The sequence below is a fragment of the Pseudomonas sp. B611 genome, assembly GCF_055407965.1.
Window position 1 is genome coordinate 1 of sequence record NZ_JBUZST010000012.1, and the last position, 55,308, is coordinate 55,308.

Here is a 55,308-nt window from a genome sequence, read left to right on the forward strand (position 1 = left end):
TGAACTCACTCGAATAAGATTTACGCATATCCAAACACCTCAGATTTGGGCGCTATCATAGCGCCCGATTGAAGTGTCCAAAATCATTAGGCCAGTTCAGCTTGCTCGCGAATGCGGTGTATCAGTCACCTATTCAGTAGCTGACCCACCGCATTCGCGAGCAAGCCCGCTCCCACATTATTAATCGCATTCCAAATTGCACTGTTTCAGTGAGCCCGGGATACAGGCAAGATAAAGGCCTGCACGTCAGAACACAGGATGCTTACCGTGACCGAAGCTTTTGTTGTCGTTCAATCCGCCGAAGAAGCCGTGGACCGGCTGGCGGCTCTGCATGAGCGTGCTACCGGCGCGCTCAACCAAGCCCTCAAGCAATACCTCAAAGACCGCGTCGAACCCGACGCCGAACAACGCGCGCTGTTTCGCTATCCGGAACTGCGCCTGACCTACCACTGCCACGGCGAAGTCCCACAGACGACCCGGGCGTACGCCAAGGTCCAGTTGCCGGGGACCTACAGCGTCACCGTCACCCATCCCGCCGCGTTCCGTAAGTATTTGCTGGAGCAACTGGTGCCGCTGATGCACGACTTCACCGTGACGGTGGAGGTGGGCGTCAGCCAGCAGAACATCCCGTACCCGTACGTGGTGGAGCAGGGCGACGAACTGGCCGGCTCCGGCGTGACTGCCGCGACCCTGGCCCGCGTGTTCCCGAGTACCGACCTGTCGGCCGCCACCGATGGCATCGCCGACGGCCTCTACGACTGGGAAAACACCGACCCGCTGCCCCTGGCGCTGTTCGATGCGGCCCGCGTGGACTTTTCCCTGCGCCGCCTGGTGCACTACACCGGCAGTGACTGGCGCCATGTGCAGCCGTGGATCCTGCTGACCAACTACCACCGCTATGTGGACCAGTTCATCCTGCATGGCCTGGAACAACTGCGCAGCGACCCGCGTTTTATTCGCATGGTGCTGCCGGGCAACGTGGTGATCGACAAAGCCATGGACCATGGCGAAGCGTCTGCTATTGCGGCGGGCGTGGTCTGGCACCGCTATCAGATGCCGGCCTATCACTTGCAGGCCACTGATGGCCACGGCGTGACCCTGGTAAACATCGGTGTCGGCCCGTCCAACGCCAAGAACATCACCGATCACCTGGCTGTGCTGCGTCCGCATTGCTGGTTGATGATCGGCCACTGTGGCGGCCTGCGCCAATCCCAGACCATCGGTGACTACGTACTGGCCCACGCTTATATGCGCCGCGATGGGATTCTCGACCGGGTGGTGCCGCCGAACATCCCCATCCCGGCCCTGGCCGAAGTGCAGATGGCCTTGCAGCAAGCGGCGGCCAATGTCACCGGCGAAAAAGGCGAAGAGCTGAAAAAACGCCTGCGCACCGGCACCGTGCTGACCTACGACGACCGTAACTGGGAACTGCGCTGGGCCCAGGAGCGGCCGTTGATCAACCTGTCCCGCGCCGTGGCGGTGGACATGGAAAGCGGCACCATCGCCGCCCAGGGTTATCGCTTGCGGGTGCCGTACGGCACGTTGCTGTGTGTGTCGGACAAGCCACTGCACAGCGAGATCAAGCTGCCGGGTTCGGCCAACGCGTTCTATGAACGTGCGGTGAGCCAGCACTTGAAGATCGGCATCGAGGCGGTGGATCTGCTGCGCACCGAACTCAACTCGCTGCACTCGCGCAAACTGCGCAGCTTCGACGAGCCGCCGTTCCGCTAAGCGGTTGGGATGGTCATTTAACGGTCAGGCCACTAGCATTGTCGGTCCTGACCGTTAGATGTTCTTTTGCCATGTCCCGTCCCACCCGTCCCGATTCGCGTCGCCCTGGCGTGAAACCCCCGTATTCCGCTGCGCGTCGCGTTGCCAAGGCACCGCCGGCCGAGCCGAAGCTGATCCTGTTCAACAAGCCATTCGACGTGCTGACCCAGTTCAGCGACGAAGGTGGGCGCGCGACCCTCAGGGATTTCATCGACATCCCCGGCATCTACCCGGCGGGCCGCCTGGACCGTGACAGCGAGGGTTTGCTGCTGCTGACCAACGATGGCCAGTTGCAGGCGCGGATTGCCGACCCCAAGCACAAGCTGGCGAAAACCTATTGGGTGCAGGTGGAAGGCGAACCGAGCGAAGAACAACTGCAACGCCTGCGTGCCGGTGTGGAACTCAACGACGGCATGACCTTGCCCGCCGAAGCCCGGCAGTTGGTCGAGCCCGATTTGTGGCCGCGCAACCCGCCGGTACGCTTTCGCAAAAGCGTGCCCACGTCGTGGCTGGAATTGGTGATTCGAGAAGGGCGCAACCGCCAGGTTCGGCGTATGACGGCGGCAGTGGGCTTGCCCACTTTGCGCCTGGTGCGGGTGCGAATTGGCGATTGGACGATCGACGGCCTGGACCAGGGCCAGTGGAAGGAAGTGCCGGCGCGCCTATAGGGCGCCGGACTCGATCAGGCCGATCACCACGCTCTTGATGATGAACGCGGCCACACCCAGGCCCAGCACGAAGAACAGGATGAACGAGCCAAAGCGCCCGGCCTTGGACTTCTTCGCCAGGTCCCAGACGATAAAGCCCATGAAAATGATGAGGATGGTGACCAGGCCGGTCATCATCCATTCTTCGAAGAGGGCGGGGTCGATGTTGTTCATGGGAGGCTTCCGACAGGGCAGGCGGGCAAGTATACGGCAGCGTTACAGACGCAACATTGACCTGGATCGAAGTGCGATCCAAATGTGGGAGCGGGCTTGCTCGCGAAAGCGGTGGTTCAGTCAGCGCATGTGGCGACTGACACTCCGTATTCGCGAGCAAGCCCGCTCCCACACAAGCCCGCTCCCACAGGGGATCTTCATTGTGCTTGAGATCAGGTACGCAGGTGAGTCAGCGGCAGTTCGGTGCTGTTGAGTACTTGGTTGAGCACAAAGCTCGACCGCACACTGGTCACGCCATCAATGCGCGTGAGATGCCCCAGCAGCAGTTTCTGGTAGTGATCCATATCCGGCACCACCACCTTCAACTGATAGTCCGCATCCATCCCGGTAACCAAACTGCATTCCAACACCTGGGGCAGGGTGCGGATCGCTGCCTCGAAGTTCTCGAAACGCTCCGGTGTATGTCGGTCCATGCCGATCAGCACGTAGGCGGTGAGGCTCAGGCCCAGCATCTTGCGGTCGAGCAGGGCGACCTGTCGGGCGATGTAGCCGTCGTCTTCCAACTGCTTGACCCGGCGCGAGCACGGCGACGGCGACAAGCCGATGCGTTCGGCCAACTCCTGGTTGGAGATCCGCGCGTCACGCTGCAATTCCGCCAAAATACTCAGGTCGTATCGGTCAAGCTTGCTCATTGGGTTGGCCTTTGTCGTAACTATTGCGGCGAATTATCTATGAAGGGTTAAAAATTGCGCAAGCACTGTTTATTGACGCAATCTTCGCAATCATCTGCCGGGCGCTGGCGGGTATCTTTATCAACAGAATCACCGCCTGGACAACAGTCCACAGCAGCTCGCCCAATCAGGCCCGCTGCGGCCGCCACCCCAGCAGGGTTGAGCCGGCCTCCAGGCTGCACACTGTCCACAAGACGGCGTGAGGTGAGCCAACGTCAAAAGCGTTGAGCCAGGACGAAGTTCTCAAGGGGTGGCCGACGGGTCACCCCTTTCTTTTTGCCTGCGAAAATGTTTCTCGTGACTGATAACCTGTCCGAGAACCGGGCCGTGCTTTTCCAGTCTCATGGATAGGCCCTAATCCGCAGTGAGGAATAGCATGAAGCGCATCTGGCGTTTGACAGGTGTAGGTTTGCTGATGGTCACCGTTGGCGCGCAAGCAGTGGCCGACGAGCGTGATAACACACCACGGCCTGAAGGCGGGGGGCAGCATGAGCGCGGCCAGGGCGGCGGCCGACAGCAGGGCAATGAACAGCCACGCCAGCAGAACAACGCGCCAAGGCCTGAAAACAACCAGCCACGGCCGGAGAACAATCAGCCTCGCCCGCAGAATCAGCATTTCGAACAGCGCGGTGGCCAGAACGACCGTTGGCAGGGGCGTCAGCCGGGCAATGAGCCGAGTCGGCCCGTGCAACCGCAGCCATCGAACAACCTGCCGATCCAGAGTCGCCCCGACACCGTGCGCCAGACCCAGGAACCGCGCCAGGGCTACTACCGCGACATCCCCCGCCGCAACGACGGCAACTCGCACTGGGAAGCTGGCGGCCCTGGCTCGCGCCCAGGCAACAACGGCGGCGGCTACAACAATAACCGCCCTGGCGACAACCGCTGGCCAGGCCGCCCCGACGGGCACGGCAATGGCTGGGGCCCCGGCCCGCAGCATCGCCCTGGGTACGTGATCGACCGCTTCCCCGACCGCAACTACCGCGTGCCTTACCGTGGCCAGGATTACTTCTTCTCCGGTGGCTACTGGTATCGCCCGCAGGGCCCGCGTTATGTCGTGGTGACGCCACCGTATGGCATCCGCGTGCAATACCTGCCGGACTACGCGCGGGAAGTGTGGGTGGGCAGCGCGCTGTTCTTCCTCGCGGCCGGTGCCTATTACACCTACGAAAGCAGTTCCCAGCAGTACGTGGTGGTGCAACCGCCAACGCAGGTGCCCGCGCCACAACCGGCGCCGCAGGGTAATGGCTACGACGTGGTGGCCTATCCCGCCAACGGCCAGTCACCGGCCCAGGTGCAGCAGGACGGTTATGACTGTTATCGCTGGGCCGTGCAGCAAAGCGGCTTCGACCCGCAACAAGTCACCTACGCCCCCGACCCGGCGGTGGTGCAAACCTACCGCCAGGCCCAGGGCAACTGCCTGAGCAGCCGTGGGTACCAGGTGCAGTACTAGGCTTTATTGCCTGTGACCACTTCCCGCGGGTCGGCGTGCACCAGCACTTCGGCACGCGGGTAGGCGTTGTGAATGGCATCAGCGGCTTGGTCGCTGATGGCGTGGGCCACCGACAGCGTCAATTCCCCCGGCAACTCCAGGTGCAATTGCACAAACCAATGGTTGCCCGAGATGCGCGTGCGCAAGTCATGGGCGCCGAGCACGCCCGGTACGCTGCGGGCCAGCTCCAGCATGTGCTGGCTGACGTCCGCCGGTAGCTCTTCGTCCATCAACACTGCAAAGCTTTCCCGGGCGATCTGGATCGCACTCCACAAAATGTAGGCGGCGATGCCCAGGCCGAACCACGCGTCTACCTGATGAAAGCCCAGGCCTGCAATCACCAGCGCCACCAGGATGCTGCCGTTGAGCAGCAAGTCCGAGCGATAGTGCAGCGAGTCGGCCCGCACCGCGTTGGAGCCGGTTTCGCGGACCACCCGGTGTTGCAGCATCAGCAACGCCACCGTCAGCACCAGTGAAAAAATGATCACGCCAATGCTCAGCCACGGCGCGCCGACCGGTTCCGGGTGCTGCAAGCGCTCATAAGCTTGCAGCGCGATTAACACCGCACTGCCGCCGATAAACAGGGCCTGGGCCATGCCCGCCAGTGACTCCGCCTTGCCGTGGCCGTAACGGTGATCGTCATCGGCCGGGCGCAGGGCGTAGTGCACCGCGATCAAGTTCAACAGCGAGGTGACGCCGTCCAGCAGCGAGTCGGTCAACCCGGCGAGCATGCTCACCGAGCCGCTGAGCCACCAGGCGATGGCCTTGGTGATAATCAGCGCGCAGGCCACGCCGACCGAAGCGCGGGTGGCCAGGCGCAGGAGCCTGGCGTGTTCGGGGCTGCTGGTCATAGACGGGTCGAATCCTTAGGCGGCGGGTTGCAGGCCGAGAGAGGCGAGTTGTTGCACGCTGCCCTTGAACTGGATCATGCGCGGGTCGTCCAGTGGCAGGGTGTGGCCGGTTTCTTTCTGGATGATGGTTTGCAGCTTGGCGTTATCGACCTTGCCGTCAGCGCCGATGGCTTCGTGGAGTTTCTCTGGTGCAACTTGCGCGGTCTTGCCCGGTTCGAAGTAGATCGCACCGGTGGCGAAGTCCACGCCAAAGGCGATCAGGCCAGGGATCACGTAGAACAGCAGGCCCACGGCGTCGAGCACGGCAATGGTCGGGTCGATCTTGCCGTCGATCTGGCCACGGCGATCCGGGTAGAAGATCGAACCGCAGGCCGTCAACTGGCTCAGCAGGGTGACGGCAAGGACACCGCCGAGGACACGGGAAGCGATACGCATGGGGAAATCTCCTGAACATGTATTGAGAGTGACTATATGCCAGATCTGCTGAACGACGCCGATCCAATGTGGGAGCTGGCTTGCCTGCGATAGCGGTGGGTCAGCCTACCAATGTGGTACTGATACACCGCTATCGCAGGCAAGCCAGCTCCCACCTTTGATTGCATTCACAATCGAAGTGGGCGGCGTTTCTGAGACCACCACCGGCACTCGGCAGTTCGCCGTTATACTCGCCGCTCTGCTTTGGAGCCAGTATGAATTCGTTGCCGATCGATGATGTTTTACCCGCCCTGCGTGACGCCTTGGCGAATCGCCATGAAGCCGTGCTGGAAGCGCCGCCCGGTGCCGGTAAAACCACCCGCGTGCCGTTGGCGTTGTTGAATGAGCCGTGGCTGGCCGGGCAAACCATCCTGATGCTCGAACCCCGCCGCCTCGCCGCCCGCGCCGCCGCCGAACGGCTGGCCAGCGAGCTGGGGGAAAAGGTGGGCGAAACCGTCGGCTATCGCATCCGTCTCGACAGCAAAGTCGGGCCCAATACGCGCATCGAAGTGGTCACCGAAGGCATCCTCACCCGCCGCTTGCAGGACGACCCGGCGCTGGACGGCGTGGGGCTGCTGATCTTTGACGAGTTCCACGAGCGCAGCCTCGACGCCGACCTCGCGCTGGCCCTGAGCCTCAACGGCCGCGACCTGTTTCGCGATGAGCAGCCGCTGAAAATCCTGCTGATGTCCGCCACCCTCGAAGGCGAGCGCCTGTCCGGCTTGCTCGACAACGCGCCGATCCTGCGCAGCGAAGGGCGCATGTTCCCGGTGCAGATGCGTTGGGGGCGGCCGTATCAGGCCGGCGAATTTATCGAGCCGCGCCTGGTGCAGACCATCCTTGAAGCCTTGCACGATGAGGCAGGCAGTGTGTTGGTTTTCCTACCGGGCCAAGCGGAGATTCGTCGGGTCAACCAGCAGCTGGCTGACGCCCTCGGTGAGCGCACCGATGTGCTGCTCTGCCCGCTGCACGGCGAGCTCGACCTCAACGCCCAACGCGCGGCCATCGACCCGGCGCCTGCCGGCAAACGCAAAGTGGTGCTGGCCACCAACATCGCCGAGACCAGCCTGACCATCAACGGCGTGCGCGTGGTGATCGACGCCGGGCTGGCGCGGGTGCCGCGCTTCGACCCGGGTAGCGGCATGACCCGCCTCGACACCCAGCGCATCTCCCGCGCCAGTGCGACCCAGCGTGCCGGTCGGGCCGGGCGCTTGGAGCCGGGAGTGTGTTACCGGTTGTGGTCCGAAGACCAACATGAAGGCCTCGCTGCGTATGGCAGCGCGGAAATCCTCGCCGCCGACCTCGCCGGCCTGGCCTTGCAACTGGCGCGCTGGGGCGTCATGCCCACGCAACTGGTGTGGCTGGATGTGCCGCCCACCGCCGCGTATGCCCAGGCCCAGGATTTGCTGGTGCGGCTTGGCGCCTTGAATGACGACAAACTCACCGCCCACGGTCAGAAAATGGCCGAACTACCGGCCCATCCGCGCATCGCCCATTTGTTGTTGCGCGGGCAGGACCTGGGGCTGGCGACCACGGCATGCGACGTCGCGGCATTGTTGGGGGAACGCGATATCCTGCGCGGTGGCGGGGCTGATTTGCACAGTCGTCTGGCGCTGCTTTCCGGTGAAGAGCGGGCCCGTGGTACCCAGGGTGGCGTGCAACGGGCCAAGCAATTGGCGCGGCAATACCGTGGCTATTTAAGAGGCAAGGCCACGCAACCGGTGGCCGACCCTGATCACCCGCGCTGGCTCGGCGCCTTGCTGGCGCTGGCCTACCCGGACCGCGTCGCCCAGCAACGTCGCCCCGGTGGCGCCGAATATCGCCTGGCCAATGGCCGCGCGGCGCTGTTCGCCGAAGCTGACAGCCTGATGAAACAAGCGTGGCTGGTGATTGCTGACCTCGGCAGCCGCCAGGGCCAGCGCGAAGAGCGCATCTACCTCGCGGCGGACTTTGATCCGGCGCTGTTCGACACGGTGCTCGCCGAGCAGGTGCGCAATGTCGACCAACTCGACTGGGACGAACGCGAAGGTGTGCTGCGTGCCGAACGCCAGCGCAAAGTCGGCGAGCTGGTACTGAGCCGAGAGCCCCTCACCGGCCTCGACGAAGCCGCGCGCAGCCAGGCGCTGGTCAACCTGGTGCGGCGCAAAGGCCTGGAATTACTGCCGTGGACACCCGAGCTGCGCCAATGGCAAGCCCGCGTCATGCTGCTGCGCCATCTCGATGCCGGCAAAACCAGCGAATGGCCTGACATCAGTGACAGCGCCTTGCTCGCAGGCCTCGAACACTGGCTGATGCCTTACCTGGGCAAAGTCTCGCGCCTTAGCCATTTTGCCAACCTGGATATCTCCAGCTTCCTGCACAACCTGTTGCCCTGGCCGCTGCCCCAGCGCCTCGACGAACTGGCGCCGCAGCATGTGAAAGTGCCGTCGGGCTCATCGGTGCGTTTGGACTACAGCGAACAGCCGCCAATTCTGGCGGTGCGCCTGCAGGAATTGTTCGGCCTGGCGGACACGCCGCGTATTGCCGGCGGGCGCCAGGTGGTCAAGTTGCATCTGCTGTCCCCGGCGCGCAGGCCGGTGCAGGTGACGCAGGATCTGGCGAACTTCTGGCGCAGTACCTACATCGAGGTGAAGAAAGATCTGAAGGGCCGGTATCCGAAGCATTACTGGCCGGATGACCCGCTGGTGGCAGAGCCCACTGCGCGAGTAAAACCACGTAAATAAGGGCAACGCTGTTGTGGCGAGGGAGCTTGCTCCCGCTGGGTCGCGAAGCGGCCCCAAAGACGGGGACTGCTGCGCAGTCCAGCGGGAGCAAGCTCCCTCGCCACAGGTTAAGTGTGTGAATCAGTTCAGGTGGGCCTTCAACTCACCCGCCGCCTGGCGCATGGCCGCTTTGACTTCGGGAATATTGCTCAGTGGGTTGAGCAAGCCATAGTCATGGATCATCCCGTTGTAGCGCACCGCCGTCACGTCCACGCCGGCCGCGTCCAGTTTGCGGGCGTAGGCCTCGCCTTCGTCGCGCAGTACGTCCAGCCCAGCGGTTTGTACCAGCGCCGGTGGCAGGCCAGTCAGTTGCGCATGGGTGGCGCGCAGCGGTGAAGCGTAGATCTCGGCGCGTTGCTTGGCGTCGGTGGTGTAGCTGTCCCAGAACCAGGTCATCATGTTTTTGGTGAGGAAGTGGCCTTCGGCGTATTGCTTATACGAAGGGGTATCGAAATTGGCATCGGTCACTGGCCACAGCAGCAGTTGGAAACGCAGTTTCGGCGTGTTTTGTTCCTTGGCTTTCAGTGCCACCACCGCCGCCATGTTGCCGCCGACGCTATTGCCGGCCACCGCCAGGCGGCTGCCATCGACGTTGATCTCCTTGCCATGCTCAGCCACCCAGCGGGTTGCGGCGTAGGCCTGGTTGAAGGCGGTCGGGTAATGCGCTTCTGGCGATGGCGTGTAGTCCACATACACCGCGACGGCGCCAGAGCCTACGACCAGGTCACGAATCAAACGGGCGTGGGTTGGGTAGTCGCCGAGCACCCAGCCGCCGCCGTGGAAGTACATGAACACCGGCAACTCACCCTTGACGTTGGCGGGGCGCACGATGGTCAGCTTGATGGTCTGGCCATCAGCCTTGATCGTCTTGTCGCTGACTTCAATGCCCGACATGTCCACCTTCACCGAGTTCTGCGCTCCGGTCAGCACCGCACGGGCATCCTTGGGGCTCAGTTGCTCCAGAGGGCGACCGCCGCCGGCTGCGAGGGCGTTGAGAAACGCCTGGGTCTGATGCTCGGGCACGGCGGTGTCAGCCGCGTAAGCGCTGCCGATGGACAGGGCAAGGAGGGTGGCGGTCAGGGCTTTTTTGAAAGTGTTCATGTCGTTTGCGCTCACTTGAAGTATTGGAATTGGGGAGCCGCTTCAGCGCCTCGGGCTGTCTGCGTGCTGGCTTGGAAGTAAATTTACGGCCCTATTGAGTGAGAGACAATTGGGCTGATTCGAGATTAATTGTCCCCTTTGAGGGGACAATTTCAGAGGTGTTACAAGGTGGGCAGTAGGAAGCGTGCAATCACGGGGAGATGGTTGGAGATGCGCAACGTATCATCCTGCCGGACCCTGGCTTCCACTCGCTTGATGCGCGGGCTGTAGAACAGATAGTCGAGTGTACGATCCGGGCCATCAATGCTCGGGTCATTGGGGAAGTTCGTCAGCCATTTCTCACGGTCAATGCCGCTGGACTGGCTGTTGCTCGGGATCATCGGGTATTTGTCCCACAGCAGATGCAGCTCGCTGTCTGGCGAATACTGCCCGCGTTTAGCCGCGTCCAGGCGTAGGAATTGCCCCAGCGGCAGCAGGTTGAAATCCCCGCCGATCAACCAGGGTGTGCCCCGGCCTTCGAATTTATCCAGCAGCTTGAGTGTGGCCTGCACTTGCCCTTGCACGGCACTGCGCCCGGGCGCGTTGCCGTCCAGGCGGGTGTTGAGCACTGCCAGTTGGCCACCGTCGCTCAGCGGCAGGTAAGTCAGCAGCAGGGCCGGCTTGGGTTGGAACTGACGGCTGAGGATATTGGCCTCGGGCGCAGGCAATTGCAGGCGCTCGGCGTGTTCGATCTGGTAGCGGCTGAGGGTCGCCAGCTTGCGGCCGACGCTGCCGAAGATGTGCCGGTCGGGGACGAAGTCGGCTTTCCAGTCGAAGGCCTGGGCGCTGCAGGGGTAGAGGTCGACCAGGCGTTCCTGCAACAAGGCAAGCTGGTCCTGATAGTGGGAGGGTTTGGCGTTTTCGTCGAGTTCCTGCAACAACAGGATGTCGGGTTGTTCGTCGCGGATCACCCGAGCCACTTCGTCGAGGCTGAAGGCCATGTCTTCGACGGTGGGGCGTTCGTCAGGGCCGCTGCCGTCGGCGGTGTCGTACCAGAAGACGTAGTTCTTGCCGGCCAGGTACTGCACGTTCCAAGTCATGACCTTGAGCGCCTGCCCCGGCAACAGGGTCGGCGCACGCGGTGCCACGCAGCTGACGGGCAGGGTTTCCTTGAGTTCGGGGCGCCAGGTCAGGCTGTAGATCAGGGCGGTGAGCAGGCCTGCGCTGATCAGCAGGCCCAGCAGGGTGATGCGCAATAAACGGGTCATCGGCTCGGCTTATGGCGTTTCAGAGGTGGCACGGAGCATATCACCGCGCGTCGGCATCGCCACCGATCAGCATGAATAAACGGAACAACACCACGCTGGTGAACAGTTGCAGGAAGCTGTGGGCGCTGTCCATCACCAACCCGAGCAGCGGCGCCGGCGTTGGGTAGGCCGCGACACTGGCACCCTTGAGCAGCCACAGCGGCGTCATCACGCACAGCAGGCACACCAGGATGCGCCAGAAATGCCCGCGGGTCAGGCGCAAGCTTTCCTTCATCGCTTCCAGTGCCGACATGCCGCGCAGTACCAGCAGGTATTCGGCAAACGCCAGCACCACCATCAACCACAACCCTGGCAGGAAATACAGCGACAGCCCCAGCAGGATCAACAGCGTGCTCATGGCCGTCAGCAGCGCAAAGCGCGGCCACAGGGTCAGGGCCATGGCCCATACATCCTTGGTGCGCGGCGACTCGCCACGGGTGCGGGCGTCGAGAAACAGGATCAAGGCGCCGGTGTACAGCGGGTACACCAGCAACCCCACCACCACGCTGTAGCCGGGGAACGCGTCCGCGCCCAGCGTGTGGTCGAGTACTTGTTGCAGCAGGGCTTCGAGGATCACCAGCGGCAGGCACAACTGGACGATGGCGCCCAGGTTGCCGAGGGTGAAACGGAAGGAGTCGCGCAGCACGTCTAACGGATTCATCAAGTTCTTCGCAGGCCTGAAAGCAAGGGCGACACTTTAACCGATCGTGACCTTTGGGACGCAAACGTAAACCTTGCGTAAAGACCATTGAAACAACTCGTAACACCCCCATAACTAGATCGCACTCAGCCTGACGTCAGGCGAGGCCACGATTTTTACCGGCAATCTAACGAGGTCGCCATGAACAGCGAAGAGCAAACCCTGATCGATGGACTGTTTTCACGGTTGCAACAAGCCGAAACGGACTCAGCCCCCCGCGACGCCCTGGCCGAAGCGCGGATCAAGGAGCACATGACGCGCCAACCGGCGGCCGGGTACTACATGACCCAGTCGATCCTGGTGCAGGAACATGCGCTCAAGAGCCTCGACGCGCAGAACAAGCAGCAGGCGCAGCAGATCCAGCAGTTGCAGGAAGAGTTACAGCGCGCCAAAGCCCAAGCGGCACCCGCCGCAGCGCCGAGCAGCGGTGGCTTCTTGTCGAGCATCTTTGGTGGCGGCGGTTCCCGTGAACAGCCACCGGCCCAAAGCGCGGCGCCATCGTCGGGTGGCTGGCGTGAGCCGACGCGTCCGTCATTCAGCCAGCCGCCTGCGCCGCAACAAAGTTATCAACAGCCACCCGCCGCCGCGCCGGTGGGCAGTGGCTTCCTCGGCGGCGCGATGAAAACCGCTGCTGGCGTGGCCGGTGGTGTGTTGCTGGCCGAAGGCATCAGCAGCCTGTTCCATCACAACCAGCAGCCGCAGGTGGTGGAAGAAATCATCGAACAACCGGCACCGGCCAGCGATCAAGGTGGCTGGGGCAACGATGACCAGAAGTTTGCCGGCAACGACAACTGGGGCAGCAACAACTCGGACAGCTTTGCCGACAGCGATTATTCCGACGATTCATTCACCGATGGCGACGACGATTCCTTCGTCTGACCCTCCCAAGCCCGGCGCGCTTCGTCGCGCCGGGCTGATTTTTCTCGGAAACGCCCCCATGGCTGGCATACTGGCGCCTTTGCGGGCGTGCGCGCCCGGCATCCAAGTGGCTGTCATGGGGAAGTGCGGTGAAGAAAATTGCAGTGTTCGCCGATGTACAAAACCTCTACTACACCGTGCGCCAAGCGTATGGCTGCCACTTCAACTACGCCGCCCTGTGGGCTGACATCAGCTCGCGCGGGCAGATCGTCGAGGCGTACGCGTATGCCATCGACCGGGGCGACAGCAAGCAGCAGCAATTCCAGCAGATCCTGCGCAACCTGGGCTTCACGGTAAAACTCAAGCCCTACATCCAGCGCAGCGACGGCTCGGCCAAGGGCGATTGGGACGTGGGCATCACCCTCGACATCATGGACGCCGCCGACCATGTCGATGAAATCGTCCTGGCTTCCGGTGACGGTGATTTCGACATGCTGCTCGAACGCATCATCAACAAGCATGGCGTCGAAGCCGTGGCCTACGGCGTGCCCGGGCTGACGGCCAATTCGCTGATACGCGCCGCCAGCCGCTACGTGCCGATCGAAGGCGCGTTGCTGCTCAAATAAATAGTTAGACGGAGTTGGAACAGGTTTGGAACGTATAGCGGTCATCGACTTTGAAACCACCGGCATCAGCCCCAGCAGCCAGTGCCGCGCCACGGAAATCGCCGTGGTCATCCTTGAGCATGGCCAGATCGTGGACCGCTACCAGAGCCTGATGAAAACCGGCGTGCACGTGCCCGCGTTCATCGAACAACTGACCGGCATCAGCAACGCCATGCTGCGCAGCGCGCCACCGGCGGAGCGGGTGATGAACGAGGTCAATGAGTTCGTCGGCACAACGCCGCTGCTGGCGCACAACGCCGCGTTCGACCAGAAGTTCTGGGACTTTGAACTGGGTTTGATCCGCCGCACCCGTTTGCAGAAATTTGCCTGTTCGTTGCTGCTGGCGCGGCGGCTGATGCCTTCGGCGCCGAATCACAAGCTCGGCACGTTGAACACCTTTGCCCAACTGCCCCACACCGGTAAAGCTCACCGGGCGATGGCGGATGCGGAGATGGCGGCGAACCTTACGGCGCATCTGGCGCAGGAGCTGCGTGGGACGCATGGCTTGCGTGAACTGTCCCATGACTTGCTGTGCAGCTTGCAGAAAGTCCCTGCGGCAAAAATCACCGAACACCTCAAGAAACATCGCGGGTTCTAATCCCACCACAATCCCAAGAACACAGAAGATCCAAGTGTGGGAGCGGGCTTGCTCGCGAAAGCGGTGTGTCAGTCGCCAGATATAGTGACTGACACACCGCTTTCGCGAGCAAGCCCGCTCCCACAGGGGTCATGTGTCGTTCATCGAGACTGTGTGCAGTCCAGCGCCTGATCCACGACCACTTTCGCCATCTCCACCAAGTCTGGTATCTGTTTCGATATTGGAAGAGGGCAAGGAGATTGGCGAAATGAGGGCTCAGATCAGCGAAAACGTCATTCAGTTGTTCGTCGATATCATTGGCTTCATCGACCATAGCCAAGTATCAGAGCAAACGGACTTCATCCATGATTTCAAGATCATCGATGACGACCTGACCTGTTTCATCATGCAGATCAAGTGGCAATTCAACCTGCGCGCGACCCAGGAGGATTGGGATCACATCACCACGATCAAGCAGATTGTCGATTTGATTGAACAGCGCTCAAGTCCGCTGTTGGGTAACTGACGTCATCGCAGGCAAGCCAGCTCCCACAGTTGGAATGCATTTCAACTGTGGGAGCCGGGCTTGCCCGCGATGGCGGTGGCTCAGCCACCACTTTTCCCATTGCCCTCCAACTGCGCCAACGGCACCCGCCGCTCTATCGCACTCGACAAGATGATCGACGTCTTGCTGAACCCGAACTTCGCCACCCGGTTGATCAGGTTTTCCAACTCCGGCATCGAGCCCACTGCCGCTTGCATGATCACGCACGGGTCTCCCGTCACCCGATGGCATTCCGTCAGCTCGGGGATTTCCGCCAGGGCGTCATACACCTTCTGGCTGCCGTGATTGGTCAACCTCAGTTCAATCACACACTGAATCGGCAAGCCGACCTTGGATAGATCCACCTTGGCTTGATATCCCGTGATGACTCCACTGGCTTCCAACTTGGCCACCCGTTCCGCCACGGCCGGTGCCGAGAGGTTCACGGTGCGCGCCAGTTGGGCGTAGGACGCACGACCGTCGGCAAGCAGGGCGCTGAGGAGCATGCGGTCGTATTTGTCCATGATAAGGCTCCAGTCACGCGTGGCTTTCGAAAGTACGGGTTATAGCCTTCATAACCATGCTTTGAAAAGTGTATGGGCGGTTTAAACAGGTTTTGTAACTTATGTTTAAGGGCCTGCCTTTTTAGAATAAGCATCCCATCTCCTGCCATAGAGCCGCCCAATGCCTGGCCCCAGTCGCTTTCCCTTACCGTTGATCGCCGCTTTTTTTGCGTTGTATGTGATCTGGGGTTCCACTTACCTGGTGATCCGCATCGGCGTGGAGTACTGGCCGCCGCTGATGCTCGGCGGGATTCGCTTTTTGGCGGCGGGGGCGGTGATGTATGGCTATCTGCGCTGGCGCGGGGTGCCGGCGCCGACGTGGGAGCAGTGGAAGGCGTGCGCGAAGATCGGCATTTTGCTGCTGACCTTCGGCAACGGAGCGGTGACGTTGGCCGAGCATTCCGGGGTGTCGTCCGGGGTGGCCGCGCTGGCGGTGGCGACGGTGCCGTTGTTTACCTTGCTCTGTGGATATTTCTGGGGTGCACGTAATACTCGTCTGGAATGGGCCGGGGTTATTTTGGGGATTGCCGGCATTGCCATGCTCAACATGGGCAGCACCTTGCAATCGAGCCCGATGGGCGCTGCGTTGCTGCTGTTCGCGGCCGCTTCGTGGGCGTTCGGTTCTGTGTGGAGCCGACGCTTGCCGTTGCCCCAGGGTGCAATGGCCAGCGCGGCGGAGATGTTGGTGGCGGGCGTAACGCTGCTGATCGGCAGCGCGCTCACCGGTGAACGCCTGCACGCCATGCCACCCGTAGAAGGCTGGCTGGCTCTGGCCTACCTGGCCGTGTTCGGTTCGATCATCGCCTTCAACGCCTATATGTACCTGCTCAAGCACGTCCGTCCGGCAGCGGCGACCAGTTACGCCTATGTGAACCCGGCGGTGGCGGTATTGCTCGGGATTGTGTTCGTTGGCGAGACCATTGGCATGGAAGAAGCCCTGGCGATGCTGGTGATCATCAGCGCCGTCCTGCTGATCAGCCTGCCCCAGTGGCGCAAGCCCAAGCCCGAAATAAGGTAAACTGCGGCGCATTGCGTGCTTGCGCTGAATTTTCCTACGGTAACTACATGACTTTCGCCTCCCTTGGCCTGATCGAACCCTTGCTGCGCGCCCTTGAGACGCTTGGCTACCAGACCCCGACGCCGGTGCAGGCGCAAGCCATTCCGGCGGTGTTGGCAGGTCGCGACCTGATGGCTGCGGCCCAGACCGGCACCGGCAAGACCGCCGGTTTCGCCCTGCCGCTGCTGCAACTGCTGACCATGGAAGGGCCGAAAGTCGCCGCCAACTCGGCGCGTGCACTGATCCTGTGCCCGACCCGCGAGCTGGCCGAGCAGGTCCACGCCAGCGTCGCCGAGTACGCGCAAAACCTGCCGCTGACTACTTACGCGGTTTACGGCGGCGTGAGCATCAACCCGCAGATGATGAAGCTGCGCAAGGGCGTCGACATTCTGGTCGCCACCCCTGGCCGCCTGATCGACCTGTTCCGCCAGAACGCGCTGAAGCTCAATCAGCTGCAAACCCTGGTGCTGGACGAAGCCGACCGCATGCTCGACCTGGGCTTCTCCGAAGAGCTGGCGAACATCTACCGCATGCTGCCGAAAAAGCGCCAGACCTTGCTGTTCTCCGCCACATTCTCCGATGACATCCGCCTGCTCGCCGGGCAGATGCTCAACGACCCGCTGAGCATCGAAGTCAGCCCGCGCAACGTCGCTGCCAACACCGTGAAGCAATGGGTGGTGCCGGTGGACAAGAAGCGCAAGCCGGAGCTGTTTGTGCACCTGATGCGCAAGGGCCGTTGGAAGCAGGTGCTGGTGTTCGCCAAGACCCGTAACGGCGTGGACGCGCTGGTGGACAAGTTGCAGGGCCTGGGCATCAACGCCGACGGCATCCATGGCGACAAGCCCCAAGCCACGCGCCAACGTGCGCTGGACCGCTTCAAGGCCAGCGAAGTGCAGATCCTGGTGGCCACCGACGTGGCAGCCCGTGGCCTGGATATCGAAGACCTGCCGCTGGTGATCAACTTCGACCTGCCGATCGTGGCGGAGGACTACATCCACCGTATCGGTCGTACCGGCCGTGCGGGCAACACCGGCGAGGCAATTTCTCTGGTGTGTGCCGATGAAGTGAACATGCTGTCGGCCATCGAGATGCTCACGCGTCAGACGTTGACCCGCAAGATGGAGCCGGACTTCGAACCGGAACACCGCGTGCCGGACACCGATGCCAGCGGGCAGGTGGTGAAGAAGCCTAAAAAGCCGAAGAAGCCAAAAGCTTCCGGTGGTGGCGGTAAGCGCAACCTGGGCAAGTGGGTGGACAGCGGTGAAGTGGCGCCGTCGGAGCCGTCGATCAAGCCGGTGCGCAAGGTGCCTGTGTTTAATACCGGACCGCGTAAGAAGAAGTGATTTTTCGGTGAGGCTGATTGATCGTTCCCACGCTCCGCGTGGGAATGCCGCCTCGGACGCTCTGCGTCCCTGTGACGCGGAGCGTCACCCGATGCATCCCCACGCAGAGCGTGGGGACGATCATCTCAACGCTTAAGCCACTCCACCATCCCCCGCCCAGCCGCTCGCCCACTGGCAAAACACCCCGTCAGCAAATACCCACCCGTCGGCGCTTCCCAGTCCAGCATCTCCCCCGCACAAAACACCCCGGGCAATTGCTTGAGCATCAAGCGCTCATCCAACGCTTCGAACGGCACGCCGCCAGCGGTGCTGATCGCTTCGTCCATCGGCCGGGTGTTCACCAGGGTCAGCGGCAGGGCCTTGATATCCACAGCCAACAGCGCCGGATCATTGAAGTGTTCAGCAGGCGCCAACTCCCGTAACAGCGCCGCCTTCACACCGTCCAGCCCCAACTGGCTGTGCAAGTGTTTGCTCATCGAACGCGAACCACGGGGTTTGGCCAGCGCGGCGTGAATCTTGTCCACAGGCTTGCTTGGCAACAGGTCGATATGCACCGTGGCTGAGCCGGTCTGGTTGATCGCCTCGCGTATCGGTGCCGACAGCGCGTAAATCAGGCTGCCCTCGATACCGCTGGCGGTGACCACGCACTCGCCGAGCCGAGGTTTGTCGTCACCCAAGCCGATGGCGACGTTTTTCAACGGTGCACCGGCGAATTTGCTGACCATCAACTCGCTCCAGGCCGACACCTCGAAGCCACAGTTGCTGGGTTGCAGCGGCGCATTGCGCACGCCTTTGTCTTCGAGCAACGTGAGCCAGGCCCCGTCGGAACCCAGGCGCGACCAACTGCCGCCACCGAGGGCCAGCAGCACGGCATCGCTGTGGACAGTTTTTTCGCCGTCGGGACTGTGGATAAGTAAATCACCGCTGGCATTCCAGCCGGTCCAACGATGGCGGGTGTGGATAACCACGCCCTGGTCCCGCAGGCGTTTGAGCCAGGCGCGCAGTAACGGCGCAGCTTTCATGTCGGTAGGAAACACACGGCCGGAGGTGCCGACAAAGGTTTCGATACCCAGCCCATGTATCCATTCGCACAACGCCTCGGCACCAAACCCACGCAGCAACGGCGCCATCTGCGGTGCGCGTTCGGCATAGCGCGACAGGAACGCCGGGTAAGCTTCGGAGTGGGTGATGTTCATGCCGCCGACGCCGGCCAGCAGGAATTTGCGGCCTACGGATGGCATGCCGTCGTACACATCCACGCGCAGCCCCGCCTGGCTCAAGACTTCGGCGGCCATCAGCCCGGCAGGGCCGCCGCCGATGATAGTGACGTGTTGAGGTGGGGTCTGGGGCATGGCAAGGGCTACGGTCAAATAAACAGGGCGAGCATTCTACCCGACGACAACACAAACAACTGATCAAAAAACGTACAGCTTCCTACAAGCTATACGGTTGCTGGCTTACAGCGGCTTACGCTCAAGTTATCCACAGGCCGTTCCACAGGCATTGTGGGTAACGCTCACAACTCAATGACAGCCTGATGACGCCCATACCCGTTGTGCGCTGTGGTGCAGGATGCCATGGCGCCGGGCCAGGGCAGGGCGGTCTTTGCTGTAGCCGCCGCCGATCACGCCCATCACCGGGATGTCGCGGCCCAGGCAGTGGCGCATCACGCTTTCATCGCGGGCGGCCACGCCTTGGTCTGTCAGCTTGAGGTAACCGAGGGCGTCGTCCTTGTGCACATCGACGCCGGCGTCGTACAGCACCAGGTCCGGCTGGTAGAGCGGCAGCAGGTAGTTGAGTGCGTCATCCACCACCTTGAGGTAATCGGCGTCGCCCATGCCCATGGGCAGCGGGATGTCCCAGTCGCTTTGGGCCTTGCGCGCGGGGAAGTTCTTTTCGCAGTGCAGCGACACGGTGATGGCGTCCGGCGTGTCGTGGAGGATGCGTGCGGTGCCATCCCCCTGGTGCACGTCGCAGTCGAAGATCAGCACGCGGTTGACCCGGCCGCTGGCCAGCAGGTAATGGCTGATCACCGCCAGGTCATTGAAGATGCAAAAGCCCGCTGGGTAGTCGTAGTGGGCGTGGTGGGTGCCACCGGCCAAGTGGCACGCCAGGCCGTGCTCTAGCGCCTGTTCAGCGGCGAGTATCGAACCGCCGACCGCGCGCACCGTGCGCCGGGCCAGGGCTTCGTTCCAGGGCAGGCCGAGGCGGCGCTGGTCTTCGCGGGACAATTCGCCGCCCATGTAGCGTGCGATGTAGCCGGGGTCATGGGCCAGGGCCAGGATCTCGGGTGGGCACAACTGCGGGCGCAGCAGTTGGCTGTCCTCGGTCAGCCCGCTGGACACGAGGTGGTCACGCAACAGGCGGAACTTGTCCATGGGGAAGCGGTGGTCCGCCGGGAACTCGGGGCTGTAGTCATCGTGGTAGATCAGTGGCAAAGGCATGGGATTTTCTGATGGGAACCTGCGACGGATCTTACCCGCGTTGTACACTCACGCACATGGCAAGGGAGGGGACCCATGGAGCCGATACTCGAACTGGAAAGCGCAAGGCTGGTGCTGCGCCAATGGCGCGACAGCGACCTGCCTGAGTTTGCGCGCATGTGCGCCGACGACCAGGTGATGCGCTACTTTCCGACCAAATTGAGCCACCTGGAAAGCGCCGCGCTGATCGGGCGGATTCGCGGCCACTTCGCCGAATACGGCTTTGGCCTGTGGGCCTTGCAGCGCAAGGATACAGGCGAGTTCATCGGCCTCACCGGGCTGCTGAATGTCAGCTTTGACGCGGCGTTCACCCCGGCGGTCGAGATCGGCTGGCGCCTGGCCCGCGAGCATTGGGGCCTGGGTTACGCGAGCGAGGCGGCCTGGACCGCACTACGCGCGGGATTCGATCGCTTGCAACTGGATGAAATCGTCGCCTTCACCACCGAAGCCAACATGCCCTCACAAAAAGTCATGCAGGCCATCGGTATGCATTACGATCCCCAGGCAGATTTTGCACACCCCAAGGTCGCAGCCGATGACCCGCTGCGCCATCATGTGTTGTACCGCATCACCCGCGCCCAATGGTTGGACACGCTGCACGGATAAGCAGCCCGGAATGCCCCATAGATTGTAGGAGTTGCTCTATGAGCCAAGTATTGGAAGATCTGGTGGACCTGCTGACCCTGGAGCCGATCGAGGAAAACCTCTTTCGCGGCCGCAGCCAGGACCTGGGTTTTCGCCAACTGTTCGGCGGTCAGGTGCTCGGCCAGTCGCTGTCGGCTGCCAGCCAGACCGTAGAAGAAGCGCGGCACGTGCACTCCCTGCATGGTTATTTCCTGCGCCCCGGCGATGCAAAGTTGCCGGTGGTGTATTCGGTGGACCGCGTACGTGATGGCGGCAGTTTCAGCACGCGCCGCGTCACTGCGATCCAGAAGGGCAACCCGATCTTCACCTGCAGCGCCTCGTTCCAGTACGACGAAGAGGGCTTCTCGCACCAGAGCACCATGCCCGTGGTGGTCGGCCCGGAAAACCTGCCGTCGGAGCTGGAGTTGACCCAGCAACGTGCGCACCTGATCCCCGAGCATATGCGCGACAAGCTGCTGTGCCCCAAGCCCATCGAAGTGCGCCCGGTCACCGAAAAAGACCCGTTCAACCCGCAGCCGTCCGACCCGGTCAAGTACGTGTGGTTTCGTGCCGATGGCGCCCTGGCTGACACGCCTGCGCTGCACAAATACCTGCTGGCCTACGCGTCGGACTTCGGTTTGCTGACCACCTCGCTGTTGCCCCATGGCAAGACCGTGTGGCAGAAAGACATGCAGGTCGCCAGCCTTGACCACGCACTGTGGTTCCACGCCGACCTGCGCGCCGATGACTGGTTGCTGTACGCCATGGACAGCCCGTGGGCCGGCAATTCCCGTGGGTTCTCCCGGGGCAGCGTGTACAACCGCGCCGGGCAATTGGTGGCGTCGGTGACCCAGGAAGGTTTGATCCGCCATCGCAAGGATTGGGCATGAGCCTGGCAGACGTTAAGCACTGGGTATTCGACATGGACGGCACCCTCACGGTGGCCGTGCATGATTTTGCGGCGATTCGCGAGGCGCTGGAGATTCCACCCGAGGACGACATCCTCACCCACCTGGCGGCGTTGCCCAAGGAGGTCGCGGCGGCCAAGCATGCGTGGTTGCTGGAGCATGAGCGCGAGCTGGCGCTGGGTTCGGTGGCCGCAGACGGCGCCGTGGACCTGGTGCGCGAATTGGCCGGGCGCGGTTATCGTCTGGGCATCCTGACCCGCAACGCACGGGAATTGGCACACATCACCTTACAGGCGATTGGCCTGGCGGACTGTTTTGCCGCCGAGGATGTACTGGGGCGTGACGATGCCAAGCCGAAGCCGGACCCGGATGGGTTGTTGAAGCTGGCGGCGGCGTGGGATGTGGCGCCGGGAGAGATGGTGATGGTCGGGGATTACCGCTTTGACCTGGATTGCGGCCGGGCGGCGGGGACGCGCACGGTGTTGGTCAACTTGCCGGAGAACCCGTGGCCGGCACTTGTCGATTGGCATGCTGAGGATTGCTCGGTGCTGCGCCGGATGATCCAGCCCAAACAATGAAGATCAACTGTGGGAGCTGGCTTGCCTGCGATAGCTAACGGTCAGTTGAAATATGTTCAGCTGACCCACCGCAATCGCAGGCAAGCCAGCTCCCACATTTTTGATTGGGTTTCTTCAGTTGTTATTGGGCAAACAACACCTTCTGCCCCTCTGGAGACGTAAACATCCCATCCCCGTTATGCCCCACCCCCGGCACTTCCACCAACTGATGCCCCAACTGCGGATGCCGCTGCTTGAGGTAGTCAAAATAGTTGTGCCCACGAACCAACCGATACGCCCCCTGGGTTTCGGCCTCACAGCCTTTGTCCAGCGCGTGATGATTCGGGTCGGTGTCCTGCTGGCCCAGCAGGTAAGTGATGTTGCGAGACACGTAAGCCTGTTCAAGCTGCGCCGGGCTCTGGCCTTTGGCGTAGGCCGGCAAGTTCTGCATGCCGTATTTCCAGTCGTTGAACCCCGGGCAACTGGCCGCATCGAACTTCACTGGCCGTTGCGGGGTGAAGTAGGCGTAGGACGAAGGGTTCGCCACCACATACTGCAGGCTGATGCCTTCGGTTTGCAGCTTCGGATGGTCGTGGCTGGTGAGGGCAAAACGCTGCACCACCTGGCCACCGCCGGAATGCCCGGCCACCACGATTTCCTTCAGTGCCGGGAACAGCTTGCGGTTGCCCAGGTGCTTGATGATTTGGTCGAGTGCGCCGTAGGAACTGATGTGACCCGGGCCGGTAGAAGGCTCGCCGGCCATCCAGCCATTGTCGGTCCAGCGCAGGATCTGGTTGTCCAGATGCTCGTGTTGCGCATCCGCCTCGATCAGAAATCGTGGGGCGATCACCAAGGTGTTGGCGCCTTGTCCGGCATTTGCGGCAGCCTTTTCGCCACTTTCCAGGTAGGTCTGTGCATCGCGCAGGCGCCCGTGCACGATGATCAACGCACGGGTCACGTGGGGTAGCGGCTGGCGCCAATCCTGGCTCAGGCCGACGCTGAGGTCGCCGGCCTCCAGGGGGAATCGATCAAGACTGGCTTGCTTGGCGCCGTGTCCGGCCGCCCAGGTTGAACAACTGACTAACAGGCCCAGCAGCAATCCCAATCGTTTATTCATTTAAAGACTCTTGGCGGAAAAGGTATCGCATTGAGTGATCTGGCCCTGGGCGAAGCCGGTCTTGAACCAGCGTACGCGCTGCGCCGAGGTGCCGTGGGTAAACGAGTCCGGCACCACGCGGCCCTGACCCTGTTGCTGCAAACGGTCATCGCCGATGGCATTGGCCGCGTTCAGTGCTTCTTCGATATCGCCGGGTTCCAGCCAGTTCAGGCGCTTTTGCGCGCGGTTGGCCCACACGCCGGCAAAGCAGTCGGCTTGCAGTTCCTGGCGCACCAGCAGGCCGCCGTCGCCTTGCATCTGCCGGCCTTGTTGGCGTGCCGCCTGGATTTTCGAAGAGATACCCAGCAACGTCTGCACATGGTGCCCGACTTCGTGGGCGATCACGTAGGCCTGGGCAAAGTCACCCGCGGCCTGGAAGCGTTGCGACATTTCGCGGAAGAAATCCAGGTCCAGGTACACCTGTTGGTCCGCCGGGCAATAGAACGGGCCGCTGGCCGACGTGGCGCCGCCGCAGGCGGAATTCACCCGGCCACGGAACAGGATCAGTTTCGGGTTCTTGTAGGCCAGGCCGTTTTCCTGGAACACCTGGGCCCAGGTGTCTTCGGTATCGCCGAGCACCGCGCGGACAAAATCCGCCTGCTCATCGTTGGCCGGCGGCGCCTGGCGCGTCTGGGTGCTGACCGACGGCGCCTGTTCCATCTGGCCGGTGAGCTGGCCGAGGATCTGCAACGGGTCCTGGCCCGTCAGCCAGCCAATGCCGACGATCAGCACGATGGCGGTCAGGCTCAGGCCCTTGCCGCCGCCAAAGCGCATGCCGCCACCGCCGCCACTGTCATCGCGGGCATCCACCACGTTGTCGCTGCGTCGGCCTTTTTTCCATAGCATGGGGGCAATCCTCTCGGTGAGCCTTTTATAAGTTGAAACTTAACTGTGGCGAGGGAGCTTGCTCCCGCTGGGCTGCGCAGCGGCCCCAAAAGCCAGGGAGCGCTACGCACTCCAGCGGGAGCAAGCTCCCTCGCCACAACCGCAGCCTGTTCCTGCAGTGTAAGGGTTGAGTATGGACGTTATTAGCGGCAGTAGCCTTCGCCGGTTGCCACGATCAGGCAGTCCTTTTTGTCCGCCAGCCACTTCAGACCGGTGGCTTCGCCGTCACCGGCGCGCAGCAGTTGCGGGCCGTCCGGGCGGGTGAAGGCGATGCCGTCTTCGGCGGCTTCACCTTTGAAGGTGCCCGAGTCGTCGGCGTCGAGGCCGTATTGCATGGTGAGGAGGTAGTGACCACGGCCGATGCTGTCGTCCTTGGCGATGGTCAGGTTCAGGCCCTCGACGCCAATCCACTTGCCGACCCATTGGTCGGTGGGCGGGGTTGCCGGCACCAGGGTGGCTTGCACGGAGGCGGGCGCGGGTTTGGGGGCTTCCTTGGCTTCCTGGTTGCAAGCGGCAAGCAGGGCAACGACAGACAGAACGAACAGGTTTTTTTTCATAGCGGCAGGCCTTGGCTAAAAAGTGTGCAACGTACGGGCAAACGTGGGACGTTGGACTCGAATCCGCTGATTTAGTGCGCTGTTCGCACAGTGTTTGGTTATGCTCTTGGGGCAGACGCAGGCCCGGCTGCTAGATTACCGGGTTGAGCAGCCCGCGTTCAGCCCGTCATGCAAGAGAACTCAATGACCGTCAGCACTCCCCTCTCCGGCGTCAACCATCCCTTCAAAGGCATTTTGCTGATTGTGGTGGCGACTTTCCTGTTCTCCAGCCACGACGCCTTGTCCAAATACCTCGCCGGGTTCTACCCGATCGTGATGGTGGTGTGGGCGCGCTACCTGGTGCACACCTTGCTGATGGCGGGGATTTTCCTGCCGCAATCGGGCCTGCGCGTACTACGCAGCAAACGGCCGGGCATGCAGGTGGTGCGGGCGTTGTGCCTGTTGGGCACCAGCCTGTTCTTTACGGCGGCGCTGCATTACATCCCGTTGGCGGAAGCCACTGCGGTGAACTTCCTCGCGCCGATCCTGGTGACAGCCCTCTCGGTGCCGCTGCTCGGCGAGCACGTCACGCGTGGCCAGTGGCTGGCGGTGATCTGCGGGTTTGTCGGCGTGTTGATCATCATCCACCCCGGCGGTGAACTGTTCACCCCGGCGGTGCTGCTGCCGCTGTGTTCGGCGATGTTCTTCTGTTTCTACCAGTTGCTCACGCGCATCCTCAGCCAATACGACACACCGACCACCAGCAACTTCTTCGCCGGCCTGTGCAATACCTTGGTGATGAGTGCGCTGGTGCCGTTCTTCTGGCAGATCCCGACGTGGTGGCACGGGGTGTTGATGCTGGCGCTGGGCACCTGCGGGATGACCGCGCACTTGCTGTTGACCCAGGCGTTCCGCTTTGCGGCGCCGGCCTTGCTGGCGCCGTTTGGCTATTGCCAGATCGTGTTTGCGGGGTTGTTGGGCTGGCTGGTGTTCAACCATACCCCCGACGTGACCACGGTGGTCGGCATCGGGGTGATCTGCATGAGCGGGCTGGCCGCTGCCTGGCAGCAGCGGCGTAGGTAGAGTTAGACGTCTACGGTAGGAATCTTGCGCGGGGCCATGAAGTACATCCAGGTCAGCGCAATGAAGTACATCGCCGGGATCAGGGTGAACAACACGGTGTAGTTGTTGTTGGTCACGGTGAGGATGTGGCCGACGATCTGGGTCATGAACATGCCGCCGATAGCCGCGCACATGCCGCCGAAACCGAACACGGTGCTCATCATGTGCTTGGGCGTGTAGTCCATTACCAGGCTCCAGATGTTGGCAGTCCAGGCCTGGTGCGCACCGATGGCCAGGGAGATGGCAAACACCGCGACCCACAGTTGGCTGGAACCGGCGGCCATGATCACGCCGACGATGCAGCAGGCGAACAGCAGCATCGACAGCAACCGCGCCTTGATCGAGTTCATGCCACGGCCGATCAGGAACGACGACAGAATCCCCCCGCCCACACTGCCGAAGTCGGCTGTCAGATAGATGATGATCAGCGGGATGCCCATCTGGGTCACGTTGATACCCAGGTTGTATTGCTGGTTCAGGAACGGCGGCAACCAATACAGGTAGAACCAGAACACCGGCGCGGTCAGTGCGTAGGCAATAGCGAAGGCCCAGGTGCCGCGCATGCGCAGGATACGGCTGAACGGCACGCCCGGTTGTTCTGGCTCGACTTCCCGTTGCACGTAGTCCAGTTCCGATTGCTTAACACTCGGATGGTCTTCCGGGTTGTAGTACTTCAAACCCCAGAACACCAGCCAGATCGCGCCCAGCGAAGCCATGCACAGGAATGCGGCTTGCCAGCCCCACACGTGCAGGATCAGCGGCAGCAGCATCGGCGTCATCATCGCGCCAACGTTGGTACCGGCGTTGAAGATCCCGGTGGCCACCGCACGTTCACCGGCGGGGAACCACAGGCGCGTGGTCTTGACGCAGGCCGGGTAGTTGGCGGCCTCGGTCAGCCCGAGGATAAAGCGGCAGACCATGAAACCAACGGCCGACGTGGCCAGGCCGTGGGCACCGGTGGCCAGGCTCCACAACAGCACGGCGCAGAAGAACACGCGTTTGACGCCGACACGGTCGATCAAGCGGCCTTGCAGCACAAAGCCGATGGCGTAGCCGACCTGGAACCAGAAGTTGATGTTGGCGTAGTCCATCGCCGTCCAGCTCATCTCCTTCGCCAGGATCGGTTGCATCACGCCCAGGGCGGCTCGGTCGATGTAGTTGAGGGTGGTGGCGAAGAACACCAGGGCCAACATGCCCCAGCGAGTCTTACCCACGGCCATGGCGCCGCGGATCTTGTCGCCGATGCCGGCGTGCGGGGTGCCGGGGCGCGCGGCCAGGGCGGAATTTTGCAGAGGCATGAGGTCGTACCCGTTTTTTGAAATTTTTATGGTGTGTTCTGGGTCAGGTTGCGTCGTTGATGGTGCGCAGCGGCTAAAAAATCGTCAATTCGCCAAAGCGGCTTAGTGTTCGATAATCGCACCAAAAACTAACCGGTTCGTACATTTTAATTGCTGTGGGTAGACTGGGGGCGAATAATTTGGCGCAAACAATAATTGCCGGGAGTCGCCCCATGCAACGTTCCATTGCCACCGTTTCCTTGAGCGGCACCCTGCCGGAAAAACTCGAAGCCATCGCCGCCGCCGGGTTTGATGGCGTGGAGATCTTTGAAAACGACTTGTTGTATTACGACGGCAGCCCCCGCGAAGTTAGGCAGATGTGTGCCGACCTGGGGATTGCCATCACCTTGTTCCAGCCGTTTCGCGACTTTGAAGGCTGCCGCCGCGACCGCCTGGCGCGCAACCTGGAGCGCGCCGAGCGCAAGTTCGACCTGATGCAGGAACTGGGCACCGACCTGGTGCTGGTGTGCAGCAACGCTTCCGCCGACTGCGTGGGCGATGAGCGCATTTTGCTCGACGATCTCAGCCTGTTGGCCGAACATGCCGGCCGCCGTGGCTTGCGCATCGGTTACGAGGCGCTGGCCTGGGGCAAGCATGTGAACACCTGGCAGCAGGTGTGGAACCTGGTGCGCCAGGTCGATCACCCAGCCCTCGGCGTGCTGCTCGACAGCTTCCATACCTTGTCGCTCAAGGGCGACCCAAGTGGCATCGCGCAGATCCCAGGCGACAAGATTTTCTTTGTGCAAATGGCCGACGCGCCGATCCTGGCCATGGATGTACTGGAGTGGAGCCGGCATTTCCGCTGTTTCCCAGGTCAGGGCGAATTCGACTTGGCGGGCTTTCTTGCACCGATCATCCAGAGTGGCTACACCGGGCCCTTGTCCCTGGAGATTTTCAACGACGGTTTCCGCGCCGCGCCGACCCGGGCGAATGCGGCGGACGGCCTGCGCTCCTTGCTGTACCTGGAAGAGAAAACCCGTGAGCGCCTGCAGCAGCAAGCGCCGGCGCAACCGGTGGAGATTCTGTTCGACACCCCGGCCGCCAGCGAATACGACGGCATCGAGTTCCTTGAGTTTGCCGTGGACGAAAGCCTCGGCGCCAAGCTGACCCATTGGCTGGAGCGCCTTGGCTTCGTCAAGGCCGGCCAGCACCGCTCCAAGAGCGTGAGCCTGTTGCGCCAGGGTGATATCAACCTGATCCTCAATTGCGAACCCTATTCCTTCGCCCACAACTTTTTCGAGGCCCACGGCCCGTCGTTGTGCGCCACGGCGCTGCGGGTCAAGGACAGCGCCAAGGCCCTGGAGCGGGCGGTGGCCTACAAGGGCCAGCCCTATCGCGGCTTGGTCGGCCCCAATGAGCTGGAACTGGCCGCCGTACGCGCGCCGGATGGCAGCCTGATCTATCTGGTGGACCCCAGCGAAGGCACGCTGTACGACACCGACTTCAACCTGCAAACCGCGCCGGCTGCCGGCGGTGGCTTGCTGCGCATCGACCATATGGCCATGGCGCTGCCGGCCGACAGCCTCGACAGTTGGGTGCTGTTCTACAAGAGCCTGCTGGATTTCGAGGCCGACGATGAAGTGGTGTTGCCCGATCCCTACGGCCTGGTGAAAAGCCGTGCGCTGCGCAGCCGTTGCAGCTCCGTTCGTCTGCCGCTGAATATTTCCGAGAACCGCAACACTGCGATTTCCCACGCGCTATCCAGCTATCGCGGCTCGGGCGTGCACCACATTGCCTTCGACTGCGCGGATATTTTCGCCGAGGTACGCCGGGCCAAAGACGCGGGCGTGCCGCTGCTGGACATCCCGCTCAACTACTACGATGACCTCGCGGCGCGGTTTGATTTCGACGACGAATTCCTCAGCGAGCTGGCGTACTACAACGTGCTGTACGACCGTGATGCCAACGGCGGTGAGCTGTTTCACGTGTACACCGAGCCGTTCGAAGGACGGTTCTTCTTCGAGATCATCCAGCGCAAGAACGGTTATGCCGGTTACGGCGCGGCCAACGTGGCGGTGCGCCTGGCGGCCATGGCCAAATCCCGCAGCGGTGCGGTGCGCCAGGCACGGTTGTGAGCGGTGGCGCGGTGCTTCCTTCGGGGAGCGCCGCAGCCCATAATCGGCGCCTGCACAATAAAAACGGCCGTGAGCGCACCATGACCCTGACTCCCGACCTCTCCGCTGCGTCCGAAACGCCGCGCAAGAGTCGTAAGAACAACCCGGAAAAGACCCGCGAAAACATCCTGCAGGAAGCGATCGTCGAGTTTGTCCAGCAAGGCCTGTCCGGCGCGCGCGTGGACGCCATCGCCGAGCGTATCCACACCTCCAAACGCATGATCTATTACTACTTCGGCAGCAAGGAGCAGTTGTACGTCGAGGTGTTGGAGAAGCTTTACGGCGACATCCGCAACACTGAAACCCGGATGAATCTCACCGCCCTGGAGCCCCGCGAAGCGATCCGCCGGCTGGTGGAGTTCACCTTTGATCACCATGACCAAAACGTGGACTTTGTGCGCATCGTCAGCATCGAAAATATCCACAACGCCGAGTACGTGAAGCGCTCGGAGTCGATCAAGGCGATGAACAGCAACATCCTTGAAGCGCTTGGCGCGACGTTGCGGCGTGGGGCTGAGATGGGCGTATTTCGTGCGGGGCTGGAGCCGTTGGATGTGCACCTGCTGATCAACTCGTTCAGCTTTTACCGGGTGTCCAATCGCCATACCTTCAGTGAGATTTTCCAGATCGAGCTGTCAGATGAGGCCATCAAGCAACGGCATCGGGACATGATTTGTGAGTCGGTGATGCGGTATCTGCAGGCCTGAGGCTAACGCGACTCTTCGAGTGGAATGCAACCTAAATGTGGGAGCGGGCTTGCTCGCGAATGCGGTGTGTCAGTCAACATATTCCTCACTGATACACCGCATTCGCGAGCAAGCCCGCTCCCACATTTTTTGATCCGGTTTCTACAGTTTAGTGATTCATGCTCTGAAAGTGCGCCAGCATCCGCTGCGCATCCGGCGCTTCGCCACTGAACAGCTCAAACGCCTTCACCGCCTGAAACACCGCCATGTTGCCGCCATCCAGCGTGCGGCAACCCAGGGCCCGGGCATCGCGCAGCAGTTCTGTTTCCAGCGGGAAATACACGATTTCCGCCACCCACACCTCAGCCCGCAGCAAGGCCGCCGGCACCGGTGTGCCCGGCAGCTTGGCCATGCCCATCGGCGTGGTGTTGACCACACCATCGGCCTCAGCCATGGCATTTTCCAAGTGGTTGCCGACCTGGGCGCGGCCTGGGCCGAAACGCTGGCTGAGGTTGTCTACCAGGTCTTGGGCGCGGGTGTTGTCCAGATCGAAAATGCTCAAGTGTTCGACACCTTCGGCCAATAGCGCGTGGGCCACCGCCGCACCTGCGCCGCCAGCGCCCATTTGTACTACACGCCGACGCACGACATCACTCAAGTTACGGCGAAAACCCTCCGCGAATCCCAGGCAGTCGGTGTTGTGGCCGATGCGCTTGCCGTCCTTGAACACCACCGTATTCACCGCGCCGATGCCGCGCGCCTCGTCGGACAGTTCATCGAGCAACGGTAGGATCGCCTGCTTGCACGGGTAGGTAATGTTCAGCCCGGTGAACTGCATCAACTCGGCGGCGTCCAGCAGGTCGGGTAGGGCATCGACGTTCAGCAGCAGCGGGTCCAGATCGATCAGGCGATACAGGTAGCGCAAGCCTTGGGCGTCGCCTTCCTGTTCATGCAGGGCGGGGGTGCGGGAAGCCTGGATGCCGGAGCCGATCAGGCCGGCGAGAATGCGCGGCTTCATGCGTTCAACACCTGGCTGAAATGTTCCAGGGCCAAGTGGTAGCCATGGCTGCCAAAACCGGCCAGCACGGCCTTGGCGATGGGCGACACAAACGAGTGATGACGGAACGCTTCACGGGCATGCACGTTGGACAAATGCACTTCGATCACCGGCACTTCACTGGCCACCAGCGCGTCGCGGATGGCGACGGAGGTGTGCGTCCATGCTGCCGGGTTGATCACGATACCGGCGCAACGGGTGCGGGCGCCGTGGATCCAGTCGAGCAGTTCGCCTTCGTGGTTGGTCTGGCGGAATTCGATTTTCAGCCCGAGCTTTTCGGCGCTGCGCCCGCACAGCGCGGCGATGTCGGCCAGGGTTTCATGGCCGTAGGTTGCAGGCTCACGGGTGCCGAGCAGGTTGAGGTTGGGGCCGTTGAGCACCAGCACGATAGGCGGCATGGGAGGGTCTCCACAGTTATTGTTAGTTGTGGAAGTAAAATGTACTGAATGGTTAATTTGGTCAATCGACGGCGGAGGATATGTTCGATTACCGCACGGTTATGCGCGGTAACAACACGGCATTCGACGCTTCGTTGCCCGTTACTAGTCTGTGAAACAGCTTCAGGATTTTGGAGCCGGTTGTCAGGTGACAAGGGGCGAAATTGTTACCGGGCGGAAAATTACCTAACGGATGGGTTACGATGCGAATAGGCACTTACAAGGGATTTGTGATTTCAGTGTTGCTCAGGGATGAACATTGCCCGCCGCATGTTCATGTAAGGGGCGCGGGTTGGGGGGCGCGCTTTCGTTTCAGCTTTCTGGATGACAGCGTGGAGTTGTGGGATGTGGACCCTGAACGGCGGAGGCCGTCTGGCGCAGTTCTGCTGGGTATTCGCGCGGCGTTGATGCAGCGGCATTATCTGGCGCGGGCGCGGAGGATTTGGTGGGAGAAAATTCAGACGGTTTGTTTGGAGAACCATTCCTGGGACTTGGGGGCGGATGAGGTGGTGCCGGGATTGGTCATCCGGCCGGGTGTCCATGTAATCGCACGCGCTTGGCACGATGCTGTGGGGCAGCAGACAATTTTGAATCTGGTGAGGATTCCAGTATGGGTGAAGATAAATTTGTAAAAGTCGTAAAAGCCAAAGTCCGGCCCTATGTGCCGCTCACCGAGGCCGATATCGATAAAGCGATAGCCCGTGGGCGCAAGACAAAGCATTTGCACGCCCGCGCCAGCTCGGTGAGCTATGAGGACAAGCGTATTTCCATCGGCTTCAGCGACGGCAGCCAGGTCTCGTTGCCCGTTGCGGGCCTTCCCGAGTTCGAGGGGTTTTCCTTGGAGGACTTCCAGCAATTGGAGGTCGGTTTCGGTGGCAAGGCACTGTGCTGTGAACCCCAGGACCTGGACGTGTCCATCACCGGCCTGATCGCCACGAGCCAGCCCTTGATGGACCTGGCCGTCAGCCTGGTGGCCTCGCGCAACGGCCGTAAGAGTAGCGCCGCTAAAGCGGCGGCTGCCCGCGCCAATGGCAAGAAGGGCGGGCGGCCGCGTAAAGACACTACGAAACCCGACGATTCAACTGATGCATGAAAGCTGTGTTGGGAGTGGGCTTGTGTGGGAGCCCGCTCCCACAGGGGGGATGTTGGTGGCTGTAAGATTTAGCGTCGGGTCAGCAAAACGCCTGATTCCATGTGGTGCGTCCACGGGAACTGGTCAAACATCGCACACTGGGTAATACGGTGCGTGTCATGCAGTTGCGCGATGTTCGCCGCCAACGTCTCTGGGTTGCATGAGATGTACAGGATGTTGTCGAAACGCCGGGTCAGCTCGCAGGTGTCCGGGTCCATGCCGGCACGCGGCGGGTCGACGAACACGCTGCCGAATTCGTAGCTCTTGAGGTCGATGCCGTGCAAGCGACGGAACGGGCGCACTTCATTCAGGGCTTCGGTGAGTTCTTCGGCGGAGAGGCGCACCAGGGTGACGTTCTCCACCGCATTTTCATCGAGGTTGCTCAGGGCGGCATTGACCGAGGTCTTGCTGATCTCGGTGGCCAGCACTTTGCGCACGCGGGTTGCCAGGGGCAGGGTGAAGTTGCCGTTGCCGCAGTACAGCTCCAGCAGGTCATCCGGGCGATCGCCCAGCGCTTCATAGGCCCAGTTGAGCATCTTCTGGTTCACGGTGCCGTTGGGCTGGGTGAACGCGCCTTCGGGTTGGCGATAGCTGAAGGTGCGACCGCCGACGTCGAGTTTCTCCACCACGTAGTCCTGGCCGATCACATCGCGTTTGCCCTTGGAGCGGCCGATGATGCTCACGTTCAAGTCCGCCGCCAGTTTGTTCGCGGCGGTGTGCCAATGCTCGTCCAGCGGGCGGTGATAGCACAAGGTGATCATCGCGTCGCCGGCCAGGGTGGTGAGGAACTCCACCTGGAACAGCTTGTGGCTCAGGGCGGCACTGGCTTGCCAGGCGGCCTTGAGTTGGGGCATCAACTGGTTGATACGCAGGCTGGCGATGGGGAATTCTTCGATCAGGATCGGCGTGCGCTTGTCGTCCTGGGAGAACATCGCGTAGTGGCGATCACCCCCTTCGCGCCACAGGCGGAACTCCGCCCGCAGGCGGAAGTTCTGCAGCGGCGAGTCGAATACCTGTGGCTCAGGCGCATCGAACGGGGCCAACAGGTCACGCAAGCGCGTGACCTTGTCTTGCAGTTGAGCGGTGTAGCTTGCGGCGTCAAAAGTCATGCGTTGAACCAGCCCAGCTTGATCACAAACAGAATCGACAGAATCACCAGCGCCGGGTTCAGCTCACGGTAGCGGCCCGAAAGCAGCTTGATGGCGGTCCAGGCGATGAAACCGAAGGCGATGCCGTTGGCGATGGAGTAAGTGAAGGGCATCGCCAGGGCGGTGATCACCACCGGCGCTGCAACAGTGATGTCATCCCAGTCGATTTCTGCCAGGCCCTGGGTCATCAGCACGGCCACGAACAGCAGCGCGGGTGCGGTGGCGAAGGCTGGGACGCTGCCCGCCAATGGCGAGAAGAACAGGGCCAGCAGAAACAGGATCGCCACGACGATGGCGGTCAAACCGGTGCGGCCGCCGGCGCTCACGCCCGCTGCGGATTCAATATAGCTGGTGGTGGTCGACGTACCCAGCAGCGAACCGGCCATGGCGGCGGTGCTGTCGGCGATCAGCGCACGGCCCATTTTTGGCATGTGGCCGTCCTTGCCCATCAGGCCGGCGCGCTTGGCGACGCCGATCAGGGTGCCGGAGTTGTCGAACAGGTCTACGAACAGGAAGGCGAAGATCACGCTGACCAGGCCGATATCCAGCGCGCCCTTGATGTCCAGTTGCAGGAAGGTCGGGCCCAGGGACGGTGGCATCGACACCACGCCGCCGAATGGGGTTACGCCCAAGGCGATGGACGCAATGGTCACCGCGAGGATGCCGATCAGCACTGCGCCGCGCACGGCCAGGGCTTCCAGTGCGACGATCAGCACGAAACCGAGGGTGGCAAGGATAGGCGCTGCTTTGGTCAGGTCACCGAGGCCAACCATGGTGGCCGGGTTGCTGACGACGATGTCGGCGTTGTGCAGGGCGATCAACGCCAGGAACAGGCCGATACCCGCGGCAATCGCCGAGCGCAGGGGCAGGGGGATGGCGTTGATGATCCACTCACGGATACGGAAGATCGACAGCAGGAAGAACAACACCGCCGAAATGAATACCGCGCCGAGCGCCACCTGCCAGGTATGGCCCATGTGCAGGACCACGGTGTAGGTAAAGAAGGCGTTGAGGCCCATGCCCGGCGCCAGTGCGATCGGGTAGTTGGCGATCAGGCCCATCACGGTCGAACCGATGGCCGCCGCCAGGCAGGTCGCGACAAACACCGCGCCCTTGTCCATGCCGGTCTGGCTGAGGATGCTCGGGTTGACGAACAGGATGTAGGCCATGGCCAGGAATGTGGTGATACCCGCGAGAATCTCGGTGCGCACATTGGTGTTGTGGGCTTTGAGTTGAAACAGCTTTTCCAGCATGCCGGCTCCCTGTGACGCTATTTTGCGTCGTGATTTGTTGACCTCTAAGTCAAAGCACAAATTGCGCCAAGCGCCTGTGGTTTCAGAGAGGATCGGAAAAAGCGGCGCATCATACCAGCAGCCGAGGCCCTGTGGTGTTCGGCCTCGCCCTTGTGAACAATCGCTCAGGATCATGGCCTTGAGGCATACTGCGCCGACGTTTAAATCAGGGTCATCGACAGCATGAAAAAAGCCAACGCGTGGAGTCTAGCTCTGATCCCTTGTCTCGGCCTGTGGCTCGGCGCAGCACCGGCGTGGGGCGCGACTGCACCGCCGTTGAGCGAGGTGCGGGTGTTCAAGGTCGAGTCGGCGCGCTGCACCGAAACCATTCCCGAGCGCGCGCAGGGCACGCAGATGTGTACGCACCGTGGGCCCACCAAGGTCTCGGTGATGGAAGTCGGCCTGGGCAACAACCCCGTGGGCCGCTTCGATGGTGCCGAGCTGAACGGGCAGCGTACGCCGGTGTGTCAGGTTGGCAGCGTCAGCGAGGTGTGCAACGGGGCAGGCACGTTGATGGGCTACATCTATGTGTTCGACCTGAATGTCGAAGCCCAGGGCTGGTTTGAATACAGCAACTCGTCGATCAACGGCCCGCAGAACACCCTGAAAACCCTGCTCAATATCCGCTGATCAGACCTTCGCGGTTTCCTCGACCGGCACATGCATGCGGTCGCGATTGGCCAGGGTCGGGAACAGCTTGATCCAGGTGCCGGTCACTATCAGCGTGCCGATCCCGCCCATCACTACCGCTGGCACAGTGCCAAACCAGTGGGCGGTAATCCCCGACTCAAATTCACCCAACTGGTTGGATGCGCCAATAAACAGGCCGTTGACCGCGCTGACGCGCCCGCGCATTTCATCCGGCGTCTCCAACTGCACGAACGATGCGCGGATGACCATGCTGATCATGTCCGCCGCGCCCAGCACCACCAGCACCGCCAATGAAAACCAGAACGAAGTGGACAGGCCGAACGCGATGGTCGCCACGCCGAACACGCCGACGGCGGTGAACATCACGCGGCCGACATGGCGGTCTACCGAGAATCGCGCCAACCACAACGACATCAACAACGCGCCCACCGCTGGCGCCGAACGCAACAGGCCCAGGCCCCAGGCGCCGGTCAGCAGGATGTCCTTGGCGAACACCGGCAGCAACGCGGTGGCGCCGCCCAGCAGCACGGCGAACAGGTCCAGGGAGATGGCGCCGAGGATGTCCGGGCGGCTGCGGATAAAGCGGATGCCGGCCAGCAGCGAATCCAGGGTGGCCTTGCCTTTGTTGAGCGGCGTCTGGCGGGCGGGCAGGTTGAGGGTCAGCCCGCAGGCAATCAGGTACAGCACCACCGTGGGGCCATACACCCACACGCTGCCAAACGCATAGAGCAAACCGCCGAGGGCCGGGGCGACGATGGTAGCCAGTTGCTGGGCCGACTGCGACGACGCCACCGCGCGCGGGAACAAGGCGCTGGGCACGATGCTTGGCAGCAGCGCCTGGGTGGTGGGCATTTCAAACGAGCGTGCGGCGCCGAGCAGGAAGGCGAGGATAAAGATCATCTCGCGGGTGACGTTGCCGGTCAGGCCGCCAATAGCCAGCGATAGTGCAATCAACGCCTGCAGAGTCTGGCAGATGGCCGCGACCTTGCGCCGTTCATAGCGGTCGGCCACATGCCCGGTGTGCAGCATGAACAGTACGCGCGGGACGAACTCCACCAAGCCGACCAAACCCAGGTCAAGCACGTTGCCGGTCAATTGGTAGAGGTTCCAGCCAATGGCCACGGTAAGCATCTGGAAGCCGCTGGCGGTGAAGATGCGCGCCAGCCAGAACGCGATGAAAGGGCGGTGGTGACGCAACAGCAACGCGGGTTCACTAGGCATCGGGAGTTCAGGTCAGGGCCGGAGGGAAGGCCGAGATTAGCATTAAGTTGTAACAGATAGTTGCTGAAACTGAGCTGAGGCAGTCTGTCACGCGGCAAAAGACCACGCCGTCCTACATTGAAAATGGGACTACTCTTTCAGCAATGCTTGATCCAGATCAAAACCTCCCCAGGGATTGCTCTGGCGGCCTTAGGGCCAGATTCCCTACGTGGTTGGTTAAAAAAAGAACGAAATGAAATTCGCCAGACTCCATATCCGTGGGGGCAGTGGGTGCAGGCTCCCGCCAGCAGCCGGTATTACCTGACAGAGGAAGACTTATGTTCGGTTTGGAGGCGCTAGATCTCGCCCGAATTCAATTCGCGTTCACCATCTCATTCCACATCCTGTTCCCGGCGATCACCATCGGCCTGGCCAGTTACCTTGCGGTGCTGGAAGGCCTGTGGCTCAAGACCCACAACGACACCTATCGCGATCTCTACCATTTCTGGTCGAAGATCTTTGCCGTCAACTTCGGCATGGGCGTGGTGTCTGGCTTGGTCATGGCCTACCAGTTCGGCACCAACTGGAGCCGCTTCTCGGACTTCGCCGGCGCCGTCACCGGGCCGCTTCTGACGTACGAAGTGCTCACGGCCTTCTTCCTTGAGGCGGGTTTCCTCGGGGTGATGCTGTTCGGCTGGAACAAGGTGGGGCGCAAGCTGCACTTTTTCTCCACGGTGATGGTGGCCGTCGGTACGTTGATCTCCACCTTCTGGATCCTCGCGTCCAACAGCTGGATGCAGACGCCCCAGGGTTTCGAAATCATCGACGGCCGAGTCATTCCGACCGATTGGCTGGCGGTGATTTTCAACCCGTCGTTCCCTTACCGCCTGGCGCATATGGCCACGGCCGCGTTTGTGGCGACCGCATTTTTCGTCGGTTCTTCGGCCGCCTGGCACTTGCTGCGTGGCAAGGACAACCCGGCGATCCGCAAAATGCTCTCGATGGCGATGTGGATGGCGCTGATCGTTGCGCCTATCCAGGCGGTGATCGGTGACTTCCACGGCCTCAATACCCTGAAGCATCAACCGGCGAAAATCGCCGCGATTGAGGGCCACTGGGAAAACAAAGGCAACGAGCCGACTCCGCTGATCCTGTTCGGCTGGCCGGACATGAAGGCGGAAAAGACCAAGTACGCCGTCGAAATCCCCTACCTGGGCAGCCTGATCCTCACCCACTCCCTGGACAAACAGGTGCCGGCCCTCAAGGAGTTTCCGCCTGAGGATCGCCCTAATTCGACCATTGTGTTCTGGTCGTTCCGGGTCATGGTCGGCCTGGGCTTCCTGATGATCTTCACCGGTCTGTTCAGCCTCTGGCTGCGCCGGGGCGACAAGATGTACACGTCCAAACCGTTCCTGTACCTGGCCTTGTGGATGGGCCCGTCGGGGTTGATCGCGATTCTCGCCGGTTGGTTCACCACGGAAATCGGCCGTCAGCCGTGGGTGGTCTACGGGCTGATGCGCACGGCGGATGCGTCCTCCGGGCACAGCCTGGTGCAGATGACAATCACCCTGGTGTTGTTCGTGGTGGTGTACTTCGCACTGTTCGGTGCTGGTCTGGGCTACATGATGCGCCTGGTGCGCAAAGGTCCGCAGACCCACGAAGGCGATGAGCCGACCCACGGTGGTCCTGGCCAGAAACGCACGCCAGCCCGTCCTCTGTCTGCCGCGGATGATGGCAGCGATGACGACCACACCCACATCCAGCACAAGGGGCATTGAGATGGGTATTGATCTTCCGCTGATCTGGGCCGTGATCATCATCTTCGGCATCATGATGTATGTGGTCATGGACGGCTTCGACCTGGGTATCGGCATCCTCTTTCCGTTTATCCCGGGCAAAGTTGACCGTGACGTGATGATGAACACCGTCGCCCCGGTGTGGGACGGCAACGAAACCTGGCTGGTCCTCGGCGGCGCGGCGTTGTTTGGCGCTTTCCCGCTGGCCTATTCGGTGGTGTTGTCGGCGCTGTACCTGCCACTGATCCTGATGTTGATCGGCTTGATCTTCCGTGGCGTGGCCTTCGAGTTCCGCTTCAAGGCCAAGGACGACAAGCGTCACCTGTGGGATAAGGCGTTTATCGGCGGCTCGCTGGCGGCGACGTTCTTCCAGGGTGTGGCGCTGGGGGCCTTTATCGATGGCATTCCGGTGGTGGATCGCCAGTTCGCCGGCGGCTCGCTGGACTGGGCGACGCCGTTCACGATGTTCTGCGGTGTGGCGCTGATCGTGGCCTACGCGCTGCTGGGCTGCACCTGGCTGATCATGAAGACCGAAGGCTCGTTGCAGGAAAAGATGCATAACCTGGGGCGACCGTTGGCTTTCGCGCTGTTGGCGGTGATTGGCATTGTCAGTATCTGGACGCCGCTGGCGCACCCGGAAATTGCCGCGCGCTGGTTCACCCTGCCCAACCTGTTCTGGTTCCTGCCGGTACCGATCCTGGTGCTGGTGACTCTGTACGGCCTGATCCGCGCCGTGGCGCGCAATGCGCACTACACGCCGTTCCTGCTGACGCTGGTGCTGATCTTCCTCGGCTACAGCGGCCTGGGGATCAGCCTGTGGCCGAACATCATCCCGCCATCCGTGTCGATCTGGGATGCCGCCGCGCCGCCGCAAAGCCAGGGCTTCATGCTGGTGGGCACGCTGTTTATCATCCCGTTCATCCTGGGCTACACCTTCTGGAGCTACTACGTGTTCCGCGGCAAGGTCACCCACGAAGACGGTTATCACTAGGAGGGTCGTTCCATGTCCGGCAAACCTTCGTTGCACGAGATTGAACAGGCCGAGAAACAGCCACTGTGGCGGCGCCTGGGGTGGTTGGCGATGATCTGGACCGGCAGCGTGCTGGCCCTGTTTGTCGTGGCCAGCCTGATGCGCATGTTCATGAATGCGGCAGGCCTGAGCACACACTGACATCCCAACACCGGGCTTGATGGCCCGGTCTTTCAACCCTGCCCCTCGCAAGCGCGGCAGGGTTTTTTTTATTTGCGTGCCTTGAGGATCACAAATTTTGGCGTGGTGGCGACTTGCTCTACGCCGCGAAACAGGCGTGCCAGCTTGGTGTGATATCCCAAGTGGCGGTTGCCGACTATATAAAGGGCGCCACCCACCACCAACGTTTCCCGTGCCTGCTGGAACATGCGCCAGGCGAGGAAGTCGCCGACCACTTGCTGCTGGTGGAACGGCGGGTTGCACAGCACCACGTCCAGGGAATCGGGCTCCTGGCCGGCGAGGCCATCGGCGGCGCGAACGATCACCTCACGTTGGCCGAGGGCGGTTCGCCAGTTCTCCTGCGCCGATTGCACGGCCATGTAGGACTCGTCCACCAGGGTGTACTGCGCGTCGGGGTTTTGCAGGGCGCTGGCAATCGCCAGTACACCGTTGCCGCAGCCCAGGTCCGCCACGCGGGCACTGCCGAGGTTTTTCGGCAGGTGCGGCAGGAAGGCACGCGTGCCGATATCCAGGCCTTCGCGGCAAAACACGTTGGCATGGTTGAGCAGTTCGATGGCTGGCGTGTCCAGCGTGTAGCGGGTTGGGTAGGGCGAGACCGCCAGCGGGCGATCCTCAACGGTGGCGATCAACAGTCGTGCTTTTTTTACGGCGAGCGAGGCGTGCATCGGCCCGATATAACGCTCCAGCAACTCCCCGGCGGCCCGTGGCAAGTGCTTGATCATCGCCCCTGCGATGACTTCGGCGCCTGGGGCCAGTTGGCTTTGCAGGCGGATCAGTTGTTCTTCCAGCAGCGCCAAGGTTTTTGGGACACGGATCAGGACCCGGTCAAAGGGCCCGCTCGGCACCTCGCTGGCGGGAATGAACCGCACTGCATCGAATGCCTTGCCGTTGCGTGCCAGGTTTTTCTCAAGACCCTGGGCCGCAAGAAAGGAGTCACCGCTGGAGGTCACCTGCACCTTGCCTTCCAGGCTGGCAGCCAGGGCACCAAAGCTGTCGTTGAGCACCAGCACGCGGGCGGCGGCGCTCGGCTGCTGCTGCGCCAGATGGCTGAGCAGGTACTCGTCGGCGGCATCGAAGGCTTGCAGCGGATCGTTGTGTTGTTCTGGCTGGCGGATCAGATCGAGCTGGGCGAAGGGGCTTTCGAGCAGGGGCATGGCGGGGGAGGCTCTGGGTAATCGATGGGTGTTCGGCAATGGGCGACCGAACCGTCTGAGTGAACTGCGAGGCGACACCCGGGGGGCTGCGTCATCACTCAGAATTGGCCGTAAATGTTACGTTTTTTCCGGCGCGATTACATGCGGTGTTTCTACATAAGCTAGAAAAGTCCCGCTCTGGATGCACAGAGAACCGCGGCGATCTTGTTTGTAACGCCGAGCTTCCTGAGTGCGCTGCTGACGTGAAAGGTCACTGTGCGGGGAGAAATCGAAATAATGCTGGCGATTTCTTCCGCGGTCTTGCCCATGCCTGACCATTTGAGAATTTCCGTTTCTCGTGCTGTCAGCGTGCAAGGGGCATTGATACTGGACTTGTCCGCATATTGCTGTGCAACGGCAGCGTGCATGGCATGGCACAACCACAATACGTTGCCGGCCTTTTCATACAATTCTTGCGGGCTGACTTCACCGGTACTGCGCCCCAGCGTCAGCATGCTGTAGACACCCTGGAAATCGTGTACGGGTTGTGTCCATGCCTGATGCACTCCAAACGATTGGGCCAGTGACCACAATCCAGGTGCGGCACTGAAGGCCTTCTCTTCCCATACGATAGGAAGTACGCAGCGTTTGCAGTGGGCAACTACAGGGTCTACATCAAAGAAGCGCGCTTGTTTATAAATATGATTCCATCCAATTGGATAGTTGCTGATGTGGATCGGTTTGGTTTTGTCGTCGGGTAGTTGAGAGCTCATTGTGAAGGAACAGTATTGGAAGCCGAGTTCAAGGATATGGTGGGTGACCATGTCAAAGATTGCTTCGATCTCGCTTTTATCTTCCAGTTTGGGGAGCCGAGTATTGCGCCAGTTCACCATTGGTAAATCTCCATGGGTTTCTACGTGGCTCGGGTACGTCCTCATCCCAGAGCTGCACGAAAATTAGTGTAGGACATGACTTACGGCATTAAGTGAAAAAAATGTTATGTATCCCCTGTTTTTATAGCGATGTTTTTTTGTACGTTAAGCGGTTTTTTGTATAGCTATCGAAGCGGGTGACTCTTTTTTATTAAATTTAAAGGGGTTGTAAGTAGTGTCAGGATGATGGCGGTTGTATGAGGTATTTCATCTAGCGGTGAATTGGAAGTGTGTTAATAGCCAAATAATTAGTCAGAACTAAAGCAGGTTTTTTTTTGCAAAGTGATCTCGGAAATGGGACACGCTTTCCCGCGCGCAGAGTGCAACGCTCTGGCCCGCGGCAATGCCAGTACAAATCAACGGTGTTTGCGCACACGGCTTTGAGCGACACTAGGCGCCTGTGTAAAACGGAGTTCCCCATGACGGCCAGTGCTGAGAAATTTACCCGGCAGACCTTGCTCGACGTGCAATCGCTGACCCCCAGCCTCTTCACCCTGCGCACCACCCGCGACCCAGGCTTTCGTTTCACCGCCGGCCAGTTCGTACGCCTGGGTGTGACCAAGGCGGATGGCAGCACCGTATGGCGTGCTTATTCCATCGTGTCGTCGCCATTTGATGAGCATCTGGACTTCTTTTCCATCGTCGTCCCCGGTGGTGAGTTCACCAGCGAGCTGAGCCGCTTGCAGGTGGGCGATACGTTGATGGTGGAGCGCCAGGCCACAGGCTTCCTGACCCTGAGCCGTTTTGTCGACGGGCGTGACCTGTGGCTGTTGGGCACGGGAACCGGCGTGGCGCCGTTCCTGTCGATCCTGCAGGACTTCGAAGTCTGGGAGAAGTTTGAGCGCATTATCCTGGTGTACAGCGCACGGGAGGCCAAGGAGCTGGCGTACCAGTCACTGATCAATACATTGGGCGAGCGCGAATACCTGGCCGAGTACGCGCACAAACTCACCTACATCCCCATCGTCACACGCGAGCAGCATCCGGGCACCTTGAACGGGCGCATCACCACGCTGATCGAAAATGGCGAACTGGAGCGCGCCGCAGGCGTTGAGCTAGCCCCGGAACATTCCCGGGTGCTGATTTGCGGCAACCCGCAGATGGTCGATGACACCCGCCAGTTGCTCAAGCAACGCGATATGCAACTGAGCCTGAGCCGACGCCCGGGCCAAGTGGCGGTGGAAAACTACTGGTAATAAAAAAGGCGCCTCAGCAGGCGCCTTTTTTCAAACCCGTTCCGGTTAGAGCGGTTTGTCGTTCTGTGCCTTGAGCAGATCGCGGATCTCACCCAGCAACACTTCTTCCTTGGTCGGCGTCGGCGGCAGGCTTGGCGCTACGGCCTCTTCACGCTTCAGGCGGTTGATCGCCTTCACGCCCATGAAGATCGCAAACGCGACTATCACAAAGTCGATCACGCTTTGGATGAACTTGCCGTACGCCAGCACCACCGCAGGCACGTCGCCTTGTGCGGCCTTGAGCGTTATCGCCAAGTCACCAAAGTCCACACCGCCGATCAACAGACCGATGGGTGGCATCACCACGTCGCCTACAAACGAGGAAACAATTTTGCCGAAGGCTGCGCCGATGATGATACCGACGGCCATATCGACCACATTACCTTTGACCGCGAAGGCCTTGAACTCACTGATCACGCCCATAGGTTATTCCTTGTTACAGATGAGAAGGGTGGAGGTCAGTGTAAGTCAGTCGTAGAGGGCTTGCGCGACACAACTGTTAACACTGTTAGGTTTTATCGACACATTAAATCGCAAATAGTTTGCAAAGTGCCATCAATCGCGCGCGAATTACTCGTCATTTCAACGGCTTACCACATTTTTTTCTCAATCGGCCCGGTGGTGTTTTTCTATTTATCTTCTGGCGTTCGGATCACTAGCCTCTGGCAAGCACAACTGAATGTGCATTAAAAAAACCAGAGGAAACCTCGATGAAGAACCCAATGATTCGCGGGCCTGTGTCAGCGCGATCCGTGCTGGTGCTGGTGACCGCCAGCCTGCTGTCCCTGTCGGTGCAGGCCGCCAACCTGACCCGCGACAACGGCGCGGCCGTGGGCGACAACCAGAACTCGCAAACCGCCGGCGCCAACGGCCCGGTACTGCTCCAGGACGTGCAGCTTATTCAAAAGTTGCAACGCTTCGACCGTGAGCGCATTCCCGAGCGCGTGGTGCATGCCCGTGGCACTGGCGCCCACGGCACGTTCACCGTCACCGATAACCTCAGCGACCTGACCAAGGCCAAGGTCTTCGCCGCAGGCGAGGCGACCCCGGTATTCGTGCGTTTCTCGGCCGTGGTCCACGGTAACCATTCCCCGGAAACCCTGCGTGACCCACGCGGCTTCGCCACCAAGTTCTACACCGCCGAAGGCAACTGGGACCTGGTTGGCAATAACTTCCCGACGTTCTTTATCCGTGACGCGATCAAGTTCCCGGACATGGTCCATGCCTTCAAGCCGGACCCGCGCACTAACCTGGACGACGATTCGCGCCGTTTCGACTTCTTCTCACATGTTCCCGAGGCCACCCGTACATTGACCGAGTTGTACTCCGACTCCGGTACCCCGGCCAGCTATCGTGAAATGGACGGCAATGGCGTACATGCCTACAAGTTGATCAATGCCAAGGGCGAAGTGCACTACGTCAAGTTCCACTGGAAGAGCCTGCAAGGCATCAAGAATCTTGATCCCAAGCAAGTTACCGAAGTGCAGGGGCGTGATTACAGCCACATGACCAACGACTTGGTCACCCATATCAACAAAGGCGACTTCCCCAAGTGGGACTTGTACGTGCAAGTGCTCAAGCCTGAGGACCTGGCCAAGTTTGACTTCGACCCGCTGGACGCCACCAAGATCTGGCCGAACGTTGCCGAGCGTAAAGTCGGGCAGATGGTGCTGAACCGCAACCCGGCGAACGTGTTCCAGGAAACCGAGCAGGTCGCCATGGCCCCGGCCAACCTGGTGCCGGGCATCGAGCCCTCGGAAGACCGCCTGCTTCAAGGCCGGGTGTTTTCCTACGCCGATACCCAGATGTACCGCTTGGGCGCCAATGCCCTGCAACTGCCGATCAACGCGCCACGGGTGACCGTCAACAACGGCAACCAGGATGGCGCGATGAACTTCGGCAAGACCACCAGCGGCGTGAACTACCAGCCAAGCCGCCTGCTGCCACGGGAAGAACCGCAAGCCGCGCGCTATAGCCAGTCGCCACTGGCGGGCAGCACCCAGCAAGCGAAGATCCAGCGTGAGCAGAACTTCAAGCAGGCTGGCGATCTGTACCGTTCCTTCAACAAGAAAGAGCGTCAGGACTTGATCGAAAACTTCGGCGGCTCCCTGGCCACCACCGATGACGAGAGCAAGCACATCATCCTGTCGTTCCTCTACAAGGCAGACCCTGAGTACGGCACCGGCGTGGCCAAGGTCGCCAAAGGTGACCTGGCGCGCGTGAAGGCGCTGGCAGACAAACTGACGGACTGATCCGTTGGTCACGGCTGGCGCTCTTGATCGGGCGCTGGCCTTTGGCAGGAGAACACCCATGCGTATTTCCATAGGGCTGCTGCTGGCCATGCTGGCCTTTGTCGCCCAGGCCGAGGCTCCCGAGCCTGCGGCGCTCAAGGCGCAGTTGCAGGACTACTATTTCGACGCGGCCCGCCGTGGCGATCTCGACATGCTCAACACCTTCATCGACTCTGGCTACAGCCTCAATACCCAGGACGACAAGGGCTACACCGCGCTGATCCTGGCGGCGTATCACGGCCAGGGCCCATTCGTGGAGCGCCTGCTCACCGCCGGCGCCGACGCCTGTGTGCAGGACAAGCGTGGTAACACTGCGCTGATGGGCGCGATCTTCAAGGGCGAGCTGAAAATCGCCCAGCGCCTGCTGAGCACCGACTGCAACCCCGACCAGCGCAATGGCGCCGGGCAGACGGCGGCCATGTACGCCGGGTTGTTCAAGCGCCTTGAGCTGTTGGACGAGCTGAAAGCCAAGGGCGCTGATCTCAATGCGGAAGACCCCGTCGGCAACAGCGCTTCACGCTTGGCCAGCGGTGAAATCCGGACCCCGGCGTCGCGCTGAGCTATCATCGCGGTTTTTCGGTTGGAGGTTCTCAAATGGCAAAGGCCAAGCGCATGTACGGCTGCACAGAGTGCGGCGCGACCTTTCCCAAGTGGGCCGGCCAGTGCGGCGAGTGCGGTGCGTGGAACACCCTCACTGAAACCATGATCGAAAGCGGCGGCGCCGCAGCGCCTACCGGGCGTGCGGGTTGGACCGGGCAGCAGGCGCAGATCAAGACGCTGGCCGAAGTCAGCGTCGAAGAGATTCCGCGGTTTTCCACCGCGTCCGGTGAGCTGGACCGCGTTCTCGGCGGCGGCCTGGTGGACGGCTCGGTGGTGCTGATCGGCGGCGACCCGGGCATCGGTAAGTCGACCATCCTCCTGCAAACCCTGTGCAGCATTGCCAGCCGCATGCCGGCGTTGTACGTCACCGGTGAAGAATCCCAGCAACAAGTGGCCATGCGCGCCCGTCGCCTGGGGTTGCCCCAGGACCAGCTGCGGGTGATGACCGAAACCTGCATCGAAAGCATCATCGCCACGGCGCGGATCGAAAAGCCCAAGGTCATGGTGATCGACTCGATCCAGACCATTTTCACCGAACAGCTGCAATCGGCGCCGGGTGGCGTCTCCCAGGTGCGTGAAAGCGCGGCGCTGCTGGTGCGCTATGCCAAGCAAAGTGGCACGGCGATCTTCCTGGTCGGGCATGTGACCAAAGAGGGCGCGCTGGCCGGGCCGCGGGTGCTGGAGCACATGGTGGATACCGTGTTGTATTTCGAGGGTGAGTCCGACGGCCGCCTGCGTTTGCTGCGGGCGGTGAAGAACCGCTTTGGGGCGGTCAACGAACTGGGTGTTTTCGCCATGACGGACCGGGGGCTGAAAGAAGTCTCCAACCCATCGGCGATTTTCCTCACGCGTGCCCAAGAAGAAGTCCCCGGCAGCGTGGTGATGGCAACGTGGGAAGGCACCCGGCCAATGCTGGTGGAAGTGCAGGCGCTGGTGGATGACAGCCACCTGGCCAACCCGCGCCGCGTGACCCTGGGCCTGGACCAGAACCGCCTGGCGATGTTGCTGGCGGTGTTGCATCGCCATGGTGGCATTCCGACCCACGACCAGGACGTGTTCCTCAACGTGGTGGGCGGGGTCAAGGTGTTGGAGACCGCGTCCGACCTGGCGTTGATGGCGGCGGTCATGTCCAGTTTGCGCAACCGCCCGTTGCCTCACGACCTGCTGGTGTTTGGTGAAGTCGGCCTGTCGGGCGAAGTGCGCCCGGTGCCGAGTGGCCAGGAGCGGTTGAAGGAGGCGGCCAAGCATGGCTTCAAGCGTGCGATCGTGCCCAAGGGCAACGCGCCGAAAGAGTCGCCGCCGGGGATTCAGATTATTGGCGTGACACGGTTGGAGCAGGCGTTGGATGCTCTCTTCGAATAATCCCCAATCCTTCAGGCAAGCCAGCTCCCACAGTTGATTTGTGTTGTTTGTTATGTCTCCAGCAAGGCCGCCAACTCTCGGTGCAGCTCTTCCTCATCGCCAAGGTTCAACTCGATCAACCTTCGCAAGTGGCTGATCGAATCCAGGTCAATGTGCTGGCACACAAACCCCAATTGCCCATTGTCCTCATGGGTCAGCCGCACTTGCATCTTGATCGGGGTCTTGGGGTCCAGGCGTATATCGACATCGAACGGTAAGGCCTTGTTGCCCTTCCACTCTTCGGGTCTTTGCACCAACAAACCCTTTAACGACAAATCCACCAATTGCACTGGCCATTCCCGGCCGTTTTGCCGAAGTTCGGTCTTGGCATCAAAGGCGATCCGGCGGAAACGACGGCGATCAGACGCTTGCTCGGTCATGGTGAAACCCTCTGGAGATAGGAGGATTGTAGCCCTGCGCCATCATTGGCCCGATATTTCTGCTTTTTTTGCCCGCAGAAGGCTCTAGACCAACGTAGGGGGGTGGTCTTTAAAGCCAACAGCGCTAAACTCGGAACGGCTGTCCTTTCTGTCCACCCTGGCTGGAATATAAAAATGAAAAATAATAATAGCCTGCTACGCCACCTACCCTGGCTGGTGCTGGCAATCGTAGGAGCGTGCGCCCTTGGCGTAGTGGCCTTGCGCCGCGGCGAGGCGATCAACGCCTTGTGGATTGTGGTCGCTGCTGTGGCCATCTACCTGGTCGCATACCGCTACTACAGCCTGTTCATCGCGAATAACGTGATGCAACTCGATCCACGGCGGGCTACCCCCGCAGTGATCAACAACGACGGTCTGGACTATGTGCCGACCAACAAACACATCCTTTTCGGTCACCACTTTGCGGCGATTGCCGGTGCAGGCCCCCTGGTCGGCCCGGTACTGGCGGCGCAAATGGGCTACCTGCCCGGCACGCTCTGGCTGATTGCCGGCGTGGTGCTGGCCGGTGCGGTGCAGGACTTCATGGTCCTGTTCCTGTCCACCCGTCGCAACGGCCGTTCCCTGGGGGATATGGTGCGCGAAGAGATGGGCCGCATTCCGGGGACCATCGCGCTGTTCGGCTGCTTCCTGATCATGATCATCATCCTCGCGGTGCTGGCGCTGATCGTGGTCAAGGCCCTGGCCGAGAGCCCGTGGGGCATCTTCACGGTGATGGCGACCATCCCGATCGCGATGTTCATGGGCATCTACATGCGCTACATCCGCCCGGGCCGCATCGGCGAGATTTCGATCATCGGCGTGCTGTTGCTGCTGGGTTCGATCTGGCTGGGCGGGCAGATTGCGGCTGACCCTGTATGGGCCAAGGCGTTTACCTTCACCGGCATTCAAATCACCTGGATGCTGATCGGCTACGGTTTCGTCGCAGCGGTGTTGCCGGTGTGGCTGATCCTGGCGCCGCGTGACTACCTCTCTACGTTCCTCAAGATCGGCACCATCATCGCCCTGGCCATCGGCATCCTGGTCACCATGCCAGACCTGAAAATGCCGGCACTGACCCAGTTCATCGACGGCACTGGCCCTTTGTGGAAGGGTGGCCTGTTCCCGTTCCTGTTCATCACCATCGCCTGTGGCGCGGTCTCGGGTTTCCATGCCCTGATCTCCTCGGGCACCACACCCAAGTTGCTGGCCAACGAAAGCCATGCGCGCTACATCGGTTACGGCGGTATGTTGATGGAGTCGTTCGTGGCCATCATGGCGATGGTTGCCGCTTCGGTGATCGAGCCAGGTGTGTACTTCGCCATGAACAGCCCGGCTGCGGTCGTCGGATCTGACGTGGTGACCGTTGCGCAAACCGTCAGCAGCTGGGGCTTTGCGATTACGCCAGAGGCGCTGTCGGCCGTGGCCCACGACATCGGTGAAACCACCATCCTGGCCCGTGCCGGCGGTGCGCCGACGCTCGCGGTAGGTATCGCGCAGATCCTGCACAGTGTGCTGCCGGGTGAAAACACCATGGCGTTCTGGTACCACTTTGCGATCCTGTTCGAAGCGCTGTTCATCCTCACCGCGGTTGACGCCGGTACCCGTGCCGGTCGCTTCATGCTGCAAGACCTGCTGGGTTCCTTCGTGCCGGCGCTGAAACGCACCGAATCGTGGACCGCCAACCTGATCGCGACCGCAGGTTGCGTGGCGATGTGGGGTTACCTGCTGTATCAAGGCGTGATCGACCCACTGGGCGGCATCAACACCTTGTGGCCGCTGTTCGGTATCTCCAACCAGATGCTGGCAGGTATCGCGCTGATGCTGGCGACGGTTGTGCTGATCAAAATGAAACGCCAACGCTACATCTGGGTGACCATGCTGCCAGCCGTCTGGCTGCTGATCTGCACCACCACCGCAGGCTTCATCAAGCTGTTCGACGCCAACCCGGCGATTGGCTTCCTGTCGCTGGCGAAGAAGTACAGCGATGCCCTGGCCAACGGCCAGATCCTCGCGCCGGCGAAGAGCATCGACCAGATGCAGCACGTGATCTGGAACGCCTACACCAACGCAACGCTGACGGCGCTGTTCCTGTTCGTGGTGTTCAGCATCCTGTTCTATGCGCTCAAGGTTGGCGTCGCCGCCTGGGGCAACAAAGAACGTACGGATAAAGAAGCCCCGTTCCAGGCCCAGCCGGACGCGTGATAGAGGATTGCAGCCATGTTCAATGACATCAGTCGCCTCGGTAAATACCTCGGTCAGGCCGCGCGCCTGATGGTCGGCATGCCCGACTACGACACGTACGTCGAGCATATGCAAACCAAGCACCCGGACAAGCCGATGATGGACTACAAGACGTTCTTCCGGGAACGTCAGGAAGCCCGTTACGGTGGCAAGGGTGGGCCTAAATGCTGCTAACCCGGTAGTCCGGGCTGGCGGTGATCCCATGTGGGAGCGGGCTTGCTCGCGAAAGCGGTCTGTCAGTTGATGTATGTGCTGGCTGACACACTGCTTTCGCGAGCAAGCCCGCTCCCACATTTGTTTTGTGTTCCTTCAGTTATCAGGAGATCAGTTTTGTCCTCTCCCATCCCGGTCACCATCCTCAGCGGCTTCCTCGGCGCCGGCAAGACCACCTTGCTGCGCCACCTGCTCAAAGCCGAGCACGGCCTGAAAATCGCCGTGATCGAAAACGAATTCAGTGACACCGGTATCGACACCCAGCTGTTGGGCGATGAACCGGTGCAAGTCATGACCCTGTCCAACGGCTGCGTGTGCTGCACCATCCACACCGACCTGACCAAAGCCCTGTACCTGCTGCTCGAACGCCTGGACAGCGGCGAGATCGCTTTCGACCGCCTAGTGATCGAAACCACCGGCCTGGCCGACCCTGCACCAGTGGCGCAGACCTTTTTCATCGACGAGGAACTGCGTGAGCGCTACATCCTCGACGGCATCATCACCCTGGTGGACGCGGCCCACGCCGAGCATCACCTGACCCAGACCATCGCCCAGGCGCAGATCGGCTTTGCTGACCGCCTGCTGGTGAGCAAACGCGACCTGGTGGATGACGCCACCTTTGACGCCCTCAGCGAGCGCCTGACGCGCATCAACCGTCGCGCGCCGATTCGTGTGGTAGACCATGGCAACATCGACCTGGCCGAATTGCTCGACGTACGTGGCTTCAACCTCAATGCCGGCATGAGCCTGCGACCGGTCAGCAAGGCGCCGTCTATCGACCGTATCTCCAGCCTGGTGCTGCGCACCGACCAGCCGCTGGATATTGATCGCCTCAGCGAGTTCATGAATGAGCTGCTGGAAGACCACGGCAAGCAACTGCTGCGCTACAAAGGCGTGCTGAACATTGCCGGGGAAGACCGCCGGATGGTGTTCCAGGGTGTGCTCAAGCTGTACGGGTTCGATTGGGATACCGAATGGGCCGAGGGTGAGGCGCGGGAGAGTGTGATTGTGTTTATTGCCGATGAGTTGCCCGAGGACAAGATTCGCGACGGCTTTGCTCGCATCTACCAATCCTGACTTGAAATCCGATCCACTGTGGGAGCTGGCTTGCCTGCGATAGCGGTGCATCAGGCACTGATGGGCTAACTGAAAGTCAGCTATCGCAGGCAAGCCAGCTCCCACATTTGATTGCATTTCAGCTTGAGAAAGCAGTGTTTTCAGGCACAAAAAAGCCCGGCTCAAGAGCCGGGCTTTTCATTCAAGCTACTGCAATCACGCGCCGTACACCGGCAGCTTCTTGCAGATGGCCTTGACCTTCTCACGGACCGCGTCGATCACGGCTTCGTTGTTCAGGTCAGCCAGGATGTCGCAGATCCAGCCAGCCAGTTCCTTGCACTCTGCTTCCTTGAAGCCACGAGTGGTCACAGCCGGGGTGCCGAAGCGCAGGCCGGAGGTGACGAACGGCGAACGTGGGTCGTTCGGCACGGAGTTTTTGTTCACGGTGATGAAGGCTTTGCCCAAGGCAGCGTCAGCATCTTTACCGGAAATGTCCTGCTTGATCAGCGACAGCAGGAACAGGTGGTTTTCAGTACCGCCGGACACCACGTCAAAACCGCGCTCGATGAACACGCTGGCCATGGTCTGGGCGTTCTTCACCACTTGTTGCTGGTAGGTCTTGAACTCAGGCTGCAGCGCTTCCTTGAAGCAGATCGCTTTGGCGGCGATCACGTGCTCCAGCGGGCCACCCTGGGCGCCTGGGAATACGGCGGAGTTCAGCTTCTTCTCGATGTCGGCGTTGGCGCGAGCCAGGATCAGGCCGCCACGTGGACCACGCAGGGTCTTGTGGGTAGTGGTGGTCACTACGTCAGCGTAAGGCACTGGGTTCGGGTAGACGCCAGCGGCGACCAGACCGGCCACGTGGGCCATGTCGACGAACAGGTAGGCGCCAACCTTGTCGGCGATAGCGCGGAAGCGTGGGAAATCCAGGATCTGCGAGTAGGCAGAGAAACCGGCCACGATCATTTTTGGCTTGTGTTCAACCGCCAGGCGCTCGACTTCGTCGTAGTCGATCAGGCCGTTGGCATCGATACCGTATTGAACGGCGTTGTACAGCTTGCCGGAGGAGGAAACGCTGGCGCCGTGGGTCAGGTGACCGCCGTGGGCCAGGCTCATGCCCAGGATGGTGTCGCCGCCTTGCAGCAGGGCCAGGTACACGGCGCTGTTGGCTTGGGAGCCGGCGTGTGGCTGGACGTTGGCGTAATCGGCGCCGAACAGTTCTTTGGCGCGGTCGATGGCCAGTTGCTCAACCACGTCGACGTACTCGCAACCGCCGTAGTAGCGCTTGCCTGGGTAGCCTTCGGCGTACTTGTTGGTCAGAACCGAACCCTGAGCCTCCATGACCGCTGGGCTGGTGTAGTTTTCCGAAGCGATCAGCTCAATGTGCTCTTCCTGGCGCACGGCTTCTTGCTCCATGGCGGCAAAGAGATCGGCGTCGTACTTGGCAATAGTCAAATCACGGCTGAACATGGCGGTCCTCAAGGATCGGGGGCAGAAAAGGAGGGCATTCTAACCCAATGGGTTTTAGATGGCATATGAAAGGACATCATGTCGCGGACAAGTGGGGCTCATCTGGGGATAAGTGGTGCTTGTGCTGGCCCTTTCGCGAGCAAGCCCGCTCCCACACTTGACCGAGTTCCAACATTGAAATGCGGTCGAATGTGGGAGCGGGCTTGCTCGCGAAGAGGCCATCAGCCCCAGCACAAAACTTCAGTCGAACATGAACAGCGCATCATTGCAGAACTGCGCCTCAAACCGATTCGCCGGCATCGGCCGCCCGAACAGATACCCCTGCACCTCATCGCAACCATGCTCACGCAGGAAATCCAGCTGCTCATGGGTCTCCACGCCCTCGGCGATCACCGCCAGGTTCAGGCTGTGGGCCATGGCGATAATGGCGCGGGCGATCTGCGCGTCCTGTTCGCCAGACGGCAGGCCATCGACAAAGGTGCGGTCGATCTTCAATACGTCGATGGGGAATTGCTTGAGGTAGTTGAGCGACGAATAGCCGGTACCGAAGTCATCCACGGCAATGCTCAAGCCCAGGTTTTTCAGGCTGTCGAGGATATGCATGGCTTCGTTGACTTCGCGCATCAGGATACTTTCGGTCAGCTCCAGCTCCAGGCACGCCGGCGGCAGGCCGGTGTCTTCAAGGATGCTGGCGATGCGCTCGCCCAGTTGGCCGTCGGAGAACTGCCGCGCCGAGATGTTCACCGAGACCTTCGGTACGCGCACCTTGTTCTGGTGCCAGGTCTTGAGCTGGCGGCAAGCTTCGCTGATGACCCAGTCGCCCACGTCCACCACCAGGCCCAACTCTTCCAGCACCGGGATAAAGTCCCCCGGCGGCACCAGCCCGCGACGCGGGTGGCGCCAGCGCAGCAAGGCTTCGGCGCCGGTCAAGCGTTTGCCATCGCCGCTGAACTGCGGCTGGTAATAGAGCACGAATTCGTTCTGGTCCAGGGCGTGGCGCAGGTCGCTTTCCAGCTCCAGGCGTTCCAGGGCGCTGGCGTTCATGTCGGCCTGGTAGAACTGGAAGTTGTTCTTGCCGCGTTCCTTGGCGTGATACATCGCGGTGTCGGCGTTTTTCATCAGCTGGCTCAGCTCATTGCCGTCCTGCGGGCTGAGGGCGATACCGATACTGGCCGTGACAAAGAACTCGCGGCCTTCCAGCACAAACGGTTTTACCAGGCTGGCGAGGATCTGCTCGGCCACGTGGATTGCGCGGTTCAGCGCCATTTCGCGGCTGATGCGCGGTTGCAGCAGCAAGGTGAACTCGTCGCCGCCCATGCGCGCCACGGTGTCGTCTTCGGCGACGCAACCGAGCAGGCGCGTGGCCATTTCCTTGAGCATGCGGTCGCCGGCGGCGTGGCCCAGGGAGTCGTTGATCGGTTTGAAGCGGTCAAGGTCGAGGAACATCAGCACTACCCACGACTTCTGCCGTTCGGCCGACTGCAACGCGGTGTGCAGGCGGTCCTGGAACAGCGTGCGGTTGGGCAGGTGGGTCAGGGCGTCGTAATAGGCCAGGCGGTGGATGCGCTGCTCGCTGGCCTTGCGCTCGCTGATATCGCTGAAGAAGCACACGTAGCTAGCCAGGTCGCCTTCGTCGTCGAACACGGCAGTGATGCCGACCCACGCCGGGTAATGCTCGCCGTTGCGGCGCTTGAGCCACACTTCGCCTTCCCAGGTGCTGTGCTGGTGCAACTGCTTGAGCACGTAGCGCAGATGGGCTTCCTGCTGCTCGTCGACGGTGAGCATGTTCGGTAACTGGTCGAGTACATCCGCCACGCTGTAGCCACTGACGCGGCTGAACGCGTCGTTGGCCTGCACGATGTAGCCGGCGGGGTCGGTGATCAGGATCGCCGAGGTAGAGTGTTCGAATACCGTGGCTGCCATGCGCAGGTCTTTCTCGGCGCGGCGTTGCTGGCTGATGTCGCGGCCGACGCCGAGGATGCCTTCGAACGTGCCGTGTTCATCCCACACCAGCACCAGGCGCAGCTCGATCGGCACTTTGCGCCCGTCGGCGCGCAGGCAGTCAAACAGGAACAGCTGGGTTTGCGCTTCGTCGCGCAGCTTGGCCAGCGCCTCGCTGTCGCCGAGGGCACGGCTGACCTGTTCCACCAGGCTATAAATGCCGGTCAGTTGCTGCGGGTTGGCGATGATCGACTGCCAGCCGTTCTTGAACACCCAATCCACGTCATAGCCCAGCACCGCGCTGACCGATGGGCTGATGTAGTTGAGGGCCAGTTGGCTGTCGGTGGAGCAGATCACGTCGCTGATGCTTTCGGCGAGCATGCGGTAGCG

Annotated in this window: 54 protein-coding genes and 1 pseudogene (1 of these 55 only partly in view); 30 read left to right on the top strand and 25 right to left on the bottom strand. The window is 61.3% G+C overall.

Annotation, left to right across the window (positions count from 1 at the left end; translation table 11 throughout):
• Window positions 1–258 precede the first annotated feature (258 nt).
• Both amn and ACZRMO_RS21530 read left to right on the top strand, forming a co-directional pair.
• Window positions 259–1,731: an AMP nucleosidase gene (gene amn / locus ACZRMO_RS21525; protein ID WP_163011824.1), complete on the top strand. Its 1,473-nt coding sequence runs from the start codon at window positions 259–261 to the stop codon at window positions 1,729–1,731.
• Window positions 1,732–1,802: 71 nt separating this feature from the next.
• Window positions 1,803–2,438: a pseudouridine synthase gene (locus ACZRMO_RS21530; protein WP_463974158.1), complete on the top strand. Its 636-nt coding sequence runs from the start codon at window positions 1,803–1,805 to the stop codon at window positions 2,436–2,438.
• On the opposite strand, the gene ACZRMO_RS21535 is transcribed toward ACZRMO_RS21530, so the two are convergent.
• Together ACZRMO_RS21535 and ACZRMO_RS21540 are read right to left on the bottom strand one after the other, a co-directional pair.
• The gene (locus tag ACZRMO_RS21535; protein ID WP_025999909.1) at window positions 2,433–2,642 is read right to left on the bottom strand and encodes a DUF2788 domain-containing protein; all 210 of its coding nucleotides are present in this window, start codon (window positions 2,640–2,642) and stop codon (window positions 2,433–2,435) included. The genes ACZRMO_RS21530 and ACZRMO_RS21535 overlap by 6 nt on opposite strands.
• 221 nt (window positions 2,643–2,863) lie before the next feature.
• Complete coding sequence (locus ACZRMO_RS21540) at window positions 2,864–3,343, bottom strand: Lrp/AsnC family transcriptional regulator (protein WP_017735654.1); 480 nt, start codon at window positions 3,341–3,343, stop codon at window positions 2,864–2,866.
• Between the two features lie 415 nt (window positions 3,344–3,758).
• On the opposite strand from ACZRMO_RS21540, the gene ACZRMO_RS21545 reads away from it, so the two are divergent.
• Window positions 3,759–4,835, top strand: a complete 1,077-nt coding sequence (locus ACZRMO_RS21545; RefSeq protein WP_463974159.1) for a DUF6515 family protein — start codon at window positions 3,759–3,761, stop codon at window positions 4,833–4,835.
• Here ACZRMO_RS21545 and ACZRMO_RS21550 read toward each other — a convergent pair.
• A complete protein-coding gene (locus ACZRMO_RS21550) occupies window positions 4,832–5,725 on the bottom strand; it encodes a cation diffusion facilitator family transporter (RefSeq protein WP_017735656.1) in 894 nt (297 codons plus the stop codon). The two genes, ACZRMO_RS21545 and ACZRMO_RS21550, sit on opposite strands and share 4 nt — an antisense overlap.
• Window positions 5,726–5,740: 15 nt before the next feature.
• Window positions 5,741–6,160, bottom strand: coding sequence for a polyribonucleotide nucleotidyltransferase (locus tag ACZRMO_RS21555; protein WP_463974160.1), 420 nt, complete (start codon window positions 6,158–6,160; stop codon window positions 5,741–5,743).
• A 254-nt stretch (window positions 6,161–6,414) separates the two neighbouring features.
• Here ACZRMO_RS21555 and hrpB point away from each other — a divergent pair, with 254 nt between their 5' ends.
• Both hrpB and ACZRMO_RS21565 read left to right on the top strand, forming a co-directional pair.
• A complete protein-coding gene (hrpB, locus tag ACZRMO_RS21560; protein WP_463974161.1) occupies window positions 6,415–8,922 on the top strand; it encodes an ATP-dependent helicase HrpB in 2,508 nt (835 codons plus the stop codon).
• A gap of 11 nt (window positions 8,923–8,933) precedes the next feature.
• Window positions 8,934–9,029, top strand: a pseudogene (locus ACZRMO_RS21565) (N-acetyltransferase); the annotation flags it as partial.
• 13 nt (window positions 9,030–9,042) lie between these two features.
• Here the strand turns inward: ACZRMO_RS21565 and ACZRMO_RS21570 are convergent.
• The 3 genes from ACZRMO_RS21570 to ACZRMO_RS21580 form a co-directional block, all read right to left on the bottom strand.
• On the bottom strand, window positions 9,043–10,062 hold the full coding sequence (locus ACZRMO_RS21570) for an alpha/beta hydrolase (protein WP_463974162.1): 1,020 nt from the start codon (window positions 10,060–10,062) through the stop codon (window positions 9,043–9,045).
• Window positions 10,063–10,223: 161 nt separating this feature from the next.
• Window positions 10,224–11,309, bottom strand: a complete 1,086-nt coding sequence (locus ACZRMO_RS21575) for an endonuclease/exonuclease/phosphatase family protein (protein WP_463974163.1) — start codon at window positions 11,307–11,309, stop codon at window positions 10,224–10,226.
• 40 nt (window positions 11,310–11,349) lie between these two features.
• Window positions 11,350–12,009, bottom strand: coding sequence for a YciC family protein (locus ACZRMO_RS21580; RefSeq protein WP_207043203.1), 660 nt, complete (start codon window positions 12,007–12,009; stop codon window positions 11,350–11,352).
• Between the two features lie 180 nt (window positions 12,010–12,189).
• Between ACZRMO_RS21580 and ACZRMO_RS21585 the strand changes: the two genes are divergently transcribed.
• The 4 genes from ACZRMO_RS21585 to ACZRMO_RS21600 all read left to right on the top strand — a co-directional run bounded on the left by ACZRMO_RS21585 (window position 12,190) and on the right by ACZRMO_RS21600 (window position 14,674).
• Window positions 12,190–12,927 carry a DUF2076 domain-containing protein gene (locus ACZRMO_RS21585; RefSeq protein ID WP_207043204.1) on the top strand — a complete coding sequence of 246 codons (738 nt, stop codon included), beginning with the start codon at window positions 12,190–12,192 and terminating at the stop codon, window positions 12,925–12,927.
• A gap of 128 nt (window positions 12,928–13,055) precedes the next feature.
• A complete protein-coding gene (locus ACZRMO_RS21590; RefSeq protein ID WP_124527830.1) occupies window positions 13,056–13,532 on the top strand; it encodes a LabA-like NYN domain-containing protein in 477 nt (158 codons plus the stop codon).
• A gap of 25 nt (window positions 13,533–13,557) precedes the next feature.
• The gene (locus tag ACZRMO_RS21595; protein ID WP_463974164.1) at window positions 13,558–14,169 is read left to right on the top strand and encodes a 3'-5' exonuclease; all 612 of its coding nucleotides are present in this window, start codon (window positions 13,558–13,560) and stop codon (window positions 14,167–14,169) included.
• Between the two features lie 247 nt (window positions 14,170–14,416).
• Entirely contained in the window at window positions 14,417–14,674 is a 258-nt protein-coding gene (locus ACZRMO_RS21600; RefSeq protein ID WP_463974165.1) for an acyl carrier protein, read from the top strand.
• A gap of 80 nt (window positions 14,675–14,754) precedes the next feature.
• On the opposite strand, the gene ACZRMO_RS21605 is transcribed toward ACZRMO_RS21600, so the two are convergent.
• Window positions 14,755–15,216: an Lrp/AsnC family transcriptional regulator gene (locus ACZRMO_RS21605; protein ID WP_463974166.1), complete on the bottom strand. Its 462-nt coding sequence runs from the start codon at window positions 15,214–15,216 to the stop codon at window positions 14,755–14,757.
• Between the two features lie 160 nt (window positions 15,217–15,376).
• On the opposite strand from ACZRMO_RS21605, the gene yedA reads away from it, so the two are divergent.
• The gene (gene yedA, locus ACZRMO_RS21610; protein ID WP_463974167.1) at window positions 15,377–16,273 is read left to right on the top strand and encodes a drug/metabolite exporter YedA; all 897 of its coding nucleotides are present in this window, start codon (window positions 15,377–15,379) and stop codon (window positions 16,271–16,273) included.
• Window positions 16,274–16,320: 47 nt separating this feature from the next.
• On the top strand, window positions 16,321–17,655 hold the full coding sequence (locus tag ACZRMO_RS21615; protein WP_463974168.1) for a DEAD/DEAH box helicase: 1,335 nt from the start codon (window positions 16,321–16,323) through the stop codon (window positions 17,653–17,655).
• 125 nt (window positions 17,656–17,780) lie between these two features.
• Here the strand turns inward: ACZRMO_RS21615 and ACZRMO_RS21620 are convergent, their stop codons facing one another.
• Window positions 17,781–19,007: a TIGR03862 family flavoprotein gene (locus tag ACZRMO_RS21620; RefSeq protein ID WP_463974169.1), complete on the bottom strand. Its 1,227-nt coding sequence runs from the start codon at window positions 19,005–19,007 to the stop codon at window positions 17,781–17,783.
• Between the two features lie 171 nt (window positions 19,008–19,178).
• Window positions 19,179–20,099 (bottom strand): histone deacetylase family protein, encoded by a 921-nt coding sequence (locus tag ACZRMO_RS21625; RefSeq protein WP_257783385.1) that lies wholly within the window; start codon window positions 20,097–20,099, stop codon window positions 19,179–19,181.
• 75 nt (window positions 20,100–20,174) lie between these two features.
• Here ACZRMO_RS21625 and ACZRMO_RS21630 point away from each other — a divergent pair, with 75 nt between their 5' ends.
• The 3 genes from ACZRMO_RS21630 to ACZRMO_RS21640 are packed head-to-tail and all read left to right on the top strand — an operon-like array spanning window position 20,175 to window position 22,248.
• Window positions 20,175–20,744 (top strand): GNAT family N-acetyltransferase, encoded by a 570-nt coding sequence (locus ACZRMO_RS21630; RefSeq protein ID WP_463974170.1) that lies wholly within the window; start codon window positions 20,175–20,177, stop codon window positions 20,742–20,744.
• Between the two features lie 38 nt (window positions 20,745–20,782).
• On the top strand, window positions 20,783–21,652 hold the full coding sequence (gene tesB, locus ACZRMO_RS21635; protein WP_207043212.1) for an acyl-CoA thioesterase II: 870 nt from the start codon (window positions 20,783–20,785) through the stop codon (window positions 21,650–21,652).
• On the top strand, window positions 21,649–22,248 hold the full coding sequence (locus tag ACZRMO_RS21640; protein ID WP_463974171.1) for an HAD family hydrolase: 600 nt from the start codon (window positions 21,649–21,651) through the stop codon (window positions 22,246–22,248). Before tesB ends, ACZRMO_RS21640 begins: the two co-directional genes overlap by 4 nt.
• A gap of 121 nt (window positions 22,249–22,369) precedes the next feature.
• On the opposite strand, the gene ACZRMO_RS21645 is transcribed toward ACZRMO_RS21640, so the two are convergent.
• The 3 genes from ACZRMO_RS21645 to ACZRMO_RS21655 form a co-directional block, all read right to left on the bottom strand.
• Complete coding sequence (locus ACZRMO_RS21645) at window positions 22,370–23,344, bottom strand: alpha/beta hydrolase (RefSeq protein WP_463974172.1); 975 nt, start codon at window positions 23,342–23,344, stop codon at window positions 22,370–22,372.
• The gene (gene ypfJ / locus ACZRMO_RS21650; protein WP_124527818.1) at window positions 23,345–24,229 is read right to left on the bottom strand and encodes a KPN_02809 family neutral zinc metallopeptidase; all 885 of its coding nucleotides are present in this window, start codon (window positions 24,227–24,229) and stop codon (window positions 23,345–23,347) included.
• Window positions 24,230–24,411: 182 nt separating this feature from the next.
• Window positions 24,412–24,825 (bottom strand): hypothetical protein, encoded by a 414-nt coding sequence (locus ACZRMO_RS21655; protein ID WP_463974173.1) that lies wholly within the window; start codon window positions 24,823–24,825, stop codon window positions 24,412–24,414.
• A gap of 183 nt (window positions 24,826–25,008) precedes the next feature.
• Between ACZRMO_RS21655 and ACZRMO_RS21660 the strand changes: the two genes are divergently transcribed.
• Window positions 25,009–25,887 carry a DMT family transporter gene (locus ACZRMO_RS21660; RefSeq protein WP_463974174.1) on the top strand — a complete coding sequence of 293 codons (879 nt, stop codon included), beginning with the start codon at window positions 25,009–25,011 and terminating at the stop codon, window positions 25,885–25,887.
• Window positions 25,888–25,889: 2 nt separating this feature from the next.
• On the opposite strand, the gene ACZRMO_RS21665 is transcribed toward ACZRMO_RS21660, so the two are convergent.
• Complete coding sequence (locus ACZRMO_RS21665) at window positions 25,890–27,224, bottom strand: MFS transporter (RefSeq protein WP_017737397.1); 1,335 nt, start codon at window positions 27,222–27,224, stop codon at window positions 25,890–25,892.
• 212 nt (window positions 27,225–27,436) lie between these two features.
• Between ACZRMO_RS21665 and quiC the strand changes: the two genes are divergently transcribed.
• A complete protein-coding gene (quiC, locus tag ACZRMO_RS21670) occupies window positions 27,437–29,338 on the top strand; it encodes a 3-dehydroshikimate dehydratase QuiC (protein WP_124527814.1) in 1,902 nt (633 codons plus the stop codon).
• A gap of 80 nt (window positions 29,339–29,418) precedes the next feature.
• Window positions 29,419–30,084, top strand: coding sequence for a TetR/AcrR family transcriptional regulator (locus tag ACZRMO_RS21675; protein WP_017737399.1), 666 nt, complete (start codon window positions 29,419–29,421; stop codon window positions 30,082–30,084).
• A 148-nt stretch (window positions 30,085–30,232) separates the two neighbouring features.
• Here the strand turns inward: ACZRMO_RS21675 and ACZRMO_RS21680 are convergent, their stop codons facing one another.
• Both ACZRMO_RS21680 and aroQ read right to left on the bottom strand, forming a co-directional pair.
• On the bottom strand, window positions 30,233–31,081 hold the full coding sequence (locus ACZRMO_RS21680) for a shikimate dehydrogenase (RefSeq protein ID WP_463974175.1): 849 nt from the start codon (window positions 31,079–31,081) through the stop codon (window positions 30,233–30,235).
• The gene (aroQ, locus tag ACZRMO_RS21685; RefSeq protein ID WP_124527811.1) at window positions 31,078–31,518 is read right to left on the bottom strand and encodes a type II 3-dehydroquinate dehydratase; all 441 of its coding nucleotides are present in this window, start codon (window positions 31,516–31,518) and stop codon (window positions 31,078–31,080) included. Before aroQ ends, ACZRMO_RS21680 begins: the two co-directional genes overlap by 4 nt.
• A 242-nt stretch (window positions 31,519–31,760) precedes the next feature.
• Between aroQ and ACZRMO_RS21690 the strand changes: the two genes are divergently transcribed.
• Together ACZRMO_RS21690 and ACZRMO_RS21695 are read left to right on the top strand one after the other, a co-directional pair.
• A complete protein-coding gene (locus ACZRMO_RS21690) occupies window positions 31,761–32,189 on the top strand; it encodes a DUF4160 domain-containing protein (RefSeq protein WP_463974176.1) in 429 nt (142 codons plus the stop codon).
• Window positions 32,168–32,650 (top strand): DUF2442 domain-containing protein, encoded by a 483-nt coding sequence (locus tag ACZRMO_RS21695; protein WP_463974177.1) that lies wholly within the window; start codon window positions 32,168–32,170, stop codon window positions 32,648–32,650. The genes ACZRMO_RS21690 and ACZRMO_RS21695 overlap by 22 nt, the downstream gene beginning before the upstream one ends.
• Window positions 32,651–32,718: 68 nt before the next feature.
• Here the strand turns inward: ACZRMO_RS21695 and trmA are convergent, their stop codons facing one another.
• Together trmA and ACZRMO_RS21705 are read right to left on the bottom strand one after the other, a co-directional pair.
• Window positions 32,719–33,798 carry a tRNA (uridine(54)-C5)-methyltransferase TrmA gene (trmA, locus tag ACZRMO_RS21700; RefSeq protein WP_124527808.1) on the bottom strand — a complete coding sequence of 360 codons (1,080 nt, stop codon included), beginning with the start codon at window positions 33,796–33,798 and terminating at the stop codon, window positions 32,719–32,721.
• Window positions 33,795–35,090 carry an NCS2 family permease gene (locus ACZRMO_RS21705; protein ID WP_017737405.1) on the bottom strand — a complete coding sequence of 432 codons (1,296 nt, stop codon included), beginning with the start codon at window positions 35,088–35,090 and terminating at the stop codon, window positions 33,795–33,797. The genes trmA and ACZRMO_RS21705 overlap by 4 nt, the downstream gene beginning before the upstream one ends.
• 222 nt (window positions 35,091–35,312) lie before the next feature.
• Here ACZRMO_RS21705 and ACZRMO_RS21710 point away from each other — a divergent pair, with 222 nt between their 5' ends.
• Entirely contained in the window at window positions 35,313–35,759 is a 447-nt protein-coding gene (locus tag ACZRMO_RS21710) for a DUF4879 domain-containing protein (protein WP_207043222.1), read from the top strand.
• Here ACZRMO_RS21710 and ACZRMO_RS21715 read toward each other — a convergent pair whose 3' ends face one another.
• A complete protein-coding gene (locus ACZRMO_RS21715; protein ID WP_463974178.1) occupies window positions 35,760–37,001 on the bottom strand; it encodes an MFS transporter in 1,242 nt (413 codons plus the stop codon). It lies immediately after the preceding gene.
• 317 nt (window positions 37,002–37,318) lie between these two features.
• Here ACZRMO_RS21715 and ACZRMO_RS21720 point away from each other — a divergent pair, with 317 nt between their 5' ends.
• The 3 genes from ACZRMO_RS21720 to ACZRMO_RS21730 are packed head-to-tail and all read left to right on the top strand — an operon-like array spanning window position 37,319 to window position 39,947.
• Window positions 37,319–38,758: a cytochrome ubiquinol oxidase subunit I gene (locus ACZRMO_RS21720; protein WP_463974179.1), complete on the top strand. Its 1,440-nt coding sequence runs from the start codon at window positions 37,319–37,321 to the stop codon at window positions 38,756–38,758.
• Between the two features lies 1 nt (window position 38,759).
• The gene (cydB, locus tag ACZRMO_RS21725) at window positions 38,760–39,767 is read left to right on the top strand and encodes a cytochrome d ubiquinol oxidase subunit II (protein WP_017737409.1); all 1,008 of its coding nucleotides are present in this window, start codon (window positions 38,760–38,762) and stop codon (window positions 39,765–39,767) included.
• A 12-nt stretch (window positions 39,768–39,779) separates the two neighbouring features.
• Window positions 39,780–39,947, top strand: coding sequence for a DUF2474 domain-containing protein (locus ACZRMO_RS21730; protein ID WP_017737410.1), 168 nt, complete (start codon window positions 39,780–39,782; stop codon window positions 39,945–39,947).
• A gap of 68 nt (window positions 39,948–40,015) precedes the next feature.
• On the opposite strand, the gene ACZRMO_RS21735 is transcribed toward ACZRMO_RS21730, so the two are convergent.
• Both ACZRMO_RS21735 and ACZRMO_RS21740 read right to left on the bottom strand, forming a co-directional pair.
• Window positions 40,016–41,140, bottom strand: coding sequence for a methyltransferase (locus tag ACZRMO_RS21735; protein WP_463974180.1), 1,125 nt, complete (start codon window positions 41,138–41,140; stop codon window positions 40,016–40,018).
• 161 nt (window positions 41,141–41,301) lie between these two features.
• Complete coding sequence (locus ACZRMO_RS21740; protein ID WP_463974181.1) at window positions 41,302–42,012, bottom strand: helix-turn-helix transcriptional regulator; 711 nt, start codon at window positions 42,010–42,012, stop codon at window positions 41,302–41,304.
• Between the two features lie 458 nt (window positions 42,013–42,470).
• Between ACZRMO_RS21740 and ACZRMO_RS21745 the strand changes: the two genes are divergently transcribed.
• Window positions 42,471–43,247 carry a ferredoxin--NADP reductase gene (locus tag ACZRMO_RS21745; protein ID WP_463974182.1) on the top strand — a complete coding sequence of 259 codons (777 nt, stop codon included), beginning with the start codon at window positions 42,471–42,473 and terminating at the stop codon, window positions 43,245–43,247.
• Window positions 43,248–43,292: 45 nt separating this feature from the next.
• Here ACZRMO_RS21745 and mscL read toward each other — a convergent pair whose 3' ends face one another.
• Window positions 43,293–43,709 (bottom strand): large-conductance mechanosensitive channel protein MscL, encoded by a 417-nt coding sequence (gene mscL / locus ACZRMO_RS21750; protein ID WP_017737414.1) that lies wholly within the window; start codon window positions 43,707–43,709, stop codon window positions 43,293–43,295.
• A gap of 287 nt (window positions 43,710–43,996) precedes the next feature.
• On the opposite strand from mscL, the gene katB reads away from it, so the two are divergent.
• Genes katB through radA form a run of 3 tightly spaced genes read left to right on the top strand, consistent with a single transcriptional unit; the run spans window position 43,997 to window position 47,539 of the window.
• Window positions 43,997–45,538: a catalase KatB gene (gene katB, locus ACZRMO_RS21755; RefSeq protein ID WP_463974183.1), complete on the top strand. Its 1,542-nt coding sequence runs from the start codon at window positions 43,997–43,999 to the stop codon at window positions 45,536–45,538.
• Between the two features lie 58 nt (window positions 45,539–45,596).
• Window positions 45,597–46,136, top strand: a complete 540-nt coding sequence (locus tag ACZRMO_RS21760; protein ID WP_463974184.1) for an ankyrin repeat domain-containing protein — start codon at window positions 45,597–45,599, stop codon at window positions 46,134–46,136.
• A 35-nt stretch (window positions 46,137–46,171) separates the two neighbouring features.
• A complete protein-coding gene (gene radA, locus ACZRMO_RS21765; protein WP_017737417.1) occupies window positions 46,172–47,539 on the top strand; it encodes a DNA repair protein RadA in 1,368 nt (455 codons plus the stop codon).
• Window positions 47,540–47,589: 50 nt separating this feature from the next.
• On the opposite strand, the gene ACZRMO_RS21770 is transcribed toward radA, so the two are convergent.
• The gene (locus ACZRMO_RS21770; protein WP_463974185.1) at window positions 47,590–47,958 is read right to left on the bottom strand and encodes a PilZ domain-containing protein; all 369 of its coding nucleotides are present in this window, start codon (window positions 47,956–47,958) and stop codon (window positions 47,590–47,592) included.
• A gap of 174 nt (window positions 47,959–48,132) precedes the next feature.
• Between ACZRMO_RS21770 and ACZRMO_RS21775 the strand changes: the two genes are divergently transcribed.
• From ACZRMO_RS21775 to yjiA, 3 genes are all read left to right on the top strand, one after another.
• Entirely contained in the window at window positions 48,133–50,199 is a 2,067-nt protein-coding gene (locus ACZRMO_RS21775; protein ID WP_463974186.1) for a carbon starvation CstA family protein, read from the top strand.
• 15 nt (window positions 50,200–50,214) lie between these two features.
• Window positions 50,215–50,412, top strand: coding sequence for a YbdD/YjiX family protein (locus tag ACZRMO_RS21780; RefSeq protein WP_017737420.1), 198 nt, complete (start codon window positions 50,215–50,217; stop codon window positions 50,410–50,412).
• A gap of 156 nt (window positions 50,413–50,568) precedes the next feature.
• Entirely contained in the window at window positions 50,569–51,528 is a 960-nt protein-coding gene (gene yjiA / locus ACZRMO_RS21785; protein WP_463974187.1) for a GTPase, read from the top strand.
• 195 nt (window positions 51,529–51,723) lie between these two features.
• On the opposite strand, the gene glyA is transcribed toward yjiA, so the two are convergent.
• Complete coding sequence (gene glyA / locus ACZRMO_RS21790) at window positions 51,724–52,977, bottom strand: serine hydroxymethyltransferase (RefSeq protein WP_017737423.1); 1,254 nt, start codon at window positions 52,975–52,977, stop codon at window positions 51,724–51,726.
• Window positions 52,978–53,217: 240 nt separating this feature from the next.
• On the bottom strand, window positions 53,218–55,308 hold the 3' portion of the coding sequence (locus ACZRMO_RS21795) for a sensor domain-containing protein (RefSeq protein WP_463974188.1). Its footprint extends 1,761 nt past the window's final position; 2,091 of the gene's 3,852 nt are visible here — the last part of the coding sequence; its start codon lies beyond the right edge, outside the window; its stop codon occupies window positions 53,218–53,220.

Coding starts and splice junctions, on each gene's coding strand:
- ACZRMO_RS21550 (WP_017735656.1), bottom strand. CDS start 5,725: ATGACCAGCAGCCCCGAACACGCCAGGCTCCTGCGCCTGGCCACCCGC.
- quiC (WP_124527814.1), top strand. CDS start 27,437: ATGCAACGTTCCATTGCCACCGTTTCCTTGAGCGGCACCCTGCCGGAA.
- ACZRMO_RS21720 (WP_463974179.1), top strand. CDS start 37,319: ATGTTCGGTTTGGAGGCGCTAGATCTCGCCCGAATTCAATTCGCGTTC.
- ACZRMO_RS21630 (WP_463974170.1), top strand. CDS start 20,175: ATGGAGCCGATACTCGAACTGGAAAGCGCAAGGCTGGTGCTGCGCCAA.
- ACZRMO_RS21775 (WP_463974186.1), top strand. CDS start 48,133: ATGAAAAATAATAATAGCCTGCTACGCCACCTACCCTGGCTGGTGCTG.
- ACZRMO_RS21740 (WP_463974181.1), bottom strand. CDS start 42,012: ATGGTGAACTGGCGCAATACTCGGCTCCCCAAACTGGAAGATAAAAGC.
- ACZRMO_RS21680 (WP_463974175.1), bottom strand. CDS start 31,081: ATGAAGCCGCGCATTCTCGCCGGCCTGATCGGCTCCGGCATCCAGGCT.
- katB (WP_463974183.1), top strand. CDS start 43,997: ATGAAGAACCCAATGATTCGCGGGCCTGTGTCAGCGCGATCCGTGCTG.
- ACZRMO_RS21625 (WP_257783385.1), bottom strand. CDS start 20,099: ATGCCTTTGCCACTGATCTACCACGATGACTACAGCCCCGAGTTCCCG.
- ACZRMO_RS21575 (WP_463974163.1), bottom strand. CDS start 11,309: ATGACCCGTTTATTGCGCATCACCCTGCTGGGCCTGCTGATCAGCGCA.
- yedA (WP_463974167.1), top strand. CDS start 15,377: ATGCCTGGCCCCAGTCGCTTTCCCTTACCGTTGATCGCCGCTTTTTTT.
- tesB (WP_207043212.1), top strand. CDS start 20,783: ATGAGCCAAGTATTGGAAGATCTGGTGGACCTGCTGACCCTGGAGCCG.
- glyA (WP_017737423.1), bottom strand. CDS start 52,977: ATGTTCAGCCGTGATTTGACTATTGCCAAGTACGACGCCGATCTCTTT.
- ACZRMO_RS21600 (WP_463974165.1), top strand. CDS start 14,417: ATGAGGGCTCAGATCAGCGAAAACGTCATTCAGTTGTTCGTCGATATC.
- ACZRMO_RS21735 (WP_463974180.1), bottom strand. CDS start 41,140: ATGCCCCTGCTCGAAAGCCCCTTCGCCCAGCTCGATCTGATCCGCCAG.
- ACZRMO_RS21780 (WP_017737420.1), top strand. CDS start 50,215: ATGTTCAATGACATCAGTCGCCTCGGTAAATACCTCGGTCAGGCCGCG.
- ACZRMO_RS21585 (WP_207043204.1), top strand. CDS start 12,190: ATGAACAGCGAAGAGCAAACCCTGATCGATGGACTGTTTTCACGGTTG.
- trmA (WP_124527808.1), bottom strand. CDS start 33,798: ATGACTTTTGACGCCGCAAGCTACACCGCTCAACTGCAAGACAAGGTC.
- ACZRMO_RS21580 (WP_207043203.1), bottom strand. CDS start 12,009: ATGAATCCGTTAGACGTGCTGCGCGACTCCTTCCGTTTCACCCTCGGC.
- ACZRMO_RS21665 (WP_017737397.1), bottom strand. CDS start 27,224: ATGCCTCTGCAAAATTCCGCCCTGGCCGCGCGCCCCGGCACCCCGCAC.
- ACZRMO_RS21530 (WP_463974158.1), top strand. CDS start 1,803: ATGTCCCGTCCCACCCGTCCCGATTCGCGTCGCCCTGGCGTGAAACCC.
- amn (WP_163011824.1), top strand. CDS start 259: ATGCTTACCGTGACCGAAGCTTTTGTTGTCGTTCAATCCGCCGAAGAA.
- cydB (WP_017737409.1), top strand. CDS start 38,760: ATGGGTATTGATCTTCCGCTGATCTGGGCCGTGATCATCATCTTCGGC.
- ACZRMO_RS21745 (WP_463974182.1), top strand. CDS start 42,471: ATGACGGCCAGTGCTGAGAAATTTACCCGGCAGACCTTGCTCGACGTG.
- ACZRMO_RS21675 (WP_017737399.1), top strand. CDS start 29,419: ATGACCCTGACTCCCGACCTCTCCGCTGCGTCCGAAACGCCGCGCAAG.
- aroQ (WP_124527811.1), bottom strand. CDS start 31,518: ATGCCGCCTATCGTGCTGGTGCTCAACGGCCCCAACCTCAACCTGCTC.
- ACZRMO_RS21705 (WP_017737405.1), bottom strand. CDS start 35,090: ATGCTGGAAAAGCTGTTTCAACTCAAAGCCCACAACACCAATGTGCGC.
- ACZRMO_RS21555 (WP_463974160.1), bottom strand. CDS start 6,160: ATGCGTATCGCTTCCCGTGTCCTCGGCGGTGTCCTTGCCGTCACCCTG.
- radA (WP_017737417.1), top strand. CDS start 46,172: ATGGCAAAGGCCAAGCGCATGTACGGCTGCACAGAGTGCGGCGCGACC.
- ACZRMO_RS21540 (WP_017735654.1), bottom strand. CDS start 3,343: ATGAGCAAGCTTGACCGATACGACCTGAGTATTTTGGCGGAATTGCAG.
- ACZRMO_RS21690 (WP_463974176.1), top strand. CDS start 31,761: ATGCGAATAGGCACTTACAAGGGATTTGTGATTTCAGTGTTGCTCAGG.
- ACZRMO_RS21640 (WP_463974171.1), top strand. CDS start 21,649: ATGAGCCTGGCAGACGTTAAGCACTGGGTATTCGACATGGACGGCACC.
- ACZRMO_RS21615 (WP_463974168.1), top strand. CDS start 16,321: ATGACTTTCGCCTCCCTTGGCCTGATCGAACCCTTGCTGCGCGCCCTT.
- ACZRMO_RS21695 (WP_463974177.1), top strand. CDS start 32,168: ATGGGTGAAGATAAATTTGTAAAAGTCGTAAAAGCCAAAGTCCGGCCC.
- mscL (WP_017737414.1), bottom strand. CDS start 43,709: ATGGGCGTGATCAGTGAGTTCAAGGCCTTCGCGGTCAAAGGTAATGTG.
- hrpB (WP_463974161.1), top strand. CDS start 6,415: ATGAATTCGTTGCCGATCGATGATGTTTTACCCGCCCTGCGTGACGCC.
- ACZRMO_RS21770 (WP_463974185.1), bottom strand. CDS start 47,958: ATGACCGAGCAAGCGTCTGATCGCCGTCGTTTCCGCCGGATCGCCTTT.
- ACZRMO_RS21660 (WP_463974174.1), top strand. CDS start 25,009: ATGACCGTCAGCACTCCCCTCTCCGGCGTCAACCATCCCTTCAAAGGC.
- ACZRMO_RS21710 (WP_207043222.1), top strand. CDS start 35,313: ATGAAAAAAGCCAACGCGTGGAGTCTAGCTCTGATCCCTTGTCTCGGC.
- ACZRMO_RS21570 (WP_463974162.1), bottom strand. CDS start 10,062: ATGAACACTTTCAAAAAAGCCCTGACCGCCACCCTCCTTGCCCTGTCC.
- ACZRMO_RS21645 (WP_463974172.1), bottom strand. CDS start 23,344: ATGAATAAACGATTGGGATTGCTGCTGGGCCTGTTAGTCAGTTGTTCA.
- ACZRMO_RS21730 (WP_017737410.1), top strand. CDS start 39,780: ATGTCCGGCAAACCTTCGTTGCACGAGATTGAACAGGCCGAGAAACAG.
- ypfJ (WP_124527818.1), bottom strand. CDS start 24,229: ATGCTATGGAAAAAAGGCCGACGCAGCGACAACGTGGTGGATGCCCGC.
- ACZRMO_RS21760 (WP_463974184.1), top strand. CDS start 45,597: ATGCGTATTTCCATAGGGCTGCTGCTGGCCATGCTGGCCTTTGTCGCC.
- ACZRMO_RS21655 (WP_463974173.1), bottom strand. CDS start 24,825: ATGAAAAAAAACCTGTTCGTTCTGTCTGTCGTTGCCCTGCTTGCCGCT.
- ACZRMO_RS21545 (WP_463974159.1), top strand. CDS start 3,759: ATGAAGCGCATCTGGCGTTTGACAGGTGTAGGTTTGCTGATGGTCACC.
- ACZRMO_RS21620 (WP_463974169.1), bottom strand. CDS start 19,007: ATGCCCCAGACCCCACCTCAACACGTCACTATCATCGGCGGCGGCCCT.
- ACZRMO_RS21605 (WP_463974166.1), bottom strand. CDS start 15,216: ATGGACAAATACGACCGCATGCTCCTCAGCGCCCTGCTTGCCGACGGT.
- ACZRMO_RS21715 (WP_463974178.1), bottom strand. CDS start 37,001: ATGCCTAGTGAACCCGCGTTGCTGTTGCGTCACCACCGCCCTTTCATC.